The following is a 57,671-nucleotide window of genomic DNA, read 5'->3' on the forward strand; positions in this document are numbered from 1 at the left end:
CGTTTTTATCTTTGCGGGCGCTGCTTTTAGGAAGCGACACCGCACCCCATTATGGCAGAAGTGCTGGAATGGCGCTCAGAACCGGCTTTCCTCGGATTCGTTATCCGCAGGATCCGCTGCAAGCCCCTCCACAAGCGCATACGTTGCGGGGCCGAAGCCCATCAGACGGCAGACCTCGGCCTCTATCTCGATTCCGTCTGCATCATCGCCTACGAGCATGTTGAGCGCGCGATGCGCCGAGACCGCCTGGGCGGGCAGGCCGTCGGCGATGCGCCTGGCGTTGTCGTCGTGCTAGACGATGGCCACCTCAAAGTCGCCGAAGTGCTCACGCGCCCAGGCGACGGTGAGCTTGCAGAGCGCGTCCAGTTCCACGTGGTCCTTGTGGTCCGACGAGAGCACGTAGTGCTTGTAGGTACTGCAGGCCCCGTCTCCCCAAGGCGTGTCGTTTTGCCAGTGCGAGCGCGTGTCGTCCATCGCAGCTGCCCAGTCGAAGGCGGCAGCTTCGCGATCGAGAACGTCGAGGTTCAGGTAGTCGGCGACGAGCACTCTCCCGCCCTTGGTGAGGTTGCGATAGACGCCCCTGCAGGATGTGTGGCCGGATATGGGCTTGAGCAATGGCATTGAAGCCACCTACAGGAAGAGCAGACGCGGCTCTGCCACCTCGCACTCGTGCTCCCGTCGCTCGGCATCCGGGTGGAGAAGCGCGCCATTGAAGCAACGGCGCGATGGGCGCGGCTCCCGGTGCCGCCAAGTGCTATCTCGTGCGTTGTACGCACAAGATAGGCTGCTTGCTTAGAAGGGGAAGTCTGCCGCGTTCGGTAGGAGTTGACGTCCATGCAAATGCATTGCTGCTAGAATGTATTCACGTTGTATTTACCCAAAAGGCAGGTGCACAAGGTGAAGTATTCGGAGCTTGTGAATAGTGGTGCCACCGAGACCGAGCTGCAGGAGCAACTCGTTGGCGGTGACATGACCACCATCACCATGCGCATCCCCAGAAACCTCAAGGAAGCAGGAGCAGAGGCCGCGAACCTGCGCGGCATCAGCTTCAGCGCCTTCATTCGCATGTGCATGATCGAAGAGCTTACGAAGAAAAGGCAGTAGCCGGTGGCACTAGACGAGCTACATACCGCTGGCTCGGGCTTCATCGAGAGCTTCGACTCGCGCTACCCGACGCGCGTCCTGGAGACGCTCCTTAGCGATCGCACTACCGGCCACAACATCATCTGGGCCGATGACGAGTACGAGGCCCTCGGCGACGGCTACATGGGAGACGACGAGATAACCGTCGAGAAGATCACCGGCCTCTCCTCCGGTGTCATCAAGCCGCGCATCGCCAAGGAGCAGGAGCACCAGTCGCAGCGCACCAGGACGCGCGCAGAGGTGTTCACACCGTCGTGGCTGGTGAACCGCATGAACAACGACCTCGACGCGCATGGTTCGGCGCGCGGGACGCCTTCAACGCGGAGGAGGGCACCGTATGGCACACCAGCGCGGGGCCGATAGCCTTCCCCAGGAGGAAGGGCCACGGTTGGCACGCCTACGTCGAGAGCCCACGCCTGGAGATCACCTGCGGCGAGGCGCCCTTCGTGTGCTCGCGCTACGACACCGTCACGGGAGACGCCCTCTCCGTGGCAGAGCGCATCGGCTTCCTCGACCGGAAGCTGCGCGTCGTGAGCGAGAGGACCAAGTCGCGTCGCGAGTGGGTGCGATGGGCGCTCACGGCCCTCAAGGCCTCATACGGCTTCGAGTACCAGGGCGACAACCTGCTCCTCGCGCGCATCAACGTGTTCAAGACCTTCTGCGAGCATCTTTGCGGTTGATTTTAAGGTCAGCCGAACACGTAGGCAATCTCGTTGTCTCAGCAGTTATCCGAACGCTTCGAGGGGGCTCTGGCGACACACATTCCTTGGAGTTCTTGGGGAGGTTGTGGGGGCTGGGTGTTCGGATGGGTATTGACTGGAAAGCTGCCTTTAGCTCGCGGGGATAGTCCAGACTCATCTGAACGAGATCGTCGTGAGAGGGTATAGCTTGTCCTTGGTCGAACTCGCCTAGATCCAGCACCGTCGTCGACTCGCGCTCGAGCGCGGTGTGGAGCACGGCTTCCCTGGCTGGGCAGGCTTTCCTGCGCTGCTTCTTCGAGCCGCAGCTCCAGAGCTCCTGCTGGTTGTACTCCTTGCGCCGATGGCTGTGCATGTAGCTCGCCCCAGCTGGTTTTGAACTAGCCTAGCATGCTTTCGGTGGCTTCCCGTATGTCCTGAAGGCGGCGGTCAGTACACCCTTGATGCCCTTCCAAATGAACGAGAAGATGCCTTTGATGCCACTCCAGGTTTGTGACCAGTTGCCAGTGAAAACTCCGGCAAATACATCAAAAAGGCCAGTGAGCACCCCGAAGGCGATTTCGAGCACGCTCGCTACGACTGAGAACACGATCTCGAGCAGAAGCGCGAGGACGCTGCACAGGGTGTCCCACGCCGTCTTGGTAACCCCCGCTAGGTTCTGGAAGTCGAAGCCCAGCGCGTTGATGCGTCCGACGATGTCAGAGGCGAAGGTGTCCGCAGCCTCGCTTGTGTGCTGCCGGGTCGCGATGGTGGCCTCGCGGAAGCCCTCGTTGGTTTGCCAGAGGTACGCGAAGGTCGTCACGAGCGTGCCGATGACGGCGACGGTAGCCACGACGGGAGCGGAGATGCCGGACAGTGCGGCATCAAGCTTGCCTAGCAACCCTTCTGCGACCTTGGCCCCGATTACGAGCTTGGCGATCGCCTTGCCCGCAGCCGAGAGGATCTGTATGGTCGTGCAATGACGCTTGAGCATCTCACGGATCTGGGCCGTGAATCCGACGCGAGATTTGTCCGTGAGCGTTGCGCGTACGTTCTCGGGCTCGGGCCGCGAATCTGGTGCCTGCGCGCCCTGGCTGTTCAGCGCCTTGGGCATGATTTCCGAGAGGTCGTGCAGTAACTGCGACAGCTCATAGAAATCTGCCATAATGTCCTTGATGTTGGGCACAGGCTCTTCGAGCGTGTCAAGCAGCGAGAACTCGCCGCCAGTCTCGGTGATCTCCTGGTCGAGCGAGAGGACGTTTCCCGCACGGCGAAACTCGCAGTTCAGGCAGTCGGTATCGCACAACCAAAAGCGGTTCTTCGGGCAGACGCAGCGCCCGTGATACTGCATGCGCTTGCGGGTGGCGTCGCACTCGCGGATGTAGGGGCAGTAGGTCTCTTCGTCGACTTCCGCCCACTGGCGGGTGGACTTGAGGTAGATGCGGTGGGTCTTGGGACGGTTGTCTCGGGCTTTCATTGTCGGTCTCCTCTTGGCTGGGAAGCCGAAGCGGAGACCGCCCGAATGGGTCTGCCAGACAGATGTGCGGCATGGGTCACCTCGTGCGGATTTCTCCGCCCCGGCTTGGTGACCAGCCGTTCGCCAGCTGGCTCTATTCGCTTGTCAGGGCCGCTTTCGCGGCGAACAGCCCCTGTCTGTGCACTCGAGGCATCACGTCGGCGACCCTGGGCCTTTTAGCGTCGTGCCCGGGACGTTGCGCCTAGCTCAGGTCTGCATCGATGGCGTACAGCTCGTTGAAGATGTCAGGGAGGTCAAGGACATTCGCCTCCTCGACGCATGTAACGCCTAACCTCGCGAAAGCAGTCTCAGCGGCTGCCGAGCCCAGTTCGGAGGCAACGGCTGCAGCCGAGTTGTCGATGTTGACCAGCCAGTTCTGACGCTCGTACTCGGTCATTGTTCGCTCCTTCCTGTCTCAGCCTTCCTGTCCGGACGAGTCAGGCCATTGACGAAATATTTCTTTGCGTTCGCACGCATTTTCTTAGCGATAGGCTGATGAATTATCAGCAACGCACAGATTCGTGATAGACTTGGAAATAGATGTTTATCGCGCATCTGTTGATGCCCATTCTAGAAAGCGTGGCTTGCTGGGTTTTGACAGCCGGTGACGCGGTTGTGACAAGAGTTGTCACGTGGGGAGGTTGGACGTGCAGTTCTGCGAGATTGCCCAAGAGCTGAAACCGCTCCTTGAGCCTACGAGCACGAATTCCGATTTCGTGCTGTCTCTCGTCGGCCAGCTTTTGCGTGACCCCATAGACGAAGACGAGCAGAAGCTTTACGACAGGGGGTGCTACAACCCGCTGAGCACCGTCGAACCAAACACTCGCAACGTGTACTATTCCGGAACTCGCCCAATCTCGAAAATCAAGGCAGAGGTAATCTTCAACCGGTTCGATGCACACTCATTTGTTGAGACCATTGACGACCTTCCAGATGCGGGCAAGGAGCATCTGCAGAAGTTCTTGCGTGCTCGTGGCGTTGACGTCGAGCTTGTTGACCTCGGTGTGGCCATGGAGGACATTTTCAGGCAGCTATTCAATTCGCTATGGCAGGGCAATCCAGATCCGGAAATCGCTCTGACCATCTACGACCCGAAGCCGAGCGTGAGGAGCTCGGTAGAGAACAGGGTGTATTGCGAGGACGGAAAGCTGTTCATCGACGGCAGCGTGATAGAGCTTCCTGTCAAGTTGAGCGCCGACGAGCTCTACGAGTTCGAGTCGGGATACATCTCCGCGCTTTGCGCGGCCTACGCCGACGCTCTCTCACTCGACTCCGTAGAGGAGAAGGACATCCCCAGTCTTCCAGTAAAGTACAGGCGAGACTACTCACGGCAACGGAAGGCTTACCTGAGCGCGGAGAGCATCCAACGCTCAATGCGGGAGGTATACGACGAGGGCGAGAACCAGTTCGACATCCTAAAGGCCGATGCCTATGACGGCATCCAGACCACGTATTTCGGCGACTACGAGAACGGGTACGGGCGGCTGGTGAGCGTGCTCAATAAGGTGTCAGACATACAGCTCACGAAGTCGAAGCTCATGCTCATCAAGAACCTCATCGGCAACCTCGAGCGCCTCGGAATAGTCCACATCCTCGTCAATGACGGCACTATCAAGTCATGGGTGGATCCATATGAAGAATGACGTCTTCAACTCGGTTTTCGAGAACATGCTCAGGGTTCTGCTGCTCTCGGAGGTGCTCGGCAAACCGGCGAACTCCGACCGCATCGCTGCCCTAGACTTCATAAGCATCTTCGGAAAGAAGTTCGAAGTCCTCGGCTCGAACCTTCACGGCGACAACGATTTCGGCTTCTCCGAGTACACGGACAAGAGGAACAAGGTCAGCGAGGCACTGAAGCTGGCGGTGAAGAACGGCTTCATCGAGGCGACGAACACCGGCGATGGTTTTGCCTACGCAATAACCTCTCGGGGCAAGCAGGTGGTGGACGCTTCCCGCTCGCCCTACTCGACGGCATACGCATCGGGGGCTTCGGTCGTTTGCGAACGTTTCGAATCCACCTCCGACGACAAGCTCCTGAAATTCATCACAGGCAAAGCTGTAGAGAGCAAGGGGGTGTGAGATGCATTCTTTCATGGTCGAGAGCCTCCGCGTAACCGGAGCGGACAAGGAAGACGCCTATGTAGAGTTCGCTGACGGGCTCAACATCATTCGCGGGCGGTCGAATACTGGCAAGACCTGGATACTGAAATGCCTCTATTACCTATTCAGCTCGGACACGAGGCCGTTCTCTCCCTCGACAGGCTACACGGATATCGTGGGCACGTTCCTCACGAAAAGCTTTGGCCGGATGACCATTTCTAGGAAGCTGGACGATACGACGGCAGTCGTGCTGGCGGAAAGCAATGAGATAGAGGACGGCGAATACGCCACCAACTACAAAAAGAAGAAGCAGGGAACCAGGTACCTCAACGATCTGTGGCTCCGCATAATCGGCCTAGACGCGACCATCGAGGTGCCGAAGAACGAAAACTATGCCAGAGACCGCATCTCATGGACGAACATAGCCGGTGCATTCATCACCGACGAGAGCGAAATTGCCAAAGAGGGATCCATAATTCTGAAAGAACCCACATATGCGACCTCCCTCATATCCTCGCTGATTTATTTGTTGAGCGGGGACTTCAAAGAAGGGGTAAAGGAGATCCCGAAGAAGGAGATCCTCGAAGCGCAGAGCGAAGGGAGGTCTTCCTTCATCCGGGAACAGCAGAAACGCCTGAAGCAACAGCGGTCAGATCTCATCCTTCAACTCGAAGAGCTTGCAAGCATCGATGTCGAGAAGGCGATGGAGGAACTCACCTCGCGCATCCAAGAGATTCAGGCGCGCGCAAACGAGCTGGTCGAGGAAAGCCGCTCCCTGTCACGCCAGATCGCGGTGCAGCAGCAAGAAGAGGCGAGTTGCAAGGTGCTCATCGACCGTTACGAGAAGCTTGCGAGCCAGTACAAAGCCGATCTCGCACGCCTCGACTTCGTCTCCAAGGGCGAGACCGCTGTCCGCGAGCTGCCACAGATCGGCACCTGCCCATTTTGCGGCGGGCCTATGCATCCAGATAGCGACCCACTCTATGCCGAAGCCATAGAGGGTGAGGCGAGACGCATCGCCTCGGAGCTGGCTGTCATCGTCGCCACGGAGGTCGGAGTCCGCGACGATTTATCGATTATCCAGGCGGAGCTGGCAGACTTGATGCAACGCAAGTCCGAGGTCGCCAAAAAGCTCGAGGTAAGCAGCCGTGAGATTCGTGACTACAGCTCCGACATTCAGAAGTACCGGGAGTATTCATCCTTGAGCGGGAGAATCGAGTTCGTTGAAACCCAGCTGCTCGACCTGGGGGAGCAGCTCGCTAATCCATCGTCCGAGAGTGAGAAAACGGAAAAATATAGGGCCAAGAAGGAGTTCAAGAAAATCGTCGGCAGCGATTTCGACGAATCTCTGAATCGTATTCTCAAGGACTGCAATTATCGTACCGGCGGCTATGCGAGCTGGGACTTCACGAAGTTCGACGTATGCATCGACGGCATCCCAAAGTCGGAAGACCAGGGGCAGGGCTATTGTTCCTTCCTCAACTCAGTCGTCTCGATGATGTTCTACGAGTACTTCAATCGCGAAGGGGTCTTCATTAAGCCGGGAATCCTGATGATCGACACGCCCCTTCTCGGTTTCGACGAAAACGAGCTGGGCTTCGATGGTCAAACCATCAAGGTCGGCCTGTATCAATACTTCAGAGACCACCAGGGTGACGGCCAGATGATCATTGTCGACAACATGGGGGTCATGCCAAACATCGACTTCGAATCCCATGGGGTCAACGTGATCACCTATCACAAAGATGAGGAAAAGGGACATGTTTACGGCTTCATGCCCAGTTTGAGAAGAGACCTTCCGAAGGAGGAACAATGAAGCTTTCGTATAAGAAGCTATGGGTGATGCTCGTCGAACGAGACATGAAGAAGACCGAATTCGCTAAGAAGGCAAAGATTAGCTCGGCTTCTCTTGCGAAACTCGGAAAAGGCGCGAACGTCACGACGGACATTCTCGTGAAGATTTGCGAGGAGCTGCATTGTGACATCGGTGACATTTGCGAGATTGTCCCCGACCAAGACGAGGACAACGACCGTTCCTTCGCTACGCGGAAATAGGTTTTACGAGAGGTTGCTGATAATGTCAGGCAAAGTAATCGACGCAATGTGGGATGACTCGCCGGTCAACGTTTCGACCGAGGTCAACTTCATTTGGTCTATCGCAAACAAGCTGCGGGGGACGTACCAGAGCGACAAATACAAGGACGTCATCATCCCCATGGTTATCATCAGGCGCTTCGAGTGCGCCTTAGAGCCGACCAAGGATGCCGTGGTTTCTAAGTTCAAGGAGAACCCGAGCTTCCCATACAAGGCTATGTGCCGTATCTCGGGCTTCCAGTTCTACAATACGAGCGAGTACACGCTGGCAGAGCTTATCAACGACTCCGAGCACATTGCTGCAAACTTCAAAAGCTACCTGCAGGGATTCTCTTCCAACGTGCAGGAGATACTTATGTCTGCCGAGAAGGGCCTGGACTTCGGCAAGCAGATAGACAAGATGGACAAGAACAACCGCCTGCTCCCGGTGGTGAAGGCCTTCTCGGAGCTCGACCTCAATCCGCGCACGATAGACAACGTGAAGATGGGCTATATCTTCGAAGAGCTGATCAGGAAGTTCTCGGAAAATGCCGAGGCTGGTGACCACTATACCGGGCGCGATATCATCAAGCTTATGGTGAACATCCTGCTGGCTGAAGGCTGCGACGACATCTTCGACGATGCGAAGGTCATTACCATTTTGGATCAGGCATGTGGCACTGGAGCATGCTCTCCACGGGCTACAACTTCATCAAGCGTTATAACCCCTCTGCGGACGTGCGCTTGTTCGGCCAGGAGATTAATCCTGAGTCGTATGCCATGTGCCTTGCCGAGATGATGATCAAGGGGCAAAACGCAGAGAACATCTGCTACCAGGACACCATGGTGGCCGACCGCTTCCCGCACACTAAGATGCGCTTCGTGCTAGAGAACCCGCCCTTCGGCACTGCCTGGGGCGGCAAGGACGCCGCTGAGGGTGTCGAGGATGCGGTTCGTGCGGAACACCTCAAGGGCTTCGATGGCCGCTGGGGAGCGGGCCTTCCCGGCTCCGGCGACATGCAGATGCTTTTCCTGCAGTCGGCGGTGGACAAGATGGACGATGACTTTGGGCGCGCCGCAATCATCGAAAACGGCAGCCCTCTGTTTACGGGCGGCACTGCCTCGGGCGAGAGCCAGATCCGCCGTTGGCTTCTGGAGCAAGACATCATCGAGGCGATCATCGCTCTACCTGTCGACCTCTTCTACAACACCGGCATCGCCACCTACATATGGGTGCTATCGAAAAACAAACGTCCGGAACGCAAGGGCAAGATACAGCTCATCGACGCGAGCGGCATCTTCCACAAGCTCCGCAAGGCGCTCGGTGAGAAGAAGAACGAAATCAGCCCGTCTGACCGTAAGCGAATCACCAAGCTCTATGCGGACTTCCAGGAAGGAGAGCTTGTCAAGATTTACGACAACAGCGAGTTCATCTACCGCGAGTATGTGGTGATGCAGCCTCTGCAGCGAAGCTATGCTATTACCGGTGAACGAATCGATCAGATGCTCGCATCCGGCGCTCTGTCGAATCTCTATGACGAGGCTAAGGTTAACGAGCTCGAGGAGGCCGAGGAGCAAACCGGCAAGGATGCCAAGAAGCTAGAGAAGCTGCTTGATGGCAAACCGGTCTATGATGCCATCCTTGCGGCGCTGCGGGCAAATGTGTCCGATGATGTCTACCTTTCGCCAGATGACTTCCTGCCTGTGCTCACCGAAGTTCTGTCAAGCGCGACGGCGGACAAGAAGCTCTTAGCACGCATTGCCGACGGGCTATCCGTCATGGACAAGAATGCGAAGGTTCAGACCGACCGCAAAGGCAATGTGCTCTACGACAAGGAGACCAAAGACACTGAGATTGTGAAGGTTGAGGAGAGCATTGACGACTACATGGCGCGCGAGGTTCTACCCCACGTGCCCGATGCGGTCGCCTTCTTCGAGGAAGACCTCTCTAAGAAGAAGCCCGTTATCAAGACCGGCGCCGAGATTCCCTTCACGCGTTACTTCTACACGTACTTGCCGCCCGCGCCGAGCGAAGAGCTTGAGTATGCGTTCTTGGAACTGGACAGGTCTGTGAATGACCGCGTTGCCAAGCTCTTCGAGTAAGGGGTGGCGACGATGAGAGAAATGAAGGCTAGCGGAGTCACTTGGATAGGGATGATTCCAAGTACCTGGGAAATAGACAATCCGAAATGGCACTTTACGCAGCGTAAAGACAGGGCGACTCCCGGCTTAACCCAACTTACGGCATCTCAGAAATATGGACTCATCTCCCAGGAGGAGTACATGAGCCGCATGGGTGCAAAGATTGTAGTGGTCGAGAAAGATTTCGACATCCTCAAGCTTGTTTGCGCAGGAGATTTTGTAATACACATGAGAAGCTTCCAGGGAGGTCTCGAATACAGCGAGCAGACAGGAAGTACCAGCTCTGCGTATGTCATGCTTATTCCAAAAAAGACCATTCTCGAGCCCCGTTATTACAAGTGGTTTTTTAAGTCGACGGCCTATATTGATGCTTTGAGCAGCACTACGAATCTCGTTCGAGACGGGCAGGCGATGCGGTGGGCAAACTTTATTCAGCTTCCTATTCTTTTCCCGCCTGAGGACGAACAGATAGCGATTGCTTCACTGCTAGATGAGAAGACAGCCGAAATTGACGAAGTAACAGAGGGTATTCAGGCTGAGATAGACGCGCTTGAGTTGTACAAGAGGTCGGTTATTACCGAGGCGGCAGTAAAGGGCTTACACCCGAATACGCCCATGCAGAAAACCGGCATCGAATATGCAGGTGAAATACCGGGGCACTGGGCAATGCATCCGGTTTATTACTACTTCGGCGAGAGAAAACACAAGAACGTTCTGGGTCAAGAAGAGAATCTGCTCTCGCTGAGCTACGGTCGAGTTATTCGTAGGGACATCAACGCGAATGGCGGTCTGCTACCTGAGAGCTTCACCACCTACAACATCATTGAAGCCGGTGACATCATCATCCGTCCAACAGACTTGCAGAATGACAAGCGAAGTTTGCGTACGGGACTTGCTACCGAACATGGCATCATTACCTCGGCGTATATTGCACTCAAGCCAATCAAACCAGTGAACACTTCCTACTTCCACTACCTTCTTCATGCTTTTGATGTCATGAAGGTGTTCTACAACATGGGGAACGGCGTGCGCCAGGGGTTCAATTACTCTGAATTCTCAAAGCTAATGGTCTTCGAGCCGTCTCTTCATGAGCAAGACGAAATAGTCGCATACCTTGACTACCGTTGCGGCGAGATTGACCATGCTATCGCCGACAAGCACAAGCAACTTGAAGTCCTTGATGAATACAAGAAGTCGCTCATCTACGAGTATGTGACCGGCAAGAAGGAAGTGGTCTAGTGGGTGTAGTCGCCTTTCTTCCTGCAATAATTGGTGGCATCGCCGGTCTTTTCTCTGGCCTCGTAGCTACCTTGATACTTCGGGCTTTGGATAATCGTGGAAAGATTCAGGCGTTCTACAGCCCCAGGTTCGAGGAACAGGGTTTGACATACTCCGCAGATGCGATGCTCGTGCCCATGAGGGTCGAATTCTTCAACACTGCAAAAAGTGCCCGCCAGATCAGAGACTGCTGTCTCTACATCCACTTCGATAATGAAACGACTATACGGTTCGACCGGGTACACCGAGCAGATAAAGAAACCCGAAAAGCAGATGACGTGCGCACGTATGAGCGCCAAGACCTCAAGTATTCTTTCGTGTTGCCGCCGTCTGGAATGACCGAACGGTACTTCGAGTTTAGCGTCGGTATTCCCACAGGACTCAGGGATACCGGCTTCAAAGGAACCGTCAGCCTTTCCTATACCGACGAGCGCGGAGATAGGATGGCAGCCTCGTTTTTCAGCGTTGAAGAGGTCGATAGCCGCATTGTTCCTGACTTGCGCGAGGGATACCGCGAGCTGCGATTCAAGAAGGTAAAGACCCGGTAAGGGCTAAGGACGAAAGGACTCTATCGGGATGAACGATATTCTCAGCGAGAAGGACTACCAGCGTTTCATCATGGAGCGCCTGAAGGAAGACAACGGGTATCGCATCCGCAAGCAGAAGAGCTTCGACAGGCTCTTTGCGGTCGACCGCGAGATGCTGTTCGAGTTCCTGCGCGGAACGCAGCCCGATGAGATGGAGACCCTGCGCCGCATCTACAAAGGCGACCTCGAGCAGACCATCGTCAGCTACGTCAACGCCGAGGCCACCAAGGCACGCGGCAGTCTGCTGGGCGTGCTCAAGCATGGTATCGAGCTATCCAACATGAAGCTCGAGCTGATGTACACCAAGCCCGCGACCACCTTCAACCCCGACCTCATGGCCAAGTACGAGAAGAACATCTTCTCGGTGATGGAGGAGGTCTGGGCAAGCGACGAGGAGCGCATCGACCTGGTGGTCTTCCTCAACGGGCTAGCCATCATGTCCTTCGAGCTGAAGTGCAACGCCGCAGGCCAGTCCTACCAGGACGCTATCTACCAGTACCGCACCGAGCGCAACCCCAAGACGCGCCTGTTCCTGTTCAAGGCCGGTTGCTTGGTGAACTTCGCCATGGACTTGAACGAGGTCTACATGACCACCAAGCTCGCGGACGAGGCCACCTACTTCCTGCCTTTCAACATAGGCAACGGCAACGGCGTGGACATGGGCGCAGGCAACCCTACCTTCGACGACAAGTACTCCGTCTCGTACATGTGGGAGGACATCCTGAAGAAGGACACCGTCCTCGACCTCATCGGGCGCTTCGTGTTCATCGAGACCAAGGAGGAGACCGACGAGCTGACCGGCAAGAAGCGCCGCAAGGAGACGATCATCTTTCCACGCTACCACCAGCTCGACGTCATCCGAAAGCTGCTGGCCGACGTGCGCGAGAACCGCACGGCGCAGAACTACCTCATCCAGCACAGCGCCGGTTCTGGCAAGACCAACTCCATCGCATGGCTCGCGCACCGGCTGACCTCGCTGCACGATGCGGACAACAAGATCATCTTCGACAATGTCATCATCGTGACCGACCGTGTGGTGGTCGACCGACAGCTGCAGAAGGCCATCCTCGGCCTCGAACACAAGGCGGGCCTCATCCGCGTGATGGACGACAAGTGCAACTCCGCAGACCTCGCCATCGCCCTCAACGGCAACACGAAGATCATCGCCACGACCATCCAGAAGTTCCCCTACATCGTGGACAGCGTGAAGGGGCTTGAGGGTAAGCGGTTCGCTGTCATCATCGACGAGGCGCATTCCTCCACCGCTGGCAAGGACATGGCCGCCGTGACCAAGTCGCTCGGCTCCGGCGAGGGTACCGAGGCAGACGTGGAAGACCTCATCACCGACGCGATACGCCGCAACGGCAAGCAGCCCAACGTCTCGATGTTCGCCTTCACGGCGACGCCCAAGCCCACGACCATCATGCTGTTCGGGCGGCTGAACACCAAGGGCCAGCGCGAGGCGTTCCACATCTACTCGATGAGGCAGGCCATCGAGGAGGGCTTCATCCTCGACGTGCTGATGAACTACACCACCTACGACACCTTCTACCAGATCAACAAAGAGATTGAGGAAGACCCGCGCTGCAAGACCGTCGAGGCCAAGCGCCAGATCGCCCGCTTCGTCGAGCTGCACGATACCAACATCGCGCAGCGCGTGGAGGTCATCGTCGAGCACTTCCGCACCACGGTGATGACCGGGCTCGGCGGTATGGCTAAGGCGATGGTTGTCACAGCCTCGCGCGCCTCCGCCGTGAAGTACCGGCAGGCGTTCGAGGAGTACTGCGCCAAGAAGGGCTACACCGACATCCATGCCCTGGTGGCTTTCTCGGGCAAGGTGACGCTGCCCGACGACAGCACCGAGTACACCGAGGCGGGCATGAACGGCTTCCCCGAGGACAGGCTCGTCAAGGAGTTCGACCGCGACGACTACCAGGTGCTGCTGGTCGCCAACAAGTACCAGACGGGCTTCGACCAGCCCAAGCTCTGCGCCATGTACGTCCTCAAGAAGCTCAAGGGCGTGTCCGCCGTGCAGACGCTCTCGCGCTTGAACCGCATCTGCCCGCCCTTCGAGAAGAAGACCTTCGTGCTCGACTTCGTGAACGGCTACGAGGACATCAAGAACGCCTTCGCACCGTACTACACGACGACGCTGCTCTCCAACTCGGTCACGCCCGAGGCCATCTACGACCTTGAGGCCAAGATCGACGCCTACGCCGTCCTCGACCCGGAGTACATCGACAAGACCAACGAGCTGCTCTACAAGGAGAAGGTCACTTTGAGGGAGAAGCAGCGCCTCATCCACTACTTCACCCGCTCCAAGAACATGATCGAGGCATACGACCTGCTCAAGCAGCACGAGATTGTCGCGCTGATGCGCCACTTCGTGCGCTTCTACGAGTTCATGCTGCAGGTCTCGTGCTTTGAGGACACCGACCTGCACCGCAAGTACAACTTCATCAACTACCTGCTGGCCTACATCAACATCAAGCACCCCGGCGGCGGCTTCGACCTCACCGGGAAGATCAAGGCCACCAACTTCCTGCAGAAAAAGAACGAGGAGCACGCCAAGCCCGACCTGATGGCCAAGCCGGTCGTGAAACTCGCGCAGGCAGAGACATTCGAGCTGACCGAGGCCAAGGAGGAGCGGCTGTCGCAGATCATCGCCGAGATCAACAGCCGCACGGGCAAGTCATACGACAACGACGTGGCCGTGAAGGCCATGCTGCAGATCCGCGACATCCTGCTGAAGTCGGAGAAGCTCAAGGCTTCCGCCAAGAACAACACGGTGAGGGACTTCGAGTTCTCCTACTTCGACGACATCGACGACGCTCTCATCGAGGGCCTGTCGCAGAACCAGGACTTTTTCACGCTGCTGCTGAGCAACGACGAGATAAAGAGGCAAGTGCTCGGCATCTTCACCGACGAGATATACCAGAGCCTCAGAAGTGCGTAAGGAGCTTGCCATGTTCGACCGATTCCGCCTGAAGGAAGTGCTCGTAGAGTACAAGAAGGACTTCATCCCCATGCAATGGGGCAACGAGAAATACAAATGGGAGGCCGTGAAGCATTTCCAAGACAATTGGGATGTGAACACGCCCGACTTCGCCGACATGCTCGAGCGGTCTCTGGCCAAGACCCACAACCTCCTGGCATCGATGAACAACTTCCCGGCGAGGATGATCGTGGGCTTCGCCAAGACCGCGCCAGAAGAGGTGCGCTCGATGTTCATCGCGCTCTTCGACGAGGGTAGGGACTACTACGAGCGTGTGAACGAGTTCAAGATGCAGTCCTCGATCCTGCTGGAGAAGTACGGAAACGGCGCAGGACAGCACTACCAGTACGAGAACGCCGTCACCACCTATCTGTGGCTGCGCTACCCGGACAGGTACTACATCTACAAATTTGGCGAAGTGAAGAAGGCCGCCGACGAGCTCGACGCCGACTACCGCTTCAAGAAGGGCGCTTACGCCGACAACGTGCGCAACCACCTAGCGTTCTACGACGAGTTGTGCGGGGCACTTAAGGCCGACGAAGACCTGGCCGCCATACTGCGTTCGCAGCTCACGCCCGAGTGCTATCCAGACCCGGAGCTGCGCACGCTCACCATCGACGTCGGCTTTTACATCAGCCGCTACGTCGCGGGCAAGCAGGAAACGCCCGCAACCGACTGGTTTCCCGCGAAGGAGGAGTACGACCCAGGCCTGTCCGCAGATGACTGGGAGGCGCTGCTCCGCGATGAGTCTGTGTTCACCGAGGGAGCGCTCGAGATCGTCCGTCGTCTCAAGGACTACGGCGGCGAGGCCACCTGCAAGCAGCTCTCCGTGAAGTACGGTGAGTCGAGACAGTTCTATCTGAGCGGCTCTGTCTCGCTCGCCAAGCGCGTGGTCGAGAAGACTGGTTGCCCGGTGCTCGCCGGTGATCATGAGAATTCGAAGTGGTGGCCGGTGCTCTATGTCGGACGCCACGCGGGCAAAGACGAGGAGGGCTCATACGTCTGGAGGCTGCGTGACGAGCTCGCCGAGGCGCTCGACCGCATCGACTTGAGCGGCGTGGCCCTGCACGCTGAGTCCGAAGGCGGCGAGGACGACCGGGGATACTGGTGGCTCAACACCAACCCCAAGATCTGGAGTTTCGCCGACATCGCGGTCGGAGAGGTGCAGTCCTACACGCTCTACAACGAGAACGGCAACAAGCGCCGCGTCTTCCAGAACTTCCTGGACGCCAGGGCCGGTGACATGATCATCGGCTACGAGTCGAACCCGGTGAAGCAGATCGTAGCCATCGGCAAGGTCTCCGCCGAGCAGGACGGCGAGAAGCTCTACTTCGAGAAGGTCGAGGGGCTCTCCACGCCCATCGACTATCAGACGCTGCACGACTGCTCCGAGCTGGAGAAGATGGAGTACTTCGTCAACCCGCAGGGCAGCCTTTTCAAGCTGACACCCGGCGAGTACGACTTCATCCCCGACCTCATCCGCGAAGAGAACCCCATCGCCGGGGAGGCCAAGGTCGAGACCTACATCGAGGATGACTTCCTCGAGGATGTCTACATGTCCGAGGAGCGATACGAGCATCTGGTGGCGGTTCTGCGGAACAAGAAGAACGTCATCCTGCAGGGCGCTCCGGGCGTCGGGAAGACATTCTGCGCCAACAGGCTCGCCTGGTCGATGATGGGAGAGAAGGACGATAGCCGCATCGAGTTCGTGCAGTTCCACCAGAACTACTCCTACGAGGACTTCATGATGGGCTACAAGCCCGCTGGCGAGGGGTTCGAGCTGAAGTACGGCGTGTTCTACCGCTTCTGCCAGAAGGCCGCCAGCCAGCCGGACAAGGAGTTCTTCTTCGTCATCGACGAGATCAACCGTGGCAACATGTCCAAGATATTCGGCGAGCTGCTGATGCTCATCGAGCGCGACTACCGTGGCACCAAGGCCACGCTCGCGTATAACGGCCTTTCCTTCAGCGTGCCCAAGAACCTCTATATCATCGGCATGATGAACACCGCCGACCGGTCACTCGCCATGATCGACTACGCGCTGCGCCGCCGTTTCAGCTTCTTCGAGATGGAGCCGGGGTTCGACTCCGAGGGCTTCGCGGCCTACCAGAAGTCGCTCGACAACGAGGTACTCGACGAGTTGGTAACCCGGGTCAAGGAGCTTAACGCCGAGATAGCGCGCGACCGCTCGCTCGGACGCGGCTTCTGCATCGGGCACAGCTACTTTTGCGGGCGCGACGTCGCAGACGAGGAGTGGCTGCGCGAGGTCGTGGACTACGACATCCTGCCGATGCTGGCCGAGTACTGGTTCGACGACGAGGCCAAGCTGCGCCGCTGGGAGAACAGCCTGCACGGGGTGTTCCAGCGATGATCAAGGACAAGAGCATATTCATCAAGAACGTCTACTATATGCTCTCCTACGCGTTCCAAGACCTGCGCCCCGACCGCGAGGACGACGTCGCGGGTGAAGATTTCGAGCGCATCCACGACCTGCTCGCGTCCATTCTCGCCAAGGGCATCGCACGGCAGCTCAAGCAGGGTCTCTACCGCGAATACGTGAACCACGTGGAAGACCTGCCCGTGCTGCGGGGCAAGGTCGAGATAGCGGGAACCATCAGGAATAGGCTCGCTCGTAACTGCCGAGTTTCGTGCGAATACGATGAGCTATCCGAGGACAACCTGCTCAACCAGATCCTGAAGACGACGGCCATGCTGCTTCTGCGCCACGGTGACGTGAGTGCCGAGCACCGCGATGAGCTGAAGAAGCGCATGCTGTTCTTTGCCACCGTGGGCGAGGTGGAGCCTGCGGGCATCTGCTGGTCGTCCATCCGCTTCACGTGCAACAACCAGAGCTACCGGATGCTGCTGTCGGTGTGCCAGCTGGTCATCGACGGCATGCTGCTCACCGACGAGCGCGGTGAGATGTACCTGATGACCTACATCAAGCCGCAGTACATGGAGCGGCTCTACGAGAAGTTCATCCTTGAGTACTACCGCAAGGAGTGCGGCTTCGCGCAGGCCAGCTCCCCGCAGATCAAGTGGGCGCTCGACGACGGGATGGGCACGATGCTTCCCACCATGCAGAGCGATATAGTGCTTTCGCGCGGGGGCACAGTTCTCATCATCGATGCGAAGTACTACACGCATACGCTGCAGACGTGGGATGCCTACGATTCGGCGACTATCCACTCGAACAACCTGTACCAGATCTTCACCTACGTAAAGAATAAGGAGGCCGAGCTCGCGGGTGCGACGCACGAGGTGAGCGGCATGCTGCTCTATGCCAAGACCGACGAGGAGACCCAGCCCGATGGCATCTACCAGATGAGCGGCAACCAGATTAGCGTGCGTACGCTCGACCTGAACCTACCCTTCGAGCAGATCGCAGCCCAGCTCGACGCGATAGCCGAGCAGCACTTCGCTAAGGAGGCGATTGCCGTATGAGCAATGTTGACGAGATCGTAGCTGCGCAGATCGAAGAGCTGACAGCGAACCTCCGAGATTCTGCCGAGCGAATGAAATACACGTACAAAGCGCACGAAAAGGCTGCGGACAGGTACGACCTCTATGAGAGGCGCAGGCATATAGCGCTTATTGCGTTGACCGTTTTATCAGCGAGCACGTTGATCATGAGCATATTCGCGCTCGTCGGTCATGAAGCTTGGGGGAATATTGCGGTCGCTGTCGTTGCAACTTGCGCCAGCCTCGCATCTCTTCTTGGAGACTATCTCGACTTTGCAGGTAAGAGTCAGCTCCATCAGATGACGGCTGTGAAAACACGCTCCCTGTTTGTCCGCTACGAAGACCTTATTGGCGATTTACGAACAGGGGCAGTTACGCCAGCGGCAGCAAGAAAGCGTCGCGACCTAATGAGGGAAGAGGAGAACGCGGTGCTTGCGGACGTTGCTCGGACGACCAAAAAGGACTACGACCGGGCGTCAAGGGCGCTGGAATCTGGCGAGAAGACCTCCGAGGCACAAGACGCCCTGCACGCTAGCTAGCCGAAAGGATCACATGTCGGACTCTCAGTATCTGCTCGAACAAGTTCTGGCTAATCTCAAGGTGGCAAACAGCGACGAGATTGCCAATAGGCGTGACGCTATAACGAAAGCTCTTAACAAGAGTTTTCGCGACAATCCTGATTCGACGAAGAATTCCATGATGATTGGGTCGTACGGAAGGCACACGGCCATCAATGGAATTTCTGATCTCGATATGGTGTATATCCTTCCTGCTGGCTTGCAGAATCAATATCGAGGCAAAGGCGGAACTTCTAAGGCGCTTAGAGACGTACGCGAAGCGATAGAGTCTCGCTACTCCTCAACCGACGTGACGGTTTCGTCTCCGGTCGTGGTGGTTAAGTTTGCCAATTTCCAGTTTGAGGTGCAGCCCGTATTCTCCGAGGGCGACGGCACATTTAAATACCCAGATACGAAGCTCGATATTTGGAAGCCCATTAAGCCTCGTAAGGAGATTGAGGCAATAAAGCAATTGGATGAGCAGAGCCATGGCACATTGCGGAAGGTGTGCAGGCTAGCTCGTGCCTGGAAGGACAAGCACGCCGTCAAGATGAACGGCCTGCTTATCGACACGCTGGCTTACAACTACTTGAGCTGCAATGAACAGCTGTGGACTTCGGGGGTATTGCTAGCCGATTGCATGTTCGGATTCTTCGCCTATTTGGCCAGCGAGCCGCAGAAGGAATACTACCTCGCTCCGGGAAGTAATCAGAAAGTTTACGTGAAGAACGGATTCCGTCACAAGGCCGCAATAGCTCGCAATCTTTGCCAAGAAGCCATTGATGGCGAGGGAAACACTACGAACTGGAGAAAATGGCGTGCAGTGTTCGGCAAGGTCGTGTCCTCACAAACGCAGATTTCAAGCGAGGAGGAATCCGATTACATCGATACCGAGGAATTCATAGAAGACCTCTACCCGCAGAATATCAGGTATGGACTCGACATCGATTGCGAGGTTGGAAACGCGGGCACATTTGCGTCTTGGCTTTCAAGCATGCTGCGCAGCCACGTGTTGCTTCCGCGAGAAAAGACTTTGCTGTTCAAGGTTACCTACTGCAGTGTTCCTGAACCCTATGAGCTGAAGTGGAAGGTTCTGAACCGAGGTGACGAGGCCAGGCGAAGGGACATGATTCGCGGGCAGATTATCGACGACGGCGGTAATGGGGAGCAGAAGGAGACCACCGATTTCAAGGGCGATCATTACGTTGAGTGTTATGCCGTGAAAGATGGCGAGGTTGTTGCCCGAGCACATATTGACGTGCCGATATCGTAGGCTTGTCAAGAACGATTTAACGTTTCCCTGAACCTTTTAACGATTCCTATTTGAGAGAGCGAGGTGGGTGCATATGAGAACGGCGGTGAGAACGGCTGAGCGGAGCAAGGCCGAGGCGCTTGGCGCATGGCTGGCATTGGCGAGCTATATGCTGGCATCTAAAGCCGCAGGTGAAAGCCGCGTTTCTGCTCGACGCAGCACCGACCCCGCAACAGGACTTTGTATCAAAGACGGCAGCTTGTTAGATCCGACATGCGGGACTGCCGGATTCTTTATCTCGGCAATGCACAAGATGCTAGAGATGGCAGATAGCGACGCCAAAATTAAGAGCATCAAGAAGAAGCAGTTGCACGGCTATGAGCTGCAAAGCAACATGTTTGCCGTCGCTGCAGCAAACATGATTCTCCGTCGCGATGGTAACATCAACTTGGAATGCGCAGACTTCCTCAAGAAGAATCCCGCGCAGGTTCAACTAAAAGGTGCGACGGTCGGTTTGATGAATCCGCCCTACTCTCAGGGGACTACGGCAGACCCCGACCAGTACGAGCTCTCATTTGTCGAGCATCTCCTGGACTCTCTTGCCCCGGGTGCCCGTGCGACAGTTATCGTTCCGCAGTCATCAATGACAGGTAAGACGGAGGCAGAGCAGACATTCAAGACGTCCATTCTCAAGCAGCATACGCTCGAGGGCGTGATTACGTGCAACACGGACACGTTCTACGGTGTAGGTGTAAACCCCGTTATAGCTGTATTCACTGCGCACGAGCCGCATAATCCGCAGAAAGTGTGCAAGTTTATTGACTTCAGGGATGATGGTTACGAGGTGAAGGCCCATATCGGCCTTGTCGAAGGAGATGCCGCAAAGGACAAGAGACAGCATCTATTGGATGTATGGTTTGACCGTACGGAGGTACCATCGAAGTTCTATGTTGAATCGACTGTTCAGGCGGATGATGAGTGGCTACACAGTTTTTATTACTTTAATGATGAAATTCCTACCGATGCTGATTTCGAGAAGGCAATCGGCGACTATCTGACGTTCGAGTTCTCTATGGTCATGCAGAATCGCGAGTATCTTTTTGCGGGGGGGGGTGACGATAGTGCAGAAGCTAAGTGAAAAAGAATGGAGTTATTTTTCGCTACCGGATATTTTTTCTGAGATACAACGGGGAAAGCGCATAAAAAACGCAGATCACATACCCGGCAACGTTCCCTACGTCTCATCTACAGAAGCTAAACAATGGCGTTGATGACTTCATCGTCGCTTCTCCAGGAACAAGGTCGTTTAGCGACTGCGTTAGCCTTGCCAATAGTGGAAGTGTTGGTGCGGCCTTCTACGAGCCTTTTAGGTATGTTGCGAGTGATCATGTGACCAGCTTAAAGCGACCGGGTACATCGAAGTTTGCGTATTTGTTCCTAGTGAGTAGTAGCCACCCGCGGTACCGGCAGTCAGATTGATTGGTACCGCGGGTAGGATCTTTTGGTGCCGGGTGTAGCCACCGATGGTACCGCTTGATTATTTCTTCTTCGGCTTTGCCGCTGCCTCCTTCTCGTCGCGCTTTTTCGCCACGTACTCGCGCATGTTCGGGCCTTCGATATCTATGTAGCGCGCCCCCTTCGCTATGCGGTTGAGCGTCGAGTCGGCCATCAGCTCGCCTTCTATTCTCAGATACCATTCCTGCGGTTCCAGCTGCGAGGCTATGATCGTGGCCGCCACGCCCTCTCGCGCCTCCATGATCTCGAACAAATCCACCGCGTTCAATGGCGACTCTATAGGCGTGGTCAGGAAATCGTCGCACAGGAGCACGCTCACGGTCTTGTATTCATTCAAGGCCTCGTAATAGGCCTCGGCGTTGACGAGCCTCGCTCGGTTCAGATCTTCGAAGATGTCGGCAAGACGGGCGTATCGTACGTCTATAAGCTTGCGGCATGCCGCCACCCCCAGCGCCTGAATGAGGAACGACTTGCCGCAGCCACTCCTCGATATGACGCAGATGACCTCGTTGTCCTCAATCCACTTGCATTCCGCATACCTGGTTATCCTGTCGCGGCTGAGCTTGCGCTCCGGCAGGTAGATCAGATCCTCGACGCAGGCACCCTGGTCCTTGAACTTGGCGTTCTTCACCAGCTTCTGCATCTTGCGCGTGTCGCGCGATTCGCTCTCGGCGTCGATGAGTACCTTCATCTTCTCCTCGAAGGTGAGGTCGTCATACGAATCGTCGTCAATCATCTCGCGCAGCTTGCGGCCCATGCCGCCGATCCTGAATTCCGTGAACTTGCGGAAGTCCTCCTCGCTAAGCATCCTCTTCACCGTCCTTGCCTTCATAGGCGCCTTCACCATCGGCATCATCGCCGTCATCCTCGTCATCGCGTTTGCGCTTCCAGGCATCCGCCCCGCTCACGAGCCCCGCATGCGGCGCCTTGTCCTCGACCTCGCCGAAGGGCGCGCTTGCGATTGCGGTGCTGGAGGCTTTGCGAGCATCCGCCGCCTTGATGGCCAATATGGCGTTCTTGACCGCGGTGTAGCTGGGAGCGGCGGATACCGCCGACGTCAGCTTCGCACAGGCACGCTCGAGCAGGGCCGGCGAATACTGCTTCGAGAGTCCCAGCACGTTGCGACACGGGACGAACGCCTGCTCGACGATGGGCTTCGCCGCGAGCATGCGCTCAATGGCAATCTTTGTGGCTGGGCCGATCTTCGCCGCCCACGAGGTGAAGCGATCCGGCGACCAGGGCGACTGCAGGCTCGCATGGTTGGGTGGCATATGCTCGGCGTTCGTGGAATACTGGTTCTTGCGCCCGCGGAGGCGCGGGTGCACTGCGACGACCTCGCCGCCGTGCATGACGGTGACCTTGTCCTGCGTGAGCTTCGCGTCGCACGTCTCTCCCACAAGCGTATGCGGCACGGAGTAATGCATCCAGTCGATGCGGATGTGGTAATCGGGCGGCACCTTCGCGCGGCGCCAATCGCAGATCTCAAAGGGCTCTACCGGCAACGGGGCCAGATACTCGCGCTCCTCATCTTCGAACGCCTGGATGCGCGAGCCGTCCTTGGCGGAGAACTCGCGGTTGTTGAGCCAGTCGGCCTGTTCTGCTATGAATTCGTTGAGCTCGTCCAAGTCGCGGAACACCAGCTCCTCGGACGGCGCCACGATCCACTTCTCAACGAGGTCGACGACCTCTTCGGCCTCGCTTTTGTCGCGGGGCTTGCGGACGCGGGCGGGGACGACGGCCGTTCCGTAGTGCTCAGCGAACTGCTGGTAGGTGTCGTTTATCTTGGTGAAGTGCGGGCCCTTGCGGTCGGTGGCGGTACCGGCATTGTCGGGGATGAGCATGTGGGGAACGCCGCCGAAGAATGCGAGCGCCCGCTCATGGCCGTCAATCCAAGAGCGCATCGCCATATCCACATATCCGCGTGCCCAGATGATCGCCGAGAACGGCAGGCTGATGATCAGCACGTAGACCGGGGTGCGGGCACCCGTCACGCGGTCCGTGAGATGGCAGACGTCGCCGGCCCAGTCGATATACGCCTTCGCCCCGGGATCGTGGATGAAGTGCGCTGCCACCCCGGCCTTCTTCGCCGCCGCGAACTTCTCGCAGAACGTCTGGTAGGAGTAGGCCGCAAGCTCCTTGGAGGCCGCGTCCTCGCAGTACTCGTACCAGAACATCTTCACCGGCAGCTTGCGGTTGCGCTTCTTGCGCTCGACCAACCCGTCCGCGTCCGGCTGCAGGTACTTCGGCCCGGCTCCCTCGCCTTCTGCGGAATCCTGCTTGAGGAGCTCCGCGCATTCGGCATCCGTCATATCCGCTACATCGTCGGAACCGAATCCGAGCTCTTTGAGCTTCGCCGATGCGGCGGAGACGTCGCGCTTGCTGCAGTGCAGGATCGCGCAGATCTCCGATTGGCTGAGCGCCCCTCCTGCCAGCAACTCGAGCATCCGCTTCTTCCTGGTTGGCATAAATGCCCCCCTTTCTTCAAGGCATCCCTAATTGGATGCACGCGAAGAAAGTCTAGGCATGATCGAGGCTATAGGGGAGACGGTACCATCCTGCTGACTTGCGGTACCATTCCAGCTGACTCCCGGTACCAAACCGGGCTACTACTCATTCCTAGCTTCATCTATCAAAAAACAAGGCTCTAATTTAATTTCAATAGAGAAATTAATGACGCGCGAGCGAAACGGATGCAAATATTGCTTCCTATTGATGACGCTGGGTTTCCTAGTTACTCCTATATGGAGCAGTACTCGTCTCATGTGAGGGGGCATGCTCATGCGGTATAGAGAGTTTATCGCTGGGCGTCTTTCCGAGTTTGAGCATAAAAATATTCCTACGCTCGATGAGAAAGAGTGGGCGGAATTTTCCCTTGAAGAGCTCTTTGCCGTTGGGGCCGGTAAGCGACTGACAAACGCAGACAAGATTGAGAGCAAGCGGCCTTTCGTAGGTGCAACGGATAACGCAAACGGCGTTACTGGTTTTGTCTCCAATGACAATACTTCTCGCGACAGAAACGCCTTGGGGGTTAATTACAACGGTGTGCCGTGCATAGCGTTTTACCACCCATATGAGTGCATCTTCACCGATGATGTTAAGCGGCTACATCTGAAGGACTACGGTGACAACAAGTATGTTATGCTATTTCTCAAAGCGATTGTCATGCAGCAACGCTCCAAATACTGCTACGGCTACAAGTTCAAAGAAAAACGAATGCTACGCCAGAAGCTCATGGTTCCCCTAAGTGACACTACTGGAAAGCCCGATTATGTGTATATGGAGCAGTACGCCAAGAACATGATGCTGAGGAAGTACGAACAGCATTTGGATTTTCTGAGAGAAGGCGATGCTACAAGTGGCTGCTGAAGTTTATGCCTCTCGGCGGAAGGTATGCCTAGAAGGCCGTATATGGGATTTGCATATCCATACGCAATCGGACAAGTTGAAAAATGTTTCTGCAAAGGATTATGCGGCCAAGCTTGGGGAGTTGTTCGCGGAAGAGCGCTACAAGAATCTAGACTTGGTGTCTTTCACGGACCACAACTGTATCAACATCGAGGCATATAAGAGCTTTTTGAGCGCTCAGTCACACGTGGCTCTAATCCCAGGTGTCGAGATAGATACTTACTTGGATGAGGCCGCCAAAGACACCAAAGAGTCCAAACATCTCATTGTTTATTTTGATGCAGTCGATGATTTTGAAACAACGAAGAAACTGGCTTCGGAGTTAAACAGATGGCTATCTGCAAATGCTGTAGGCCCGCACAACCCGGTTTACATAGCGAGTTTATTGGCAAAGCTCATAGATATCTGCCATGAAATCTAAACGCGTTTCGCGCTCAGCCCTCATGCTATGAAGCAGAATGGGAAAAAGCATTCACGAGGGTATGATTCAACCTGGAACTATCTTGAACAAGAAGAGCAGAAATACGAAGCCTCCAAATATATTGATCAGTTCTTCTGTTTTTGGGAAGCTGGCCAGTCTAACGTTGCTAAAGCGATTGAGTTTCTAAAGGAGATAGATAGCGGCTCGCGTGTATCCGTCATCTCTTTTTCTGATTCGAAGTGTCTGAACGATGAGAAGGAGTTCCTTGATAAGCCGAGGCAGTACTTTCGCGCACTACCGAGCTTTAACGGGCTTGTGATGGTTGGAAGCGAGCCATCCCGTATTCTTAGCAGTCCAGAAGAAATTCCCTTCCAAAACCAAGGAAGCTACCTTGGCAGTATCGACTTTGACGGCTGCGCAATAGAGCTCTCTCCGCAAATGAACGCGATAATAGGAGGCCGCGGTACGGGAAAGTCTGTACTGCTTGATTCGATTGCCCAGTGTTTGGGGAAGGCGTCTCAATTAAAGAAAGAGAGAAAAGACTTCCTCAGCAAACATAGCGCCATGGTAAAAAGCATGGATGGTCTGTCATTACATGGGCCGAATTTTAACTGCGACTTTTTCAAGCAGAACTATATCCTCTCCCTTTTTGAAAAAGATGGAGAGGAGTTCAATGAAGCGCTGGAAGACTATTTCTCAGACGCATTCTCCCAAGTGGATGACTATGAGATTGAAGACCAACGAAGTTCTCTCAGGGAATCTTTCACGAGCAACTATCAGTATGAAGATGATACTGCCGCCACTTCCGAAAATATTGCCGGCCTAATCGAGAAGTACACAGAGGATCAAAACGACGGTCTGAATATAAATATTAAGAAGTCCCTGGTTGGACAGGCTACAAAAGAGCTGAAAGAACTTAGCTACGACAATGTGATTTCGGGTATCCGCAAAGGTGTCATGAGCAAGCTGCCTAAATTCCTGAAAGAGAATGAGGCAATTCTGGGGGATTTGACAGCTCTTGAAGAAACAGTAGCGCGTGAGGCATTTTTAGAAAGACAGAAGTATCTAGGCGGTACTTATCTCAAGACAAAGATATATGAAGAGGTTGCAACGAAGAAGAAAGAGATAAGCGCAGCGCAGAAAGACAAGCAGAATGTAGCTGAAGCTTTTAGTCAGCAACTACAGAAGCGATATGCGCCATATGCAAAACGAGTTGCGCTGATAAACGCCTATCTCAGAGCTAGCGAAGAGTTTGACGATATGTTCATCGGCGACGCCGGCCCTGGCTCCCCGAGAAACGAGAAAGAAGCCCCCGTGCGCTTAGCCGTGGGTTAGCATCGTCTTGTTTCCGCAAGAGGCTGCCAGAGCCACAAAGAGAAGGGGGCTTCCCGATGAACGAGTATACCAATGTGGGCATGGACGTGCACGCAAGGAGCGTCGCATGCAAGGCGCTGAGGCCGGACACCGGCGAGTGCTGGTCCAAGACGTTTTCGGGAGAGGGGTTCGAGCACGAGCTCCTGGATTGGCTGAAGAAGCTGCCAGCGCCGGTGAGGTGCGCCTACGAATCCGGCTGCACCGGCTTCTGGATGTCTAGGTTCCTGCAGCGGGAGGGTGTGGAATGCGAGGTCATGGCGGTCCCGGCGCTGCCCAGGTCGCCCAAGAACAGGCGGCACAAGGACGACAAACACGATGCCGGCGTGGTGCTGCGCGAGATGTGCAACCCTGCCAGCGACGTGTCCTACGTGTGGGTCCCGGACACGGAGGTCGAGGGCGCCCGCGACCTTGCGAGGGCCGCAGACGCCGCCTCCCGGACGGTGCGCTCGGCCAAGCAGCGCGGGTGCATGCTGCTCGTCAAGCACGGCTTCGTGTGGAACGAGCGGACGGCCTCCGGCAACCTGAAGAAGACGTGGACCCCGTCCTGGAAGAAGTGGGCCCGGTCGTGCGACCTAGGCGATCCTCTGTCGAACGTGGCCCTCGGGCAGGAAATCCAGCTCGTGGAGCGCATGGAGCGCAGCGCCAAGGAACTGGCCAGAGCGGTCGCCGCCGAGGCGGAGAAGCCTAGGTGGAAGCCCTACGTGGACGCCCTGATTCGCCTGAAGGGCGTAGACGTCCAGACGGCGTTCCTGGCATGCGCGGAGTTCGGCGACTTCTCGCGGTTCAGGAGCGGGCGACGCGTGTCGCGCTGGATCGGCTGTACCGCCTCTGAGGACTCAAGCGGCGAGACGCGCCGCCAGGGCAAGATCACCAAGGAGGGCAGCTCCCACCTGCGTCGCGCGCTCGTGGAGGGGATCTCGTCGATCTCCCGGCAGACCGCGCACAAGAAGTACCTGAGGCCCGGCCACGCGGTCTCCCCCGAGGTGGAGGACATCGCGCTGGAGGCTAACACACGGCTCAAGAGGAGATACGACGCCATGAAGGGCGCTGGAAAGCACACAAACGTCGCCAAGGTGGCGGTCGTGAGCGAGCTCGCCCGCTGGATGTGGGTCCTGGGCCTGCAGGTCCAGCGTGAGCTCGCCGCCGCCTAGCGCGGCTGATGCATAGGCCATCCCCTTCCGGGCGGCGGGCTTGCGGTGCGTAGGGCAACTCGCGTTCGTCACATGCGCAGCTGCGAGAACAATGCATGGATTCGGCGCATTGAAGGAACAGCCAGGCGCGTCATTTGACTGCCCGCTGGAAACGCGGGGTCTGCGACACTGCCCGTACCGGAGAGAATCGTACTGCGGGCCGGGGCTTTCCCGGTAGCCGCGAGTCTGTGAGTGGATCGCATTGAGCATCCGACTATTCGGGCTTATCGCCCCAATTCGAGGACACGCTCGCAGCCTGCAGCCGGAAGGTGGGGGAAGCCAGCCCCCGGACCAGCTATCCGGGGGCTGGCGAAATATTGCCTCTTGACAGGCCGATGAACGTATGTTGCGACGCCCGCTTAGATTGGTCGATCGAGGCGGGTTTCTTCACATCCGTCTCACGAGCGAAAGACGGTTTTCGTGAAGGAGGACGGCAATGGCAGCGAAGAGGCGCAGGTCGGCTTTTCCCATCGACTACAGAAGGGCACGGGGCTGATATGGGCTCCATCATCTACAACGGGTACGACTTTTCCGTTCTGCGATGGGCAGCTCCACGGTGCAAGTGCATCCATGGCCCTCGTTGTTCGCGAAGGTCGCCCGGCCTCCATGGGCCGCGGCGATGCGCCGCACGATGACGAGTCCCAGGCCGTGTTCGGGCAGCTCGTTTCCCGGGCGTCGTCGGAGCGTCGAGAGCATCTCCACCCCGAAGCCGCATCCGTCATCGCTCACGGAGAGCACACAGCGCCGTCCGAGCGCCGACCCCAGCAGCCCGGTGCGCACGTCGAGCGAGACAATCACATGGCAGCCCTGCGGGTTGTGGCGGATGCTGTTGCCCACGAGGTTGGATGCCATGCGCTTGAGCAGCGCCTTGTTTCCGCGCACGCAAACTCCCTCGGCCGCTGGCGCCACTTCCAGCTCGAGATCGCAGCTTCCGGTTCCTCCGTCTAGGAAGCCCGCCACCACGGAACGTGCGACTGCCGCCAGGTGCACGTCGCATGCATCGACCGGATCCATGGAGTAGCGCAGGCGGTTCACCGTGTTGAGATCGGAAAGCAACGCCGCCGTCTCCTGGGACTTTGCCGCGATGCGCTCGGCGCGCGTCCGTTCCGCCTTGCCGAGTTCGGGGCTTTCCGCTAGCTCGCTCGCGTCTGCGACGATCGCCGCAAGCGGCGTGCGCACGTCGTGGGAGACCGCAGCCACCCATTCGTTGCGGGCGTCGTCGCGCTGCTTCCACGATCGTCGGGTGAACAGGCGCGCGAGCACGATGAGCACGGCGAGGTCGGCTAGGAAGAGCATGACGACGAGGAGCACGTCCCCGCCCAACGCCTCGCGGGTCGATGCGAGGGGGTATTTCCATGCCGAGCCCTTCGGAGATCCCACCACCAACAGCCCCTCATCGTGCCTCCAGCAGGACACGGGGTAGTCGTTCAGATACCAGCGCGCGAAAGATGCGACATCCGCCGGGGTATAGCTTGTGGGTACGTCGTCCGGAACGTCGAGACCCCAGACCGCCTGGCCACCTCTATCGATGAGCAAGGCCCAGCATCCGTGGTCGCGCAAGTCGTGCGCCATGCCCTCGGATAGCGTGTACGTTCCGTTCTGCACGACGAGTGCTCGGGATGCCTTCTCAGCCGACGGCTCGACATCGCCCGCACCTGTGAAGGAGAGCGCGAGGACGGCGGTGCCCATGATGATGATATTGACGATGAGAATGCCGACAGCGCCGATGCCGCAGAAGGCGACGATGCTCAGCCCGCCGCGTATACGCGAGCGCACATGGCCCCTCATCGTTTCTTCTCGCCGACGAGACGGTAGCCCAAGCCGCGCACGGTGACGACCCAGCGTGGATGGGAGGGGTCGTCCTCCACCTTCTCACGCAGGCGGCGCACGAGGATCGCGAGGGCGTTGGCGTAGCCGAATTCGTCATCGTAGACGCTCCGGCACAGCTCGTCGGTCGTCACGATGGAGCCGCGGCTCTCTGACAGTCGCTTGACCAACGCATGCTCCTTGGCGGTGAGGGTCGTTGCCGCGCCGTCGCCACGGCGCACCTCTCCCGTCGCCAGGTCGATCTCCGTCTCCCCGAGCGCGATCACGGGGAGTTCGTCGGGCAGGCGGTAACTGCGACACAGCACGGCGGCAAGGCGCAGCAGAAGCTCGGCGGGCAGGAAGGGCTTGGTCACGTAATCGTCGGCGCCCATTCCCAAGCCCCGCAGGCGGCTCGCGTCCTCGTCGCGGGCGGAGAGGAACAACGCGGGCGCATCGCTCGTCTCGCGCAAGCGGCGCAGCAGGTCGAAGCCGTTGCCATCGGGCAGCATCACGTCGAGCAGGTAGAGATGGGGCCGCCAAGTGCTGGCGACGAGCAGCGCGTCCGCCACGGAGCCGGCTCCATGCGCGTCTCGGTATCCCTCTCGGCCGAGCAGGTCGAGCAGCTGCATGCGCAGGGTGGGGTCGTCCTCCACCACCAGCAACCGTGCCTCGTGTATATCCCTCATTTCACCTCCTCTTGCTCCCCAGCATTTTAACCCAGCGGCAGAAAGCGTCCCGGCTGCACCCCTCTTCCTCGAAAAACGAAAGCTGGGCGAAAGGTCGGGGAAAGCGGGGCGAAATTTGCGGGGCCTAGCCTTGGGACCATGATTCGGGTAGGTGCGGGGCAAGCACGTTTTCCCGCAAGGGGGCCTCGCGGATCGAGGGCCATCCCGAGTCGTGAGGGAGCGAATTAGAGAGAGGAGAACGCAGATGACCGAATGGGCGATTGCCACGCATGCGCTCACCAAGTCGTACGCCGGCGCGCGCGTCGTGGACAGCATCGAGCTCGAGGTGCCCAAGGGGGCGGTGTACGGGTTCCTCGGGCCCAACGGGGCGGGGAAGTCCACCACCATGAAGATGATACTCGGGCTCGTGCGACCGACTGCGGGCGAGGTCGACCTGATGGGCCGGCGCATGGAAGCGAAAACCCGCCTCGAAACCCTCGCGCACGTGGGCTCTCTCATAGAGAGTCCGAGCTGCTACGGGCATCTCACCGCTCGCGAGAATCTCGATATCGTTCGCAGGCTCAAGGGACTCCCAACCGCCTCGATCGACGAGGCACTCGAGATGGTGGGCCTGGCAAACACGGGCAAGAAGCTCGCGGGCCGGTTCTCGCTGGGCATGAAGCAGCGCCTGGGGCTTGCCGCCGCGCTGCTCGGCAACCCCCGGGTCGTGCTTCTCGACGAGCCCACCAACGGCCTCGATCCCGAGGGCATCCACGAGATGCGCGAGCTCATCCGAGCGCTGCCCCAGACGCGCGGCACCACGGTCCTGGTATCGAGCCATCTGCTCGCGGAAGTCGAGCAGATGGCCGACCACGTGGGAATCATCAGCCAAGGGCAGATGGCATGGCAGGGCCCCCTCGAAAGGCTGCGCGCGCGCGCTCGACGCCAGCTGGCGTTCCGTACGACCGACGACGCCCGCGCAGCCGCCTTGTTGGGGGGTGCCGTGCAGGACGGCTGGTTGCTCGTGCCCTTCGCCGAGGATGAGGCGGTGGCCCGCTCCTCCCTCGCGCTCGCACGGGAGGGCATCGGCGTCGTGCGGATCGAGGAGCGCAGCGAGAGCATCGAGGAGATCTTCCTCTCGCTCACCGAGGGGAGGGGGCTGTGATGGGCGCGCTTGCAATCGAGTTCTCGAAGCTCAGGCGCAAGAACGTGTGGCTCGTGTGCCTCGGCGCTGCCGCTCTCTGCCTCGTGTGGGTATCGGCCGACGTCGCCCGCACCGCACAGGGCTCCCCTGACGGGACGGCATCCATGCTCTACGCTGCCCCCCTCGTGAACTCCATCGTCCTGACCCTGTTCGCCGCCGTCATATCGTCGCGCGTGTGCGAGGTCGACCACAAGGCGCAGGCGCTGAAAGAGCTCCTGTGCGCGCAGCGGGCGGGTTCGTTGTTCGCTGCGAAGCTCGCCTGCAGCCTCGTGCTCATAACGGCCACGGTCGTGCTGGAGACTGCAGGGCTCGCCGCACTTGCGTCCTACAAGGGTTTCACCGACCAGCTGGGGATAGCTGGGCTCGCGGCCTTCGCCGCCTGCCAGGTCGGGCCCGCTTTCACGGTTGCGGCCATCGTGCAAGCCATCGCCCTGCGCTGGGAGAATCAGTTCGCCTCGCTTGCGCTGGGCCTCGCCCTCTCGCTCGCGGGCCTGTTCAGCCTCTTCTTCCCTCCCGCCGTCCAGCGCCTCGTGCCGAGCGGCTACTTCGGCCTTCTCTCGTGCGTGAACATGGACTGGGACGGGACAGCGCATACGACATCCTTCCATACCGTGCCTTTCGCTTGGCCGGATGCAGCCCTACTCGCCGCGATCTGCGGAGTCGTCATCGCGGTCTCTGCGGTCTGGTTCTCGAGAAAGGAGCTCTAGCATGAGAATGCAACCCTTGCGCGCGGAGTTCGGCAAGCTGCGCCGCGCGCCCATATGGATCGCCTACGTGGCGCTGCCCCTCATATCGGCAGCCATAGGCACCTTCAACTACCAGCAGAACCTGGGCGTGCTCACGCCGGGATGGGAGAACCTCTGGACGCAGCATACCCTGTTCGAGCTCTGCTTCTTCCTGCCCGCGCTCGTGGGTGCGGGCTGCTCGTGGCTCATGGGGCTCGAGCACGCGGGCACCAACTGGAACCAGGTGCTCGCGAGCCCCGTCTCCCCCTGGCGCATCGTCGTGGCGAAGCTCGTGGTCGGATCGGCGATGCTCGGCGTCGCGCTCGTCGCGACGGGCGTTCTGTTCGTGGCCTGCGGCAAGGCGGTGGGCCTCGAGGGCCTTCCCTCGGCCGGCTATATCTCTTTCCTGCTGCTCTCCTGGCTGGGCGGCGTCTCGGTCGTGGCGGTGCAGCTGCTCGTATCGTCGCTCGTGCGCAGTTTCGCGGCTCCCGTGGGAATAGCTCTCGCCGGTGGCGTCGTGGGCCTCTTGCTCACGGCGAAGGGCTGGGGGCTGTGGTGGCCTTGGGCGCTCATGCAGATGGCCTCGAACAGCAACGGCAGGGGAGCCCTCATGCCCGCCGAGCTTGCCGCCTTCGCGGCCATGGCCCTCTTGTTCGCTGCCGCCTCCGCCACGGCATGCAGCTATGCCGTGTCCCACGCCTCGGCGGGGTCCGAATAGGAACAGGGGTTTGCGCGAGCATTGGGAAGAAGCCATCCGAAGGAAAGGAACGAACGTATGGCAAAGAGAATCATGGCGATAGTGCTGGGCGCGCTCGTGGTGGGCGCCCTGGCGGGGGTCTTCTACCTCACGAACACCGACAACGCCTCCACGTGGTACGTCCGGGTGGATGACGCGGTGGCGCAGGACAAGAGCAAGGACGACGAGGAGCTCTGGGAGTACACCCTCGACGCGTACAACGAGAACGGCGAGCATCGTCAGCTCACCTTCACCGCGAGCAAACGGCTCAGAGACGGTGCTTACCTCAAACTCGGGTACATGCCCGTGCGCGAAGTCGTCTCCTGGGAGGAGATTCAGCCCGATGAGATCCCGTAAACGGCCATTGGGCGTCTCATGCTCATAGAGCTTCCTTAAAGGCTCCGTGAGCGACCCGTGCAGTCCGCCCGGGTTGCTCACAGCCTATCGTATGCCGTGCGTTTGAGGACGCCGGCCATCCCGCTCTTCGAACCCGGAATCGATGAATGCCCGATGCCATCGTTGCTCGATATCGGAAGATGCTGCCGTCGTGTCGGCGGATGCTGCAGGAAACGGCAAATGCAAGGCGGTCGTTGCCCATTACCGCGACTTGTCCGCAGGTTCGAAATGGCTGACGCCTGCCTGGAAGAAGCCGACCAGCTGCACGATGAACGTCTGGGCCCGTTCGCGCGTGAGGTCGTGGCGAAACATCTCGAAGATGCTATCGAAAAACGCGCGCGTCTGTATGTGCACGAACAGCTTGGTGTTGTCGTCCATAGGCATACCCCGCCGTTGCGCCTCGAGGAAGATCCTTTCGCTTTGGAACTCGGTAATACGCTCGAGGTAATCGGCGAATCGAGTGCCTTCCGCATGGTCTATGAGCAGGCGGAAAGCGTTCTTGTTGTTGTACATGATATCGATCATGCGAGCGTATGTTCTAAGCGATACGTTTATCTGGTTGTCAGGATCTACGTCACCTGCGCTGCAATAGTCGTCATCGCCTGTCGCCAACGTGTCCAAATACTTGTCGGCAACGGGTTCGACCAGGGCGGCGAACAATCCCTCCTTGTCGCCGAAGCGCGTGTAGATGGTATGGGTCGTCGTGCCAGACGATGCGGCAATGCGACGAAGTGAGGCGTCATGAAAGCCGTATTTCTCGAATTCGACAGCAGCGCTTTCGAGTAATTTAGCTGATACGCCTGCCATTCGCACCGCCATAGAACCCCCGTTCCCCGTCAATTACCGACACCTCGAAATGCAGATTGCATACGGCAGTGTAGCATCCCGTTCCAGCAGGTCGAGCTATCAATCGAAAGCCGCCGCCTCCTGGCACCGCCCGATACGGGAACGCCTTTCGGATCGGGTGAAACCAGGAGGACAGGCAGCTCTTACACGCCGATCTTCTCGAAGTGCTTCTTGAACAACTTACGGCCGAGGAACGCTCCGCCGATGGCACCCACAACGGTGCCGATGCCCGCGGCGATCAGAAGCGGGCCGTGGGCGAAATCAAGCAGCATCCGTGTGTATTCCGCACCGTAGCTTGCGACGCTCGCATCGATGTAGCTCTGCATCGAGAATACGAGCGGCGACATGAAACCGAACCAAATCAGAATCGAATACGCAGCGTATCCGATCACGATGCGCGGGAAGCTGCGATAGTGCCCGCTGCCGGCGATAAGCTCACCGACAATCCCGCCTGCAAGCACGAACAGCGGAATCGGGCCATATGCGCCGATGAGGAAGCAGATCACAGCCGTAATTGCGCCGAGCAGGAGCATCACCCCACGTTTGGGCACTTTGGCGAGCAGATACATGACGACGATGCCGCACACCAGGAACCCGAAAACGCCGAACAGCGGGAACAGTGCCAGCAATCCCCCGACAGCCCCGAAGAGGAACAGCACGACGGCGAATAGCACCGAGAAGACGCCTATCGATATGAAGTCCTTCGTCTGGAGTTTGTTCGTTGCCTTACTTCCCGTAACGCTAGTCGTTGCCATTTTCAGGGCTCCTTTCATCAAGGGAAAACCATGCCCGAACCTGATCGAAATGCTCTGCGTTTAGCGGAACATCGCACTGAATCAATCCGTCCTCCAGCACAGCGACCCTATCGGCTGCCTGCAGCATGAATTCATAGTCGTGCGTGATGACGATCACGTGGCCCCCCTGTGCCTTTATCTGGGAAATCACGCTGCACACGCGCTGCATGCCGCAGTAATCGAGACCGCTCGTAGGCTCGTCGAGCACCACTACCTCCGCATCGGCGACCAACGCAGTGGCTATGGCCAAACGCTGCTTTTGGCCGCCTGAAAGGCTGAGCGGATGGCGGTCTGCGAACTCTTCGAGCGAAAGGCTCACGAGAATATCGAGCAGGCGCTCGTCATCGTATTGGCCGGTGGCGGAAAGGCGCAGCTCGCCTAAGACCGTGTCGCTGAAGAGTTGGTCCGCCGTCTCTTGCATGATCAGGTAGAAACGGCCGACGCGTTGCCGTGGGCGCAGGGCCTTCCCCAAGACGATTGCGCCACCAGATTCCCTCATCAGCCCGCACATGACGGTGGCGAGCGTGGTTTTACCAGCCCCATTGCGACCGATAAGGCATGTGGTCGACCCTGAGGGTACTGCAAGATTCACGCCATGCAGCACCTCGTGGCGCTTGTAGCGAGCGGTGAGATCGCGCACCTCCAAGGTGCTGGCGGACAAGGGGCAGGCACAGGCCGGGGGATTGATAGCCTGCGCGCATGCGGGCAGTTCCAACCTGGAGAGGTCCAAACTGCGCAACCCCAGACCAGCTCGCTCGTTCGCACCCATGTTCACGTAGTCGTCATGTGAGATCTCCCTGGTGAGCATGCCGTTTTCAAGATACAGGCATCGGTCCAGAACAGATTCCAGGTAATAGGTGCGGTGTTCGGAGACCACCACGGTCTTCCCTTGTTCCTTCAACCGTGCAACAAGCCTTCCCAGAAGCCCGGTGGCTTCATAGTCCAAGTTGGCGCTTGGCTCGTCCATGATGAACACGTCCGGACCGAGCGCGTAAGCCGCTGCGATGGCGATGATTTGCTTCTGACCACCTGACAGCTCGAAGATGCCGCATCCCATCAGGGACTCTATGCCAAGTTCCCGCACGGTTTGCGCAACGGTTTCCCGCAGCTGCGCAACATCTTCACCATAGTTCTCCAGCCCGAAGGCCACCTCTGCAATGGTGTCCAGGTTGAAGAACTGGCTGCGCGGATTCTGGAACACCGAGCCCACGCGCCGGGAGATTTCCGCCATCTCCATCTCTTTGAGCATGCGGCCTTCCACTGATACGCAGCCGGACATCTCCCCCTCATAATAATGGGGGATCAAACCGTTGAGAGCTCGTGCGAGCGTGGTCTTGCCCGATCCGCTGCGCCCGACAATAACAACAACCTCACCAGGTGATATGTGAAGATTGACACCGTGCAAACCTTCGTTTTGACTCGCTGCAGCATAGCGGAAACACAGGTCTTGCACGCGGATCATGCAATCACGCCCCAAACCATGCCCGTCGTTTTCACCCAGACGGCGAGTGCCACAAGGCCCGCTGCACCGAGCAGCAGCGCCGCATCGGCTGGGCGGATTCGCTGGTCGAAGAACGTGCTGCGTCTACCCTCCATCTCGATGCCCCGTGTGATGGCTGCCGTGGATATCTCATCGGCAATCGTGGAGCTACGCACGATGATCGGCACCATGATGTGCTCGGCGGTGCGCAGGAAATGCATCACCACGTTTCGAGCATTCACGCCGAAGCCTCGCATCTTCATGGCTCTGGTGATGTTGCGGCACTCCGATGCAAGCATCACCGGATAGCTCAGGATTACGGAGAGGGGCAATGTGATGCTGCGCGGCACATGCAATCCGTGGAGCGCCACGAGCAGTTCGTTGATTTTCGTTGTGCTGATCAGGCACAGTGCAAATGCGAATATGGGCGTGGTCGTGCGCAAGAGCACGCTGAGCACCAATACTACCGAGCCAACCGCCATGGGAAGCCCAGGTGCCAGCGCCATGAAGAGCAACGCCGTTGCGTAACTGCACGCCGAAGCAAGGGCACCGCGAAACAGCCTGCTGTAGCACAGCGCGCCCAAAATGACTGCCATCACCGCGATCTCAACAACAATGCCGCAGCTCATCACCGCCACCACGTTGATTGCAATGAGCACGATGAGCTTTACGCGGACGTCGAAATAGGGATCGCGCGAGGCGATCATCTTGTCGATGAGCGCAGCGTCTCCCGACGCGTCATGCTCTCGGTTTTCCGCCAGGGGAGTTTCGCTCGATCGCATCGTCTTACATCCTGTATGGACCCAACTGCGGCTCGGGAGCCAGCGGCGCATCTGCCGCGGAACCGCTCGCCGACGGCGCCCACGCCCGATCGCTCTGGAGCTCGAAAAGGCGCGCATACAACCCGTGGAGCCCCATGAGCTCTTCATGGGTACCCACCTCGCGTATGCCCCCGTCTTCGATGGCCACTATTTGATCGCAGTCGGCGATAGAGCGCAATCGATGCGCAATGATGAGCACCGTCTTGCCCTTAACCAGACGCCCGAGCGCCTGCTGGATGCGCGTCTCGTTCTCCGGGTCGATGGATGCAGTGGATTCGTCGAGCAGGATGATCGGCGCGTCCTTGAGGATCGATCGCGCGATGGATAGCCGTTGGCGCTGACCGCCCGAGAGGGTTTTCCCGTTTTCGCCGATCACGGTGCTGTATCCCTGTGGAAGGGCTTGGACGAACTCGTCGCAGCACGCCAGGCGGGCCGCCTCGCGCACCTCTTCGTCGGTCGCGTTCATGCGCCCGACGCGGATGTTGTTCAAAATGCTGTCGTTGAAAAGCACCACGTCCTGGAACACGAACGAGAAGTGTTTCATCAGAACCTCGGGGTCAACTTGGCGCACGTCGACGCCGCCTACCCGCACGCTACCGCTGTTGACGTCCCAGAAACGGGCGGCAAGGCGGCAGAGCGTGGACTTACCGCAGCCGCTTGGCCCCACCAACGCGGTGACGCTTCCCTGGGGTACGGAGAACGACACGTCGTGAATCACTTCGCGCGTGTCATAGGCGAACGACACGTGGTCGAATTCGATGTCGAACCCGTCGAACGTCACGTCCGAAGAGCCCCCTTGAATCGGGTGGTCCAGAATCTCGCGAATGCGCCCGGCGCTCACCAGCGCATGGATTAAGGCGCCGAGCTTTTCCACCGCCACGCAGAGTGGTTCGTACAAGCGCACCGACACCAGCAGGAACAACAGGAATCCCGCAAGGCTCAATTCGCCCGCGCTCAGCTGGACGGCGCCGAAGACCATCACGAGGCCCAACCCCGCACGAAGGAAGTTTTCCCCGAGCGATAGACCCAGACCGGCCAGCAGTTCATAACCCACGAGGCCGGGAACGAGCTTTCGCGCCTTCTTGCCAAGGCGCCTCTGGTAGTCGTCCATGCGCGGGGACGAGCGCAGCGCCTGCATATTCTCAAGGTACTCCTGCAGGCTTTCACTCAAATCAACCCTGCGTGCGCGGTTGCGCTTGTTCTGTCCCTCGGATACCAGCCTGCCGAGCGCCATCGCAAGGGCTGCAAGCGGCAGGACCGCTGCCAGAACCAGCGTCATGCGCCAGTTGCAGAATGCCAGGATGACAAGCGTGACGAGCGCAAACGCCACGCTTGCCAGGAATTCGGCCAGCGAAGTCGCCAGCACGCCCTCGACGGTTTTCACATCGTCCATCACCGTCGAGGTGAAATCGGCAACATCGCGCTTGCCAAGATACGACATCGGAAGGCGGCGTATCTTTTCTGCCAAGGACATGCGCATATGCTGGTCTTCATCGCACGATGAGTAATACTTGCTCTTGTACGACTGTCGGTAGGCGACATAGATCAGGGCCGCGAACACGAGGGCAAGAGCCGTGCAGGCGACAGGCGATATGTTGTCTGCCAGGCCCGCCGCCTGGGAAATCATGTTGTCCGCCACGTAGACGAGCAAAACCACCGGTGCCAATGCCGCCAGGTAGTACAGCCCGAGCCAAACGCTGGCCTTCATAAGCTCCCGGCTTCCCTGGCCGCTGATGTTGAACGTGCGCTGCAAGGTCTTACGCATCGGGACCACCCCCGATCTTCCACGACACGCTCGTCTCATACTCGCGATACATGCGCGCGTAAGCGCCATCGGCTGCAAGCAGGTCTTCATGCGCGCCACGCTCGATGATGCGTCCGCCATCGACAACGCAGATCAGATCGGCATTGATTACGGTGGACAGGCGATGCGCGATCATGAGTACCGTCTTCCCCCTCAGCAGTTGCGTCAGCGCCTGCTGTATGAGCCGTTCGTTTTCCGCATCGGCGAACGCGGTCGCCTCGTCGAGCAGCACGATGCGCGCATCCTTCAGGATTGCACGGGCGAGCACGATGCGCTGCTGCTCACCGCCCGAAAGCTGCGTGCCGGCGGCACCGATGACCGCCTGCTCGCCTTCGGGAAGCTTGGCCAGTATGTCGTCGCATTGCGCCAAGCTCAGCGCACGCGATACCTCATCGGCATTGGCTCCGGCTTTTGCCATTGCCACGTTCTCGGAAATGGGCGCATGAAAGAGGCTCGGTTGCTGGAACACGATGCCCACGTTTTCGGCAAGCCAGGCATAAGGGATCTTCCTCACATCAACGCCGCCTACGCTCACGATGCCTTCCTGGGCATCCCAAAAACGCGCGATGAGGTTCGCGATGGTGGATTTTCCGCCACCCGACTGACCCACCAGCGCCACAACGCTTCCCTGCGGCACGCGCAGGCTGACATCGCGCAAAGCGTAGGGGGCATCAGGCTCGTAGCGGAACGAGACATGGCTCAGCTCCAAATCGAATTGCGATGGACAGCATGCGTCCGCATCGTCGTGAAGCGGCTCCTCAGCGAGGATCTCATCCACGGCGTCAAGCGATACGCCGGATACGATCAGGTTCGACGTGGCGTTCATGATGCGCGTGAGCAGCGTGATCGTCATGGGAATGAGCGAGCAGAAGAACACGAAGCTGCCAACGAGAGCACCCGAGGCATCCGGCCCGTTGCCGAGCATGATGGCCGTGGGTACCAGGAACAGAAAGGAGCTGTTGATAACCGTCATGTACAAGCTGTCCGACATGCGCATGGACAGTGCGTACTTCAGCATCCAGTTGCGATACTCGCTGACGGCATCGCGATAGCGGGCAAATGAGCTCGCCGTTTGGCCGAAAATCTTCACGACGGAGATGCCACGGATGAACTCGGTGGTGGCGTTCGCCATGTCCTCTGCTGATTTCTGCTGCTTGGCGTAAAAGTCCGTCGTCGAATCCTTGAGCATCCGCGCGAGAATCAGAAAGCCGATGAGCAGGGGCAACAGGCTCGCAAGCGACAGGCGCCAGTCAAAGGAGAACATGAATGCCACGAACACGACGGGGAGCGTGACCGCATTCACGAAGTCGGGCATCGTATGGGCGATGGTGTTCTCGATGCTGTCGGTGTTCGTCTCGACTATCTTGCGAAGCTTGCCGCTTGGGTTCATGCTGAAATAGCCCAGCGGCAGTTTGCCGAGATGCTTCACTATGCGGGTGCGGAGGCGAGCCACCGTGTTGAACGCGGCAAGATGCGAGAACAGCAGCCCCATGCCGTAGGCGCCGAATGCGCCCATGATGTAGAACACGGCGCGCCATCCCTGTTCAACCACCGCCGCTTGGTCAACTGACTCAACGCCACTGGCATCCAGTACAAGGACGGCAACCTCGTACACCGATACGTATGCCAGCATGTTCATAACCGCCGAGGCAATGACGAACAGCGCGCTGAACAATTGCAGCCATGAGAGCTTTCCCATATAGCCGAAGAGCCGGATCACTGCGCCCTGTTTTTTCACCGCACTTCTTTCTAATAAGGAACACTGTTACCGATAAAATATAGTATATAGGTAACAGTGTGTCAATAAAAAGTTCATTAATGTGTGACAACCAACCGGGCGGATTCTAGCGGTCATTGCACCACGATGAAGGATGTGATGCAATGTGCGGCTCCAGGTACACGATAGATGATTCATGACAACCAACCGTAGCCTTTGTCACAGCCGTGTTCGGCCTGGGTCCGGAGGACTTGATGGGCGACCTGAAGACGTTCGGGTTCTTCTTGCGCCTTTAAGGAAATGCAGGGCGCTTCACAGTGTTTTGTCCAACCAACCTCCGGATTTGTCGTCTTATGACCTATTACACAAACACTGCGAGGGGGGATTCGGGGGAAAGTTAGAGAGCACGTCCAACTAGGAGCCGAAGCGAGCAAACAGCAAAATCGTGGCTTATGCGGGGTTTTGGATCGATAGACGGGGGAGCAGAGACGTCCCGAGAGAGGAGACTCAGGTTCATAACCCGGAGGTCAGGGGTTCAAATCCCTTCCCCCGCGACCAAACACAAGGCAGGTCAGATCAAGCAATTAGGCTTCGGACCTGCTTTTTTTATACCCGATTCCACTTCCATGGACAATCCCGTTTTTACTCTGCCAACACGGCTGCTAACATTCTGCCAACAAAACAAAATGGTACTCCTCCAATTTCTGAAAATCTAGAAGAGTTGGCCGCGCCCTGACGGGACCGTTTTAACTTAATAACTGTTCTTATAAATACAACTCCGGGGCGGCCGGTTCCGGAAGCCGGTTTTTCAAGGGGGTTTCCACAGCCGTGGGCTTCTACCGGTCACGCCTCTGGTTTCTATAGCCAGCCAGAATCCAAGGCCGCCGCGGGCCATAATCTCTGCGATGCGCGAAGCGCTCACGATGCAAACGCTTCGTCAGTATTGCCGACGTATGGTGTTTCACGGATCGGGCGCAGCGGAATCCGGTTCGCGAGCTGGGTATTTTTTGAGTGCCTGGCAATCTATTTCGAGCCAAACTCCCGAATGAAATCGAGCCAAACTCCCGGGTAGGTTGACGTTTCCAGTGCCTTCTTTCTGGCGCTAAGTCTGTCGCAACCGCTTCCAACGGGCACAAAGGGCGTCTTCTTCGCCCTTTCCGCTGCAGTGCGCATGAGCTATCAAGGCGCAGTCCTTCAGCCGGGCCTGTCCAGGTACAGGTCCCTCTTGATCTCCATGTTTGTGCCTCATCGTAAGCTTTTAGAATGTTCTGCCATATTCGGCAGAATATTCCAATATGAATATCGAGGGGCCGCTCGACTCTCCGCCGGAAACGTATTCAGGTCGCCATGCGGGCCATGTGGAAACTGCTTAGAAGAAGAGCTCCGCGTTTCCCAGCAGGAAGTCCTCGACGCTGACGTTCGGGGAACCCACCACCAGGGCGTTCGCGCGCGGGAAACGGTTCACGAACGCAACGAGCCCGCCCGTGCGCTTCACGCGCCCGCTCTTGACCTCGATGGCGGTGACCTGCAAGCCCTGCGACACGACGAAATCGACCTCGTCGTTGCCTTCCCTCCACCAGCTCACCTCGAAGCCCTCGGCGGCCGCACGATTCAGAAGGGTGGCACCGACGGCGCTCTCGACGAGGCGGCCGCGAAGGTCGGGCTCGGTGAGCAGGTACTTTCGCAGCTGCCCGTACGTTGCCGTCATGAGGGCCGTGTTGTACACCGCGAGCCTCGGGGAGCTTGCCTTCTTGCGCAGCAGCTTGGGGTCGTACTTCTGCAGCCCGCACATGAGCCCCGCGCTCGATAGCAGGTCGAGGTAGTGGGCTATGGTCGCCGTGTTTCCCCTGTCGTCGAGCTGGCCGAGCAGCTTGCGGTAGGAAACCTCCTGGGCCGAATAGGGGGCACCGACATAGAACAGTCGGCGCATGAGCGCGGGGTTGCGTACGGAAGACAGCCCCACTACGTCGTTCGCGATCGTCGGCTCGATGATTGCGTTGTTGATGTAGCTGAGCCATCGCTGCTCGTCATCTACGAGTGCTGCGGCGCCGGGGTAACCCCCGAAGTAGAGGAACTGGTCGAGCGTGTAGCCGAACGCGTCCCTGCATTCCGCGAAGTTCCAGTGCGGGCTGTGTATGAGCTCGAAGCGGCCAGCGAGCGACTCGTCGAGCCCGTCTTGGATGAGGGTCGCGGAAGACCCCGTGAGGACCACGCGCAGGTCGATGCCGCTGCGCGCGTCCTCGTCCCAGAGGGATTTGACCACGGTCGACCACTGGTCGACGTACTGTATCTCGTCGAGGACGAGCAGCGCGCGCGGCTCGCCCCCCGCGATGAGATTGCGCGCTCGCTGCCATTGGGCGCGCACCCAATCGGGCGATTCGCCGTGCGTCGGCACTTCCTCCAGGATGTAGGGCAGGCTCGTCTTCCCGAGCGCCTGCTGCACCGCGGTGCTCTTGCCCGTCTGCCTGGCCCCGATCACGATCTGCAGGAACCTCCGCGGCTCCTGCATCCGGGCTGCTATCGTCTTCACGATTTCTCGTTCGTACATCTGCGCACCTCCTGCATGGCGTCATGCATATTGTATACCAATCTCGCATTTTTGAGAGATTGTCTCGCAAAAATGCTATGTACAGCATCGCGAAGGGCAATCGCCGCGCCCGTTGCCATATAGCCCCCTCCCTCATCTCTCCTTCAACGGGATTCGGTTGCAGAGATCGAGGATCTGCTATGAGACCGGCTGATGTCCCAAGGTAGCGGTATGCGCCCTCTCTTTCGACTTCCTTTGCATGGGGTTTGTGCCCGCACCCTCCGCGTTCGCGCCCATATGCGAACACTGCGAGGGGGAATCGAAAACGCCTGTTTTCCGAGATCGGGGTGAAAACAGGGGGAATGCCAGAGAGCGCGAGGAGCCACGAGAAACGAGAGCCGATGAAAAAATACCGGTTTAGCGGGGGCTTTGGTTTTCTCAGCGGGAGAAACGGGACGTCCCGATACCAGAAACGCAGACTCATAACCGGGAGGTCAGGGGTTCGAATCCCTTCCCCGCGACCAAAATTTTGACAGGTCGAGAAGAGTCTCGACCTGTTTTTATTTCATGCTGCAACACCCTGTTCTCCAGGCTGCGAAGAGTTCGAGGCACGGCGAGGGGCAGCGATAAAGCAGTTCCGCGGACTGTTGTTTATTCAAACCTGAATTCCCAGTTGACATATTGCAAACTTAGAAATAACATATGTTAGGTAACATATGTTATCTAACAAGGAGGCAGCAGTCGGCATGCCTTATGAGCGATTCACCGAGCAGGGCGTCTTAGACGCGGCGATGGACCTGCTTCGCGAGAAAGGGTACGAAGCTTTGACTGCCCGCGCGGTGGCAGAGCGCGTTCATTGCTCGGTCCAGCCGATATATCGGCAGTTCGGAAACATGGACGGTCTCATGGAGGCTCTATACCAACACGCGTGCGCATGGGTAACGAACTACAACAGGAAGCACGCCGAGGTCGAGGGCAACCAGTTTGCGTCGAATGGGCGCGCCCATATACGACTTGCTCAAGACGAGCCGCAACTCTTCACGTTCCTGTATCTCTCACCGTACATGAGGGTGAGGGGGGCCGACGACCTGTACGAGCTCGGTGCCCAGCCAGGCGTCCTCGAGACGATTGAGAAGCATCTCGGCTTGAACGAGGACGCTGCGCGCGGGCTTTATCTTGATCTCATCGTGTACACGCACGGTATTGCCTCGCTCATCGCCGAGGGTGCGGAGTTTCCTGAAGAGGATCTTGCCCGCATGATGAACGGCGCCTTCTTTGCGTTTCTGCATGAGCATGGTGGCTCTGTGCCCGCTGGAAAGGAGCCCGAGTCATGAAGAGTCTGAACAAGCGCCAGCGTGTACGCATTGGGATCCTCGTCACTTCGTTCGCGCTCTTTCCCGTCACGATTTTCTACTTTTCCCCTTACCTTTCGGTTATGGGGGCCTTTGAGGGTGTCATAGCGGGAAGCGTCCTCGTGTTCCTCGTTCAGTTCGCAAGCGCGCTTGTGCTGGGCCGCGCGTTCTGCGGATGGATATGCCCGGCAGGAGGATTGCAGGAGGTTGTCGCCCTGGCTCAGCCCAAGCCTACGAAGCTCGGGAAGAAGCTGTTCGTAAAGTACGTTATATGGGTGCCTTGGATCGGCTCGATTGTGGCGGGAGCCATCATCGCCGGCGGGTTTTCCCGCCTTGATTTCACGTATCAAACGACGAGCGGAATGTCAGTTGCGAGCTTGGAAGGTCTCATGATCTACCTGATCATCGTTGCGCTCTTTTTCGTGCCGAATCTCTTTATCGGGCGGAGGGCCATGTGTCATTGCATCTGCTGGATGGCGCCGTTCATGGTGATAGGGGGCGTCTGGGGCGCTTGCTGCACCTGCCCCAATTGCATGTCCGCGCGACGTCCGAGACATGCGTGAAATGCGGGCTATGCGACAAGGCGTGCCCCATGAGCCTGCCGGTCTGAGAGCTTATAGAACAAGGCGCCGTCGTGCACGACGAGTGCATACAGTGCGGTGCGTGCTGCGACGCATGTCGAAAGGATGCGCTCGAGCTGCGTTTCTCGCCTGTCGCCTGCGATTTTGGCAAGAGGCTGTGAACGCAACCAGCGCTTAACAGCCACAGCATGATATCCATCTGGCAATAGGGGCCTACGAAAGGAATCTGGAATGAGAGCGCTCGTGCCAATCTTAAGCTGCTTGCGCCCCTCTAATGACAAGATGCGAATACGGGAACTGCGGGATACTGCGAATTTGATGTCATTCTAACTGCGGAAATATCAAATAATCGAATATAATTAACTGCGGAAATCGAAATTCTACCGAAGGGCGCAGCATGTTCAAGCGCAAGATCTACAACGACCTGCTGGAATGGAAGGGAACGTCGGACGGGAAGACAGCGCTCCTCGTGGAGGGGGCCCGCCGCGTGGGCAAGTCGACCATCGTGGAGGAGTTCGCCCGGAACGAGTACCGCAGCTACATCCTCGTCGACTTCATGGAGGCGCCCCGTGCGACCCGCGAGCTCTTCGACGACATATCCGACCTGAACTATCTGTTCCTGCAGCTCCAGCTCCAGTACGGCACGCGGCTCTTCGAGCGCGAGTCGCTCGTCGTGTTCGACGAGGTCCAGCTCTGCCCGAAGGCGCGCCAGGCGATAAAGAAGCTCGTCGCAGACGGCCGCTACGACTACGTGGAAACCGGCTCGCTCATATCCATCCGCAAGAACACCGCGGGCATCCTCGTGCCCAGCGAGGAACGCAAACTCCAGATGAGGCCCATGGACTACGAGGAGTTCTGCTGGGCGCGCGGCGACGAGGCGACCGTGCCGCTCCTACGGCAGGCGTTCGCGGAGGGAAGGCCGCTCGGGGACCGCACGGCCCGCATGCTCATGAGGGGCTACAGGCTGTACATGCTGGTGGGCGGCATGCCCCAGGCCGTCGACGCCTACCTGCAGAGCAACAACCTCGAGGTGGTCGACCAGGTGAAGCGCGACATCATAGGCCTCTACGAGGAGGACTTCTACAAGATAAGCCCCAGCGGCGCCCTCTCGCGCCTCTTCGACGCCATACCCGCGCAACTGGCCAAGAAGTCGTCGCGCTATCACGTCTCGAGCGTCCTCGCCAACCGCAGCGCCTCGGGCGTCCTCGAGGAGATATCCGAGCTTGCGGCTTCCAGGGCGGTGCTCGTGGCCTACCATGTGGACGACCCCAACGTGGGGATGTCCGCCGCCATCGACTTAGAGAAGTTCAAGCTGTACCTGGGCGATACCGGGCTGTTCGTGACGCTCATGTTCAAGGACTCCGCCTTCACCGACAACGTCGTGTACGAGAAGCTGCTTGCGGACAGGCTGCCCGTCAACATGGGGTCCGTGTACGAGAACGCGGTCGCCCAGCAGCTCGCGATGAACGGTGAGGGGCTGTTCTACCACACGTGGCCCAAGGTCGGCTCGAACCGCAACTACGAGATCGACTTCATCGTGTCGCGCGGGAAGAAGATCTGCCCCATAGAGGTGAAGTCCTCGCGCTACCGCCGGCATGCCTCGCTGGACGACTTCGCGGAGAAGTACTCGTCGCGCATCGGCCGTCAGTACCTTGTCCACACGAAGGACATGGGCAAGGATGGTCCGATAGCCTGCGTTCCCACGTGCATGGCGCAGTTCATATAGGGAACTGTGCTGAGGTGCTTGCGACGAGCGCTTTCACCACGAAGAACCCCGCTGCACCAGGGAGGGAAAGGCGCAGCGGGGAAGGCGGGCAACTCGATGTCCCGAAGCGTTATCCGGCGAAGCTGGCTGCCTGTTTGCCTGCAATGCGCCCGAACGTGTAGATGTCGGCCATAGAGCATGAGCCCAGACGGTTCGTCCCCATCTTGTGACCGGCGACTTCACCGGCGGCATACAGACCGGGGATTGGATTGCCCGCATCGTCGAGCACCTGCGCGGTGGTGTTGATATGCAAGCCGCCCATGGTGTAGTGGACCGCGGGTTTGTATGAATTCAGATAGTACGGGCCGCCTTCGATCGCGGTGATGGTGTCGCGGTAATGGAAATCGGTATCCACGCCGGTCTTGGCGAACCCATTCCATGTGTCGACGGTCTTCTGCAGCTCTGCCGCATTGATTCCGAAGTGGTTGGCCGCTTCCTCCAGGGTATCAGCTTTGATGATAATGCCGCGCGATTCGAGGTTCTCATACTCATCGGCATGCTCTTCCAGCAGGCCTGTAGCATCGGCTCCCGCCTGGTTGAACAGCATGTATGCCTTGCCGTCGGTCTGATTCTTGATAGCGTTGGAAAGCACATCGCGGCGGTCGAGCTCTTCCACGAAGCGATCGCCTTCCTTGTTCACCATGATTGCCAGGCTCTCAAGGCGCATATCGTCCACGTAGAGCAGCGCGCCGGTTTCGGGATCGCACGTGGGGTAGGTCTGGATGTATTGCATATCGATCAGGTTCGCGCCGATGGCGGAAGCCATGGTCAGTCCATCGCCCGTAGCGCCGACCGAGTCGGTGGAGAGTATCTTTTTGTCCATGTCAGGATTATATTTCACGCGCATGTCCACGTTCGACCCGAATCCGCCGCAAGCTAGAACAACCGCCTTGCCCTTGAACGTGTAGCTGTCGCCCGTCAGCTGGCTTTCCGCCTTTACGCTGGTCACGTTGCCCGCGGCATCCTTCACCAGCTCCGTGGCGCGCATGTTCTTCACGATGGTGAGATCCTTCATCTTGCCGGCGCGTCGAGTGAGCTTCACGATCATCTCGCTGCCGGTATGGCCCTTCGGGATGATCGAGCGCTCCACGCTATGGCCGCCGAAGAACAGCAGGTCATGTTCCCATGAAACACCGCCTTCGAAGGTAAGCCACTGGGTGGAATCGAGCGTGCCGTTGGCGATGACGTTCACCAGTTCGGGGTCGCCGATGTTGTCGCCGCCTTCCAGCATGTCCTTTGCAAGCTGCTCGGGGCTGTCTTGATCGCCCTGCTGTTGCTGGATCCAATTGCCCGGCGCTGCCATCTCGCCGCCGGACAGAGACGTATCGCCTCCCACGATGCCCAGCTTCTCCAGCATGATGACTTTCTTGCCTTCGTTTGCCGCCGTGATTGCCGCGGCGAAGCCAGCACCTCCGGCGCCTACCACGATGACGTCGGCTTCGGTCGGCATATCGTCTTCTACCGCCAGCGCCGCATGGTCGTGCCTCTTCCACGTTTCCGGGCTGCCGCCAGATTGACCGATTGCGTCTCCCACGGCGGTCAGGAACGCCATGCTCGAAAGCGTTGCTCCCGAGACCGTATCAACGTTCAGCGTTTGGTTGTCCACGATGAGGTCGGTCATCTGCTCCATGGCGACATCGCCCATGCCCTGGGTCTCGCGCGAATCGAGCACCGTGATCCGGTCGATCGCGTTGTCTTTGGTTACCACCTCGACGGTCATTTCCCCATGCTTGCCGATGCCGGTGCCAACCCATGCGCCGTCGGCCATGGTTCCGGATTTGCCTCCCGGTCCGTGAGCGTTCGAAGCGCATCCGGTAAGGGCAAGTGTTCCTCCTAGCGCCGCGACAGCGGATCCCGTGACGAACGATCTTCTCGAAATTCCCTTCATGGTGCATCCTCCCTTGGAATCGGTCGGGTCCATCCCTTAAGAACCCAGGTCGAACGGTAGCCTTATCCGAGCGCGGGTTCCATTGGCCGCTCGGGTTAAATCCCTAACCCGCTTATAAACCCGTGGTTGTTCAGGTAGAATCTCTCCAGAGAGGGGACTGTATGGTTTCTACCGTTCCGCAAAAGCGGGGCTTCATCCAACGATGGAGCGCGGTTTTGAAGAAGATTGCCGCTATTCCCATCGTGTTCTTCGGCGTCGGCATGTACCGCGCTTGGCTTGCTATCTTCTTCCGCTTCGACGCCTATCCGTCGATCGGTTCGCTCGATTACTTCCTCTTCGAAGGATCCATCGGCATTGCCTCCCTGTTGTTGGCGTTCACCGCAACGCGCATTACCCCGCTTTGGAGCAACAACCGCATGGGGGTTGTCACCTTTGCTGCTATGACGGTGGGATCCGCCCTCGTGGCGGTCGGCTGCTTTCTTTTTCCTTCCGCCGCGTTGAAGTTGACCGGTTTGATAGTGGCGGGTGCGGGATTGGGGTCGCTGATCTTGATGTGGGCGGAATTCTACGGATCGCTCAACCCTATGCGGGTGGCGGTATACCATGCGATCGCCATCTTCTTCGGGGAGGTTATCAAATGGCTCTTCATGGGGCTTTCCGTCCCCTATCTGGTGTTTTTCTCGCTTATCTTACCGGCGCTTTCCCTTGGCAGCGTGCGTGCCAGCATGCGAAGGATCCCTCGGATCGAACAGCCCCTCTCCATCGGGAAAGATGCCAAACGCGTGTTTCCATGGAAGCCCATCCTGCTCATGGGCGTGTGCACGTTTTCAGGTGGGTATGGAACGCTTCCTTCGGAAACCATGCTCGCCGGCAACGTGGCGGGCGCCATGTGCGTTACCGCGCTCGTATTTATGGGCGTCCTTTCCACCGCAAAATGGTTCAACTTCGATACCATCTACCAACTTGCCTTCCCGTTCTTCATCGTCGCCTTCCTGTTGGTGTCACAGTCGTTCACGCTCAGCGACCAGTTGCGCGCGTTCAGCTACGATGCCGGTTATACCATGCTGTCCATGTTCATCATGCTCATCATGAGCAGCCTTACGTATCGTTTCGGGATCAGCGCGGTATGGATCAACGGCATCGAGCGCGGTATACGCTACCTGGTCGAGCTCGCAGGCTGGGCTTTCGGCGCGTTCGCCATCGATTCATTCGGCGGAGACATCCGTCAGGTTATCGTGGTGGGCATGACCGTTGTGATGATGGCGGTGTTCGTAGCGGTGTTCTATTCCGAGCGCAACCTATCTGCGAAGTGGGGCATCACCATGCACCATCTAAGTGCACCAGACCCTTCGGCAGCCGCCGGGCGCCTGGCGCTGCACACAGCCGATCTCTCGAAGCTCAACGGGCTCACGCCGCGAGAAGAAGAGGTCCTGCAACTGATCATGCGCGGCAAGACCATGGAGGAGATGGAGCAGGAGCTGTTCGTGGCGCAGGGTACCATCAAAGCCCATATGAACCATATCTACCGCAAATTCGGCGTCCATAGCCGCAAAGAGCTCATCGATGCCTGCAAAGAAGATGCGTGAGGTGGTGCAACTCCACCAATGCGCAGAGAATATTAAATTATATGAAATTTAATTGCGCACAACCAAATAAGCGATATAGTTCCTTGTGCCGAAACGCAAGAGAAGGAGCATATCATGGCACAAGCAGCAGTCGCATCTAAGATGCCCGTCGCATCGATGTCCGCAGCGGACGATAAGATCATCGCACTCGTCCCGAAGGAGTATATCAAGCGTATTCCGTTCTTCGTGCGTAAGCACGCCGCATCGCTCTCCGCGCGCAAGGTCGCGAACGAGTATCCCGAGCTGTATGCCGAGGCCGCCCGCGAGGGCGTCCTCTCCGAAGAGACGGAGGGCAAACTTCGCCCCATCATCACCGGCATCTACGAGCAGAAGTTGAAGAAGCACAACATGTAGCCCCGCGATTCCTCTTCGGCAGCGCGTGTCCGGAAATCCGAGCATGCGCTGCTTTTTCAACGAATCTAAGCAAAGGGCTTGCAGATTGAGGGGCTGCTCGAGCATCTGTCCCATCCGCATGTCCCTCAGTCGGGCATGCTGATTCCAGGTCGACATCGACCAATTTGCGAATGGTCGCCTGCATGCCGCTGAAGGATCGCTCTTTCAGCGGGTTTCTCTACCCCTTAGGCATGCCGCTCGCCGTGATGCCCGCCCTTCCCGCCGGTTACGAGCCGTGGTGCGAGGTTACGCCCGCATGTCGGCAGGGCATCATCCCTATAAGGCGTCGCGCTGACGCAGCGCCCTTATCCGGTTCGCGTCAGCAGCCCTCATCCCTGCGTTCGGCGCGGTAGCGGCTCGGGGTCATGTCGCAGTGCGCTTTGAACGCTTCCGCGAAGGCCCCTTGATTGGTATATCCTACAGTCGAAGCGATCTGGCGTACGTTCATGCTGGTGCCCGCAAGCAGGCCTCGCGCGTACTCCATGCGCTGCTTCCGCACATATTCCTGCGGCGTCTTCCCCATGGCGTCTCGAAAGGCTCCGATCATCTTCGTCTCGCTGACATGGAAGGCGCGGCAGAGAGACCGCGTCGATAGGTCCCGCGCGAGGTTCGCCCTGGCGTACCGTGCGACAGCGGAGCAGAGTCGCGTGTCCTCTTGCGAAAGGACCCGGAGGTTGCGGGAGTAACGCTCGTTGCCGTCCACGAGCAAGGCGAGACATTCGACGGCCTTTGCCCGGTAATATGCTGGTGCCGTGGCGGCGCTCGGGCGAGCCTCCTCGAACTCTTGCAGGGCGGCGGACACCTTCGGAAGGTCGCGGTATCCATCGAGCATCACCATCGCCTCGATCAGCTTCTCCGCCTCGGTGCCCAACTCCTCCGCCATACGCTGCAGTGCGGAGGGGAGGAACGAGATCGAGCAGGATCTGAACCGGGTGTGCTTCTCGACCACTTGCCGATACCGATGGTTTTTCCACACGTAGCCGAGCAGCGTGGGTTGCTGCGGCTCCAGGTTCTCGGCGAAATACGCCGGCATATCCTCGGAGTACAACCCGAACCCGACCAAGTTGGTCGAGTAGCCGCTTATGACCGCGGTGCTTTCGAGCTCCCCCTGCATGGAAACCAGGATCATATCGGAATCGACGATGGTGTACCAGTATTCCCCCTTTCCGTATGCGGGGTCGATCGCCCATGTCCTCCCGGCCGTGCGCATCCCCCCCCCGTCGGTTCCGCAGGGGCTTCCGTCCCGCCTCAAACCGTGGATCGCCTCGATCGCGGGATCGAATGTCTGGTGGATTTGGCGGATGTTCTCCTCTTTCGTGCAGGGAGCGTGGGCGTCGGAGGGGGGTTCCCCATCCGCGTGCGGAGGCAGCTTGGTGTACCAGCGTGGCGCGAAATCGCTTTCGGCGAGATTGAAGAATATTTCGGCGGAATCGCTCACTTCCGTCACCATCCACCTTTCCACGGTCAAACCCCATAGTATTCGTTAGGTAAATCTAACCGTATAGTAAGGGAAAGAACGGGTGGGAGTCAATGCGACAACGGTGCGGGGGGCTGTGTCGGCCGATTCGCCGTTATGCGACGCGATCGGCGGCGAGGGCACTGCTCGGGGTTTCATTTCCGAGCGCGATACCCTTCTCATGACGGCGCCCGATCGCGTTGCCGCGCAGTCGCCCGCCATCGCCCCTACCGTGCGCCGGTTCGACCCCCGGGCGGCGCTGGCTGTGCTGATCCTGCTGAACGTGCAGGTGGCGTTGTACCCCAACCTGGCGTTCCAGGTCGCCGCCATGGGGGTCTCGGTTGCGGCGATGCTTTTCTGCGGACGCCTCCGCGCCGCGCTTGGATGGACGGTTGCGTACCTGGTCGTATTCGCGCTCGTGACTCTCGGTTCCCTCGACGGGATGGCATGGCTCACCGGCTTCATCAGCATGCTCGTCATGTTCCAGCGCGTTTTCCCGGCCGCCGCCTTCGCGATGAACTGCATTGCCACCACGCGTACGGGGGAATTCGGTTGCGCATTGCAGATGGCGCGCGTGCCCTCGCATCTCATCGTCTCGCTTTGCGTGGCTCTCCGGTTCCTTCCCTCGTTGCGTCGCGAATTCAAGGCGGTGTTCGAGGCGATGAAGATACGGGGGCTGATCTCGTCCCCCCTCGACGCGCTCCTCCATCCCGCCCGCATCGTGGAGCGGATCATGGTGCCCGTCATCGGGCGGGTAGGGATCATCGCGGACGAGCTGGGGAATGCCGTGGTCGCCCGCGGGGCCGATACCGACCGCCGCCGCTCTTCGTACTATGCCCTGCGCATCGGCGTGCCGGATGCGGCTCTCATTGCGGCAGAGGTCACCTTGGTTGCGGCGGAGGTTGCGGTTAAATCCGGGGTGATCGCATGACATCCGATGCGATGGTCTCCCTGGATGGGTTCTCCTTCCGCTACGAGGGGGCGTCCGGCAATGCCGTCGCGGAGGTGGACCTCCGCGTGCGTCGTGGTGAATGCGTGGTGCTCACCGGTCGTTCCGGCTGCGGCAAGACCACGCTGATGCGCGCGATGAACGGCCTCATCCCCCTCGTGTACCGGGGCGAATCGAAGGGAAGCGTCGCCATCGAGGGGAAGCCCCTGGGCGAATGGACGTCCGACGCACTGGTGGCGAAGGTCGGGTCGGTGTTCCAGAACCCGCGTGGCCAGTTCGTCAACGACGAGGTCGCCGCGGAACTCGCCTTCGGCTGCGAGAATCAGGGCCTGCCGCGTGACGCAATCGCCGCTCGCGTGCGAGAGAGCGCTTCCGACCTGGGAATATCCCACTTGCTCGGTTGCGGTGTCGACGAGCTTTCCGGCGGGCAATGCCAGATGGTCATATTGGCGTCGGTGCATGCGACGCATCCCGACGTCTACGTCCTCGGCGAGCTCGCGGAGGCGCTCGCGCGCGGAATATCCGAAACCGCCGGCGCCCTGTCGGCGGTTGATGCGATGATGCGGGATTTGGACCTCTTCGATTTGGCCGAGCGGCATCCCCTTTCGCTTTCAGGCGGCCAGCGCCAGCGTGTCTCCATCGCGGCGGGCATGCTGTACGGCGCCCGCGCCATGGTCATGGACGAGCCCACCAGCGGACTTGACTATCAATCAGAGCATGGCGGGCATCGTCCGCCAGATCGGGCGTTTGAAAGAGCGGGGCATGGGCATCTGCGTGATCACGCACGACTACGAATTCCTCTGCGCCGCCTGCGACGAGGTGGTGTACGTCGATGCGGGTCGGGCGAGCCCTTCGATCCCCCTTGCCGGAACGACTCTCGATCAGGTGAAGAGCCTGCTCGGCTTCATGAATGTAACGGAAACGCTTCCCGAGGAAAGGAATGCAATATGAACTCGCAAGCAAGGACGATCGGTTCCCAAGTCGCCGACACGGGTCGGCTCAATGCCAAGGATTTCGTATTCTGCGCGGTGTTCGGCGTGCTGCTGTTCCTGGTGACCATGGTGGTTGCCGGAATCGCCGGCATTGATTATCGAACCGCATGGTTCTCCCACGCCATCTCGTCTTTGGTGACGGGGATGATCTGGATGTTCTTGGTGCAACGCGTCCCCAAACGGGGCGCCATGATCGTTGCGGGCGTTGTGGCGGCCGTGGTCGGGTTCCTGATGGGGATGTTCTGGTCGGGTCCTGCGGCGATAGTGGTTGGCGCCATCATCGCCGACCTTATCCTCGGCAATCCGCGCACGCGCGCAAAGGGCAGGGTTTTGGCATCGTTTCCCGTGTTCATGACGCTGTTCTGGTTGGGGCACATCTCCCTTGTGTACATCATCGGCGGCGATGCCTATGCTGCGCAGTGCATGCAGATGGGTCTTTCGGCCGACTACGCCCATAACCTTGTCTCTTTCATGTACGGCCCGTGGATGGTGCTCGCAGGTGTCGCAACCGTCATCTGCTCCACGCTGGGCGGATGGATCGGCATGCGCGTGCTCGCGAAGCATTTCAAGCACATGGGCTTGAACTAGGGGGTCGCATGAGTCAAGGGAAGAAGAAGCAGAATTCGCTCGGCCGATTGTTGAAGGTCGGAGGCAGCCGGGCGGCTCTTTCATATGTGGGGTGCGTGCTTTCGGCGGTTAATGCCGTGCTTGCCATCATGCCGCTGGTGTGCATATGGTTCGTGATGCGCGATCTGGTGGCGGTGTACCCTCACTTCGAACAAGCGACCCAGGCGGGGTTTTGGGCGATGCTGGCGGTGATCTTCGCCGTTGCGGGGGTGGTCGTGTATTTCGCCGCCCTCATGTGCACGCATCTGTCCGCCTTCCGCGTAGCCGCCAACATGCGGAAGGCGATGCTGCGCCACCTCTCCCGTGTTCCGCTGGGTTACTTCTTAGTCCATTCCACGGGCGAGTTGCGGCGCACCATCGATCAATGCTCGGCGGACACCGAGAATATGATGGCGCATAAGCTGCCCGACTTCGTCGGGTCGTTGGTGACGCCGATCGCGTTCTTGGCGGTCGTGTTCATATTCGATTGGGTCATGGGTTTGGTTTGCCTCATCCCTCTAGCGGTGTCCTTCTTCGCCCTGTGGTGGATGATGGGGCGCAATAGCTCCGAGGGCGGGCGCCGCTTCATGGAGCTCTATCAGGAAGCGCTTCTGCGCATGAGCGCGGCGGCCACCGAATATGTGCGCGGCATCCCGGTCGTGAAGGTGTTCCAGCAAAGCGTGCATTCCATGAAGGCGTTCAGCGAGGCGATCTCCGCCTTCCGCGATCGTGCCTACCAGTATGCGCTCTCCTGTCGAACCCCCCAGGTCATCCAACTGGTGGCGATCAACGCGACCTTCGCCGTCCTGGTCCCGGCAGGCATCGCCATCGCCGCCACGACGGGGGATTTTGCGGGGTTTCTCACCGACTTCTTGTTCTATGTGCTGTTCTCGGCCATAACCACCAGCATGATGTCGAAGGTCATGTACGCTTCGGAAGCCGTGATGATCGCCGACGAGGCGGTTCGGTGCATGGACACCGTGCTTTCCGTTCCCGTCGTCGATGAGGTCGATCCCGCCGAAGCGTTGCATCCGCGCGGTGCCGATGTGGAACTCAAGAACGCTGTGTTCGCGTATCCCGGAATGGATCGTGCCGTGGTGGACAACGTGTGCCTTTCCATACCGGAAGGGTCCACCGTTGCGCTGGTGGGGCCGTCGGGCGGTGGAAAATCAACCATCGCCAGTCTGATCCCGCGGTTCTGGGATGTGGATGCGGGATGCGTGCTCGTGGGCGGGTGCGATGTGCGCAAGATGACGCAGTCGGAGTTGATGGATCACGTGGCATTCGTGTTCCAAGACGATCATCTGTTCAAGCAGAGCCTTGCGGACAATATCCGCGCGGGACGCCCCGAGGCGTCCGACGGGGAAGTATTCCAAGCTGCCCGCGCCGCGCAGTGCGACGACATCATCGCCAAATTCCCCCACGGTCTGGATACGGTCGTGGGCGCTCACGGCGTGTATCTTTCGGGCGGGGAATGCCAGCGCATCGCATTGGCGCGGGCCATATTGAAGAATGCCCCCATCGTGGTGCTCGACGAGGCCACGGCGTTCGCCGACCCTGAGAACGAGGCGCTCATACAGCGCGCGCTGGGCAAGCTGTGCCAAGGCAAGACCGTGCTGCTCATCGCGCACCGGCTGTCCACGATCACCGGCGTCGACCGCATCTTCGTGGTGGACCGGGGCAGCATAGTCGAATCAGGATCGCATGACCGGCTGGTCGAGTCCGGTGGATTGTACGCGCAGATGTGGGCCGATTACCAAAGGAGCGCCACCTGGAAGATCGAAAGGGGCGATAACGATGCTGCGTGATCGTTTCGTGCTGACCGAGCAAGGATACAAGGATTTCAAGAAGGGCGTCTTCTCCTGCACCCTCGCGAACCTCATGCTCATGCTCCCCATCGTGGTCCTGTACATGGTCGCAAAGGATTTCATCGACCATCTGGCGAACCCCGCCGCCCCCTTGCCTGCGCTGCTGCCATATGTGATCGGCATCGTCGTGGTTCTTGCCGTGATGTTCGTCACACAGTACTGGGAATACAATGCCACGTACTGCGTGGTGTACGATGAAAGCGCCCGACGCCGCACCGCCCTTGCCGAACGGCTGCGCATGCTGCCGCTTTCCTTCTTCGGGAATCGCGACCTCGCCGACCTTACGATGGTGATCATGAAGGATACCGCCGACCAGGAGCGCATGTTCTCGCATGTGATGCCGCAGCTGTTCGGAATGGGGCTCTCGAGTCTCGTGTTCGCCGTGATGATGCTCGCCTTCGACTGGCGCTACGGCGTTGCGGCCCTCTGGCCCATCCCTATCGCCGTCGCCGTCCTGCTTCTCTGCGGGAAAATGCAGCAGCGCGCGTCATCGGGGAAGAATGCCGAGAGCCTTGGCCTCAACGACGGAATACAGGAGTTTCTGGACTGCCACCGCGAGATTCGCTCGCTCAATCTGGTGGGCTCCCGCATAGAATCGCTTGATGGGCGAATCGGCGCGTTCGAGAAGGCGAAAATCAAGGCAGAGCTTGTCGCCGGTGTGCCCGTATCGCTCTGTCAGGCGTTTCTGCGCCTTGGCGTGGCAAGCACCATCGTGGTGGGCACGGCGCTTCTGATATCGGGGACGTCCGATCTGGTCACGTTCTTCTGCTTCATGCTGGTTGTCACGCGGTTCTACGATCCCATCAACACGATCCTGCAGACCATCGCCGAGCTGATCGATATGCTGCTTTCGCTCGACAGGATGCGCGCCGTCGAATCTGAGCCCCTGCAAACGGGCGCGAAGGAGTTCTCGCCCCAAGGGCACGACCTGGTGTTCGAGAACGTGGGCTTCTCGTACAAGACGGGCGAGCGGGTTCTGGACGGCGTG

49 protein-coding genes and 1 pseudogene (1 of these 50 running past the window's edge) are annotated in these 57,671 nt (G+C 58.7%); 33 read left to right on the top strand and 17 right to left on the bottom strand.

All coding sequences use genetic code 11. The features are described from left to right. Positions 1-75: 75 nt before the first annotated feature. Complete coding sequence (locus NOV21_RS04425) at positions 76-219, bottom strand: hypothetical protein (protein WP_283171771.1); 144 nt, start codon at positions 217-219, stop codon at positions 76-78. Between the two features lie 72 nt (positions 220-291). Further along, entirely contained in the window at positions 292-621 is a 330-nt protein-coding gene (locus NOV21_RS04430; RefSeq protein ID WP_283169996.1) for a hypothetical protein, read from the bottom strand. A gap of 276 nt (positions 622-897) precedes the next feature. Here NOV21_RS04430 and NOV21_RS04435 point away from each other — a divergent pair, with 276 nt between their 5' ends. The 3 genes from NOV21_RS04435 (at position 898) to NOV21_RS04445 (ending at position 1,823) form a co-directional block, all read left to right on the top strand. Next, positions 898-1,104, top strand: coding sequence for a hypothetical protein (locus NOV21_RS04435; protein WP_283169997.1), 207 nt, complete (start codon positions 898-900; stop codon positions 1,102-1,104). A 3-nt stretch (positions 1,105-1,107) separates the two neighbouring features. Next, the gene (locus tag NOV21_RS04440; protein ID WP_283169998.1) at positions 1,108-1,506 is read left to right on the top strand and encodes a hypothetical protein; all 399 of its coding nucleotides are present in this window, start codon (positions 1,108-1,110) and stop codon (positions 1,504-1,506) included. An 83-nt stretch (positions 1,507-1,589) separates the two neighbouring features. Next, positions 1,590-1,823, top strand: a complete 234-nt coding sequence (locus NOV21_RS04445) for a hypothetical protein (protein ID WP_283169999.1) — start codon at positions 1,590-1,592, stop codon at positions 1,821-1,823. Between the two features lie 403 nt (positions 1,824-2,226). Here the strand turns inward: NOV21_RS04445 and NOV21_RS04450 are convergent, their stop codons facing one another. Together NOV21_RS04450 and NOV21_RS04455 are read right to left on the bottom strand one after the other, a co-directional pair. Then, positions 2,227-3,297 carry a phage tail protein gene (locus NOV21_RS04450; RefSeq protein WP_283170000.1) on the bottom strand — a complete coding sequence of 357 codons (1,071 nt, stop codon included), beginning with the start codon at positions 3,295-3,297 and terminating at the stop codon, positions 2,227-2,229. A gap of 241 nt (positions 3,298-3,538) precedes the next feature. Then, positions 3,539-3,733 (bottom strand): hypothetical protein, encoded by a 195-nt coding sequence (locus NOV21_RS04455; RefSeq protein WP_283170001.1) that lies wholly within the window; start codon positions 3,731-3,733, stop codon positions 3,539-3,541. A gap of 235 nt (positions 3,734-3,968) precedes the next feature. On the opposite strand from NOV21_RS04455, the gene NOV21_RS04460 reads away from it, so the two are divergent. The 13 genes and pseudogenes from NOV21_RS04460 (at position 3,969) to NOV21_RS04520 (ending at position 20,920) form a co-directional block, all read left to right on the top strand. Beyond that, on the top strand, positions 3,969-4,979 hold the full coding sequence (locus NOV21_RS04460) for an ABC-three component system protein (RefSeq protein ID WP_283170002.1): 1,011 nt from the start codon (positions 3,969-3,971) through the stop codon (positions 4,977-4,979). Further along, entirely contained in the window at positions 4,969-5,415 is a 447-nt protein-coding gene (locus tag NOV21_RS04465; protein WP_283170003.1) for an ABC-three component system middle component 2, read from the top strand. The genes NOV21_RS04460 and NOV21_RS04465 overlap by 11 nt, the downstream gene beginning before the upstream one ends. A gap of 1 nt (position 5,416) precedes the next feature. Further along, entirely contained in the window at positions 5,417-7,252 is a 1,836-nt protein-coding gene (locus NOV21_RS04470; protein ID WP_283170004.1) for a hypothetical protein, read from the top strand. Further along, positions 7,249-7,491, top strand: coding sequence for a helix-turn-helix domain-containing protein (locus tag NOV21_RS04475; RefSeq protein ID WP_283170005.1), 243 nt, complete (start codon positions 7,249-7,251; stop codon positions 7,489-7,491). Before NOV21_RS04470 ends, NOV21_RS04475 begins: the two co-directional genes overlap by 4 nt. Before the next feature lie 46 nt (positions 7,492-7,537). Beyond that, positions 7,538-9,612 (top strand): annotated as a pseudogene (locus tag NOV21_RS11335) (type I restriction-modification system subunit M). Between the two features lie 12 nt (positions 9,613-9,624). After that, on the top strand, positions 9,625-10,890 hold the full coding sequence (locus NOV21_RS04485) for a restriction endonuclease subunit S domain-containing protein (protein ID WP_283170007.1): 1,266 nt from the start codon (positions 9,625-9,627) through the stop codon (positions 10,888-10,890). Beyond that, a complete protein-coding gene (locus NOV21_RS04490; protein WP_283170008.1) occupies positions 10,890-11,477 on the top strand; it encodes a hypothetical protein in 588 nt (195 codons plus the stop codon). The genes NOV21_RS04485 and NOV21_RS04490 overlap by 1 nt, the downstream gene beginning before the upstream one ends. A gap of 28 nt (positions 11,478-11,505) precedes the next feature. Next, a complete protein-coding gene (locus tag NOV21_RS04495) occupies positions 11,506-14,472 on the top strand; it encodes a type I restriction endonuclease subunit R (protein ID WP_283170009.1) in 2,967 nt (988 codons plus the stop codon). Between the two features lie 10 nt (positions 14,473-14,482). Beyond that, on the top strand, positions 14,483-16,882 hold the full coding sequence (locus tag NOV21_RS04500) for an AAA family ATPase (protein ID WP_283170010.1): 2,400 nt from the start codon (positions 14,483-14,485) through the stop codon (positions 16,880-16,882). Next, complete coding sequence (gene mcrC / locus NOV21_RS04505) at positions 16,879-17,955, top strand: 5-methylcytosine-specific restriction endonuclease system specificity protein McrC (protein ID WP_283170011.1); 1,077 nt, start codon at positions 16,879-16,881, stop codon at positions 17,953-17,955. Before NOV21_RS04500 ends, mcrC begins: the two co-directional genes overlap by 4 nt. Then, on the top strand, positions 17,952-18,512 hold the full coding sequence (locus NOV21_RS04510; RefSeq protein ID WP_283170012.1) for an SLATT domain-containing protein: 561 nt from the start codon (positions 17,952-17,954) through the stop codon (positions 18,510-18,512). Before mcrC ends, NOV21_RS04510 begins: the two co-directional genes overlap by 4 nt. A 13-nt stretch (positions 18,513-18,525) precedes the next feature. Continuing rightward, positions 18,526-19,803, top strand: coding sequence for a nucleotide-binding domain-containing protein (locus NOV21_RS04515; RefSeq protein ID WP_283170013.1), 1,278 nt, complete (start codon positions 18,526-18,528; stop codon positions 19,801-19,803). Positions 19,804-19,876: 73 nt separating this feature from the next. Then, on the top strand, positions 19,877-20,920 hold the full coding sequence (locus tag NOV21_RS04520; RefSeq protein WP_283170014.1) for an HsdM family class I SAM-dependent methyltransferase: 1,044 nt from the start codon (positions 19,877-19,879) through the stop codon (positions 20,918-20,920). A 399-nt stretch (positions 20,921-21,319) separates the two neighbouring features. Here the strand turns inward: NOV21_RS04520 and NOV21_RS04525 are convergent, their stop codons facing one another. Both NOV21_RS04525 and istA read right to left on the bottom strand, forming a co-directional pair. Further along, positions 21,320-22,105: an ATP-binding protein gene (locus tag NOV21_RS04525; RefSeq protein ID WP_283170244.1), complete on the bottom strand. Its 786-nt coding sequence runs from the start codon at positions 22,103-22,105 to the stop codon at positions 21,320-21,322. After that, on the bottom strand, positions 22,098-23,762 hold the full coding sequence (gene istA, locus NOV21_RS04530) for an IS21 family transposase (RefSeq protein ID WP_283170015.1): 1,665 nt from the start codon (positions 23,760-23,762) through the stop codon (positions 22,098-22,100). Before istA ends, NOV21_RS04525 begins: the two co-directional genes overlap by 8 nt. A 313-nt stretch (positions 23,763-24,075) precedes the next feature. Here istA and NOV21_RS04535 point away from each other — a divergent pair, with 313 nt between their 5' ends. Genes NOV21_RS04535 through NOV21_RS04550 form a run of 4 tightly spaced genes read left to right on the top strand, consistent with a single transcriptional unit; the run spans position 24,076 to position 27,648 of the window. Beyond that, entirely contained in the window at positions 24,076-24,663 is a 588-nt protein-coding gene (locus tag NOV21_RS04535; protein ID WP_283170016.1) for a restriction endonuclease subunit S, read from the top strand. Then, positions 24,653-25,123, top strand: a complete 471-nt coding sequence (locus tag NOV21_RS04540; protein ID WP_283170017.1) for a CehA/McbA family metallohydrolase domain-containing protein — start codon at positions 24,653-24,655, stop codon at positions 25,121-25,123. The genes NOV21_RS04535 and NOV21_RS04540 overlap by 11 nt, the downstream gene beginning before the upstream one ends. A 27-nt stretch (positions 25,124-25,150) precedes the next feature. After that, complete coding sequence (locus NOV21_RS04545; protein ID WP_283170018.1) at positions 25,151-26,458, top strand: AAA family ATPase; 1,308 nt, start codon at positions 25,151-25,153, stop codon at positions 26,456-26,458. 56 nt (positions 26,459-26,514) lie between these two features. Beyond that, on the top strand, positions 26,515-27,648 hold the full coding sequence (locus NOV21_RS04550) for an IS110 family RNA-guided transposase (protein ID WP_283170019.1): 1,134 nt from the start codon (positions 26,515-26,517) through the stop codon (positions 27,646-27,648). Positions 27,649-28,194: 546 nt separating this feature from the next. On the opposite strand, the gene NOV21_RS04555 is transcribed toward NOV21_RS04550, so the two are convergent. After that, positions 28,195-29,475 (bottom strand): sensor histidine kinase, encoded by a 1,281-nt coding sequence (locus NOV21_RS04555; RefSeq protein ID WP_283171772.1) that lies wholly within the window; start codon positions 29,473-29,475, stop codon positions 28,195-28,197. Further along, positions 29,472-30,179, bottom strand: coding sequence for a response regulator transcription factor (locus NOV21_RS04560; protein ID WP_283170021.1), 708 nt, complete (start codon positions 30,177-30,179; stop codon positions 29,472-29,474). Before NOV21_RS04560 ends, NOV21_RS04555 begins: the two co-directional genes overlap by 4 nt. A gap of 244 nt (positions 30,180-30,423) precedes the next feature. Between NOV21_RS04560 and NOV21_RS04565 the strand changes: the two genes are divergently transcribed. From NOV21_RS04565 to NOV21_RS04580, 4 genes are read left to right on the top strand one after another with little or no spacing between them, the layout of a single operon-like run. Further along, on the top strand, positions 30,424-31,323 hold the full coding sequence (locus NOV21_RS04565; RefSeq protein WP_283170022.1) for an ABC transporter ATP-binding protein: 900 nt from the start codon (positions 30,424-30,426) through the stop codon (positions 31,321-31,323). Then, positions 31,323-32,069: an ABC transporter permease gene (locus NOV21_RS04570; protein ID WP_283170023.1), complete on the top strand. Its 747-nt coding sequence runs from the start codon at positions 31,323-31,325 to the stop codon at positions 32,067-32,069. The genes NOV21_RS04565 and NOV21_RS04570 overlap by 1 nt, the downstream gene beginning before the upstream one ends. Before the next feature lies 1 nt (position 32,070). After that, on the top strand, positions 32,071-32,805 hold the full coding sequence (locus NOV21_RS04575) for an ABC transporter permease (protein ID WP_283170024.1): 735 nt from the start codon (positions 32,071-32,073) through the stop codon (positions 32,803-32,805). A 57-nt stretch (positions 32,806-32,862) separates the two neighbouring features. After that, positions 32,863-33,180 (top strand): YxeA family protein, encoded by a 318-nt coding sequence (locus tag NOV21_RS04580; protein ID WP_283170025.1) that lies wholly within the window; start codon positions 32,863-32,865, stop codon positions 33,178-33,180. A gap of 240 nt (positions 33,181-33,420) precedes the next feature. On the opposite strand, the gene NOV21_RS04585 is transcribed toward NOV21_RS04580, so the two are convergent. The 7 genes from NOV21_RS04585 to NOV21_RS04615 all read right to left on the bottom strand — a co-directional run bounded on the left by NOV21_RS04585 (position 33,421) and on the right by NOV21_RS04615 (position 43,229). Next, positions 33,421-34,026 (bottom strand): TetR/AcrR family transcriptional regulator, encoded by a 606-nt coding sequence (locus NOV21_RS04585; protein WP_283170026.1) that lies wholly within the window; start codon positions 34,024-34,026, stop codon positions 33,421-33,423. 182 nt (positions 34,027-34,208) lie between these two features. Then, a complete protein-coding gene (locus NOV21_RS04590) occupies positions 34,209-34,820 on the bottom strand; it encodes an MptD family putative ECF transporter S component (RefSeq protein WP_283170027.1) in 612 nt (203 codons plus the stop codon). Beyond that, entirely contained in the window at positions 34,807-36,321 is a 1,515-nt protein-coding gene (locus NOV21_RS04595; RefSeq protein WP_283170028.1) for an ABC transporter ATP-binding protein, read from the bottom strand. The genes NOV21_RS04590 and NOV21_RS04595 overlap by 14 nt, the downstream gene beginning before the upstream one ends. Further along, a complete protein-coding gene (locus NOV21_RS04600; RefSeq protein ID WP_283170029.1) occupies positions 36,318-37,121 on the bottom strand; it encodes an energy-coupling factor transporter transmembrane component T in 804 nt (267 codons plus the stop codon). The genes NOV21_RS04595 and NOV21_RS04600 overlap by 4 nt, the downstream gene beginning before the upstream one ends. 4 nt (positions 37,122-37,125) lie before the next feature. Then, positions 37,126-38,925 carry an ABC transporter ATP-binding protein gene (locus NOV21_RS04605; protein WP_283170030.1) on the bottom strand — a complete coding sequence of 600 codons (1,800 nt, stop codon included), beginning with the start codon at positions 38,923-38,925 and terminating at the stop codon, positions 37,126-37,128. Continuing rightward, positions 38,918-40,702 (bottom strand): ABC transporter ATP-binding protein, encoded by a 1,785-nt coding sequence (locus NOV21_RS04610; RefSeq protein ID WP_283170031.1) that lies wholly within the window; start codon positions 40,700-40,702, stop codon positions 38,918-38,920. Before NOV21_RS04610 ends, NOV21_RS04605 begins: the two co-directional genes overlap by 8 nt. 1,348 nt (positions 40,703-42,050) lie before the next feature. Continuing rightward, positions 42,051-43,229, bottom strand: coding sequence for an ATP-binding protein (locus NOV21_RS04615; protein ID WP_283170032.1), 1,179 nt, complete (start codon positions 43,227-43,229; stop codon positions 42,051-42,053). 725 nt (positions 43,230-43,954) lie between these two features. Between NOV21_RS04615 and NOV21_RS04620 the strand changes: the two genes are divergently transcribed. The 3 genes from NOV21_RS04620 to NOV21_RS04635 all read left to right on the top strand — a co-directional run bounded on the left by NOV21_RS04620 (position 43,955) and on the right by NOV21_RS04635 (position 46,867). After that, on the top strand, positions 43,955-44,542 hold the full coding sequence (locus tag NOV21_RS04620) for a TetR/AcrR family transcriptional regulator (protein ID WP_283170033.1): 588 nt from the start codon (positions 43,955-43,957) through the stop codon (positions 44,540-44,542). Next, complete coding sequence (locus tag NOV21_RS04625) at positions 44,539-45,123, top strand: 4Fe-4S binding protein (protein WP_283170034.1); 585 nt, start codon at positions 44,539-44,541, stop codon at positions 45,121-45,123. Before NOV21_RS04620 ends, NOV21_RS04625 begins: the two co-directional genes overlap by 4 nt. 415 nt (positions 45,124-45,538) lie before the next feature. Continuing rightward, positions 45,539-46,867, top strand: coding sequence for an ATP-binding protein (locus NOV21_RS04635; RefSeq protein ID WP_283170035.1), 1,329 nt, complete (start codon positions 45,539-45,541; stop codon positions 46,865-46,867). Between the two features lie 109 nt (positions 46,868-46,976). Here NOV21_RS04635 and NOV21_RS04640 read toward each other — a convergent pair whose 3' ends face one another. Further along, positions 46,977-48,794: a flavocytochrome c gene (locus tag NOV21_RS04640; RefSeq protein WP_283170036.1), complete on the bottom strand. Its 1,818-nt coding sequence runs from the start codon at positions 48,792-48,794 to the stop codon at positions 46,977-46,979. A 161-nt stretch (positions 48,795-48,955) separates the two neighbouring features. Here NOV21_RS04640 and NOV21_RS04645 point away from each other — a divergent pair, with 161 nt between their 5' ends. Both NOV21_RS04645 and NOV21_RS04650 read left to right on the top strand, forming a co-directional pair. Then, positions 48,956-50,380, top strand: a complete 1,425-nt coding sequence (locus NOV21_RS04645; RefSeq protein ID WP_283170037.1) for a response regulator transcription factor — start codon at positions 48,956-48,958, stop codon at positions 50,378-50,380. A 114-nt stretch (positions 50,381-50,494) separates the two neighbouring features. Next, positions 50,495-50,773, top strand: coding sequence for a hypothetical protein (locus NOV21_RS04650; RefSeq protein ID WP_283170038.1), 279 nt, complete (start codon positions 50,495-50,497; stop codon positions 50,771-50,773). Between the two features lie 358 nt (positions 50,774-51,131). Here NOV21_RS04650 and NOV21_RS04655 read toward each other — a convergent pair whose 3' ends face one another. Then, complete coding sequence (locus NOV21_RS04655; protein ID WP_283170039.1) at positions 51,132-52,274, bottom strand: helix-turn-helix domain-containing protein; 1,143 nt, start codon at positions 52,272-52,274, stop codon at positions 51,132-51,134. A 58-nt stretch (positions 52,275-52,332) separates the two neighbouring features. Here NOV21_RS04655 and NOV21_RS04660 point away from each other — a divergent pair, with 58 nt between their 5' ends. The 4 genes in view from NOV21_RS04660 to NOV21_RS04675 are tightly spaced (at most 8 nt apart) and all read left to right on the top strand, a layout consistent with a single transcriptional unit that may run on beyond the window. Continuing rightward, the gene (locus NOV21_RS04660; protein ID WP_283170040.1) at positions 52,333-53,199 is read left to right on the top strand and encodes an energy-coupling factor transporter transmembrane component T family protein; all 867 of its coding nucleotides are present in this window, start codon (positions 52,333-52,335) and stop codon (positions 53,197-53,199) included. Continuing rightward, complete coding sequence (locus NOV21_RS04665; protein WP_283170041.1) at positions 53,196-54,797, top strand: MptD family putative ECF transporter S component; 1,602 nt, start codon at positions 53,196-53,198, stop codon at positions 54,795-54,797. The genes NOV21_RS04660 and NOV21_RS04665 overlap by 4 nt, the downstream gene beginning before the upstream one ends. A gap of 8 nt (positions 54,798-54,805) precedes the next feature. Continuing rightward, complete coding sequence (locus NOV21_RS04670; protein WP_283170042.1) at positions 54,806-56,623, top strand: ABC transporter ATP-binding protein; 1,818 nt, start codon at positions 54,806-54,808, stop codon at positions 56,621-56,623. Next, positions 56,613-57,671 carry the 5' portion of an ABC transporter ATP-binding protein gene (locus tag NOV21_RS04675; RefSeq protein WP_283170043.1) on the top strand. It continues 678 nt past the right edge of the window, so the window shows 1,059 of its 1,737 coding nt (coding positions 1-1,059); the start codon lies at positions 56,613-56,615; its stop codon lies beyond the right edge, outside the window. Before NOV21_RS04670 ends, NOV21_RS04675 begins: the two co-directional genes overlap by 11 nt.

The organism is Curtanaerobium respiraculi, from assembly GCF_024609215.1.
In the GTDB taxonomy this organism is placed as follows: Bacteria; Actinomycetota; Coriobacteriia; order Coriobacteriales; family Eggerthellaceae; genus Curtanaerobium; species Curtanaerobium respiraculi.

Excerpts from the sequence above, each read along its gene's own strand:
- NOV21_RS04475 (WP_283170005.1), top strand. The coding sequence starts at position 7,249 with ATGAAGCTTTCGTATAAGAAGCTATGGGTGATGCTCGTCGAACGAGAC.
- NOV21_RS04465 (WP_283170003.1), top strand. The coding sequence starts at position 4,969 with ATGAAGAATGACGTCTTCAACTCGGTTTTCGAGAACATGCTCAGGGTT.
- NOV21_RS04625 (WP_283170034.1), top strand. The coding sequence starts at position 44,539 with ATGAAGAGTCTGAACAAGCGCCAGCGTGTACGCATTGGGATCCTCGTC.
- NOV21_RS04640 (WP_283170036.1), bottom strand. The coding sequence starts at position 48,794 with ATGAAGGGAATTTCGAGAAGATCGTTCGTCACGGGATCCGCTGTCGCG.
- NOV21_RS04525 (WP_283170244.1), bottom strand. The coding sequence starts at position 22,105 with ATGCTTAGCGAGGAGGACTTCCGCAAGTTCACGGAATTCAGGATCGGC.
- NOV21_RS04430 (WP_283169996.1), bottom strand. The coding sequence starts at position 621 with ATGCCATTGCTCAAGCCCATATCCGGCCACACATCCTGCAGGGGCGTC.
- NOV21_RS04665 (WP_283170041.1), top strand. The coding sequence starts at position 53,196 with ATGACATCCGATGCGATGGTCTCCCTGGATGGGTTCTCCTTCCGCTAC.
- NOV21_RS04470 (WP_283170004.1), top strand. The coding sequence starts at position 5,417 with ATGCATTCTTTCATGGTCGAGAGCCTCCGCGTAACCGGAGCGGACAAG.
- NOV21_RS04545 (WP_283170018.1), top strand. The coding sequence starts at position 25,151 with ATGAAGCAGAATGGGAAAAAGCATTCACGAGGGTATGATTCAACCTGG.
- NOV21_RS04425 (WP_283171771.1), bottom strand. The coding sequence starts at position 219 with ATGCTCGTAGGCGATGATGCAGACGGAATCGAGATAGAGGCCGAGGTC.
- NOV21_RS04565 (WP_283170022.1), top strand. The coding sequence starts at position 30,424 with ATGACCGAATGGGCGATTGCCACGCATGCGCTCACCAAGTCGTACGCC.
- NOV21_RS04600 (WP_283170029.1), bottom strand. The coding sequence starts at position 37,121 with ATGCGATCGAGCGAAACTCCCCTGGCGGAAAACCGAGAGCATGACGCG.
- NOV21_RS04555 (WP_283171772.1), bottom strand. The coding sequence starts at position 29,475 with ATGAGGGGCCATGTGCGCTCGCGTATACGCGGCGGGCTGAGCATCGTC.
- NOV21_RS04535 (WP_283170016.1), top strand. The coding sequence starts at position 24,076 with ATGCGGTATAGAGAGTTTATCGCTGGGCGTCTTTCCGAGTTTGAGCAT.
- NOV21_RS04650 (WP_283170038.1), top strand. The coding sequence starts at position 50,495 with ATGGCACAAGCAGCAGTCGCATCTAAGATGCCCGTCGCATCGATGTCC.
- NOV21_RS04510 (WP_283170012.1), top strand. The coding sequence starts at position 17,952 with ATGAGCAATGTTGACGAGATCGTAGCTGCGCAGATCGAAGAGCTGACA.
- NOV21_RS04500 (WP_283170010.1), top strand. The coding sequence starts at position 14,483 with ATGTTCGACCGATTCCGCCTGAAGGAAGTGCTCGTAGAGTACAAGAAG.
- NOV21_RS04450 (WP_283170000.1), bottom strand. The coding sequence starts at position 3,297 with ATGAAAGCCCGAGACAACCGTCCCAAGACCCACCGCATCTACCTCAAG.
- NOV21_RS04560 (WP_283170021.1), bottom strand. The coding sequence starts at position 30,179 with ATGAGGGATATACACGAGGCACGGTTGCTGGTGGTGGAGGACGACCCC.
- NOV21_RS04495 (WP_283170009.1), top strand. The coding sequence starts at position 11,506 with ATGAACGATATTCTCAGCGAGAAGGACTACCAGCGTTTCATCATGGAG.
- NOV21_RS04605 (WP_283170030.1), bottom strand. The coding sequence starts at position 38,925 with ATGCGTAAGACCTTGCAGCGCACGTTCAACATCAGCGGCCAGGGAAGC.
- NOV21_RS04515 (WP_283170013.1), top strand. The coding sequence starts at position 18,526 with ATGTCGGACTCTCAGTATCTGCTCGAACAAGTTCTGGCTAATCTCAAG.
- NOV21_RS04620 (WP_283170033.1), top strand. The coding sequence starts at position 43,955 with ATGCCTTATGAGCGATTCACCGAGCAGGGCGTCTTAGACGCGGCGATG.
- NOV21_RS04485 (WP_283170007.1), top strand. The coding sequence starts at position 9,625 with ATGAGAGAAATGAAGGCTAGCGGAGTCACTTGGATAGGGATGATTCCA.
- NOV21_RS04580 (WP_283170025.1), top strand. The coding sequence starts at position 32,863 with ATGGCAAAGAGAATCATGGCGATAGTGCTGGGCGCGCTCGTGGTGGGC.
- NOV21_RS04575 (WP_283170024.1), top strand. The coding sequence starts at position 32,071 with ATGAGAATGCAACCCTTGCGCGCGGAGTTCGGCAAGCTGCGCCGCGCG.
- NOV21_RS04670 (WP_283170042.1), top strand. The coding sequence starts at position 54,806 with ATGAGTCAAGGGAAGAAGAAGCAGAATTCGCTCGGCCGATTGTTGAAG.
- NOV21_RS04570 (WP_283170023.1), top strand. The coding sequence starts at position 31,323 with ATGGGCGCGCTTGCAATCGAGTTCTCGAAGCTCAGGCGCAAGAACGTG.
- NOV21_RS04585 (WP_283170026.1), bottom strand. The coding sequence starts at position 34,026 with ATGGCAGGCGTATCAGCTAAATTACTCGAAAGCGCTGCTGTCGAATTC.
- mcrC (WP_283170011.1), top strand. The coding sequence starts at position 16,879 with ATGATCAAGGACAAGAGCATATTCATCAAGAACGTCTACTATATGCTC.
- NOV21_RS04550 (WP_283170019.1), top strand. The coding sequence starts at position 26,515 with ATGAACGAGTATACCAATGTGGGCATGGACGTGCACGCAAGGAGCGTC.
- NOV21_RS04590 (WP_283170027.1), bottom strand. The coding sequence starts at position 34,820 with ATGGCAACGACTAGCGTTACGGGAAGTAAGGCAACGAACAAACTCCAG.
- NOV21_RS04615 (WP_283170032.1), bottom strand. The coding sequence starts at position 43,229 with ATGTACGAACGAGAAATCGTGAAGACGATAGCAGCCCGGATGCAGGAG.
- NOV21_RS04595 (WP_283170028.1), bottom strand. The coding sequence starts at position 36,321 with ATGATCCGCGTGCAAGACCTGTGTTTCCGCTATGCTGCAGCGAGTCAA.
- istA (WP_283170015.1), bottom strand. The coding sequence starts at position 23,762 with ATGCCAACCAGGAAGAAGCGGATGCTCGAGTTGCTGGCAGGAGGGGCG.
- NOV21_RS04645 (WP_283170037.1), top strand. The coding sequence starts at position 48,956 with ATGGTTTCTACCGTTCCGCAAAAGCGGGGCTTCATCCAACGATGGAGC.
- NOV21_RS04520 (WP_283170014.1), top strand. The coding sequence starts at position 19,877 with ATGAGAACGGCGGTGAGAACGGCTGAGCGGAGCAAGGCCGAGGCGCTT.
- NOV21_RS04635 (WP_283170035.1), top strand. The coding sequence starts at position 45,539 with ATGTTCAAGCGCAAGATCTACAACGACCTGCTGGAATGGAAGGGAACG.
- NOV21_RS04455 (WP_283170001.1), bottom strand. The coding sequence starts at position 3,733 with ATGACCGAGTACGAGCGTCAGAACTGGCTGGTCAACATCGACAACTCG.